Origin of the sequence: Paenibacillus sp. FSL R5-0517 (assembly GCF_037974355.1) — a bacterium.
Classification (GTDB): Bacteria; Bacillota; Bacilli; order Paenibacillales; family Paenibacillaceae; genus Paenibacillus.
Map to the genome: position 1 here is coordinate 6,401,393 of NZ_CP150235.1, position 57,671 is coordinate 6,459,063.

Genomic DNA, 57,671 nt, shown 5'->3' on the forward strand with positions numbered 1-57,671 from the left:
CTACCGCTTCCTCAATTCCGTTCACAACCACATCCTGCTTGAATGTTTCTGTGGCACCGAAAGTCTTCAGTTCTTCTGACACTGCGAATGCATCGTTTCCACCATTAGGTGCAGTCACCGTTTTGCCATTCCATGTAGTCAGACCTATACTGCCATCCTGTTGTGGCAACAGGTGGAATACTTCCTTCACGAACCAGCCATACACTTCATCAGCGGAAGCCGTTACGGTCTCTTCATCAGTCGTTAGATATTTGCCGTTACTTTCGGCCTGCAAAGTATAACTTCCGAAGCCCCAGTCGGACACCATGAACGTCTCCGCTTCTCCCGATGCAATAACAGGTGATTTCTCACCATCCGCCAGTCCAATCTTCTTCCCATTGGCTACGGAAGTTAACGTAATGCGATCATTTCCATCCTTGTACGCCACGTTATCGCTGCCTACTTTGCCACGGATTGCTTCAAGCGGGGTTACATTATACGGCATGGTGCCTGCATACCAGTCACGATAGACGGTTCCGCCCAATTGACCAATCACAGCCACTTTACCTGCCTTCGTTTTGTCCAGCGGCAGTGTGCCTTTGTCGTTTTTGAGCAATACCACTTGTTCTCTCGCAGCTCGAAGCGACAGTTCTTTTGCTTTCTCCGTCATCATGGACTCTTCACCAATAGCCGCGTATGGATTACCTTCTTCCGGATCGAACTCGCCCAGACGGAAACGCACACGGAACGTATTAAACAACGCCTTGTCGATGTCATCCATCGTGAGTGTGCCTTGTTCCAACCCTTCACGCAGTGCCTGTTTGGACAGCTCAGCATCATCGGTGATGCTATCAATTCCTGCCTTTACGGACTCTACCGTACCCGGTGTGTGGGAATCATAGTACTGATGATCGTTCTTGATGCCCATTACGTCGCCTGCATCACTGACAATGAAACCATCCATACCCCATTCGCCTTTGACAATCTCGTTTACAAAAGGATGCAACAATGCTGGCGTACCATTAATGGAGTTGTACGCAGTCATCATGGACTGTGCGCCACCTTCTTTGAACGGCTTCTCAAATGCTTTCAGATAATATTCACGCATGTTGCGCGGATCAATGCTAGATGAACCACTTCCACGATCCACTTCGTTATTATTCGCAAGAAAATGCTTCAACGTAGCTACCGCTTTGTAGTACTTTGGATGGTCGCCCTGAATTCCTTTGACCAATGCTGTCGTCAGCTCCGCTGTCAGTTCCGGATCTTCCCCATACGCCTCTTCATTCCGTCCCCAGCGCGGGTCACGTTCCATATCCACAGTAGGTGCCCACAGCGTAAGACCGTTCACTGCCGGATTGCGTTTATAAAATACACGTGCCTCATCTCCGAGAACGGAGCCAATCTCCTTCATCAGATCCGTATCCCATGTGCATGCCAGCCCCACCGGTTGTGGGAAGGATGTTGCTTCGCCAAGCCAGGCCAAGCCATGTGCCGCTTCTGTTCCGTGTTTGTAGGCAGGCACACCCAAGCGATCTACTGCTGGCTGATATTGCAGCATGGATTCAATTTTTTCATCTTCAGTCAAGCGGGATACAAGATCTTTCACGCGGGAATCCAAGTCTAGTGCTGTATCTTGAAACGGATATTTCGTTTGGTTGGTGGTCATAGTGAATCTCCTTTGGTTATCGGTAATTAGGACGTTTCTCAAAACTCGCTAAATTCAAAATGATAGCGAATACATACATTAATAAAAAACGAGGGTAAATTCGGATGAATTCGTTCTTCCATGAATAGATTAACCCTTTTATAATCAACGTTTTCGGGTAAATAATTATATCTCCTCCTAAAACCTAAAACGGTTTCGATAATCCTATCATATAGCATGTTTAACAAAAAAAACAGAGGTCCTGCGCAGGAAATTGTGAACATCTCCTCTGCAAAATCTGAACCGCACCGTTTTTTCCTGGCATAGTCTGGCAATCATGATTAAGAGTACAACGATGTGCACTGAACGATACGCGAATCAACCGAATGAAGATAAATAAGGAGGAAGACTAATGAGCGACAATCAGCATCCCAAGACGGGTCTGCCGCCCGTCCCCGAATCACTGTGGCGTGCTACGCATAAATTCAATGCCTATCCGAAACTGACCGAAGATATCACCGCCGATGTAGCGATTATCGGTGCCGGTATTGCAGGGATTACTACCGCTTATCTGTTGGCCCAGACGGGTATGCGTGTGGTCGTACTGGAGGCTGGAAAAGTGTTGGATGGCACGACCGGTCATACCACTGCCAAGGTATCTGCACAGCACGGCGTCATATTTGATGAGATTATGCATCACTTCGGACAAGAACAGGCCCGGATGTATTACGAAGGCAATGCCGAAGCCGCCAAATGGATGCGCAATCTGATGAAGGAAAAACAAATTGATTGCCAATGGGCAGAGGAAGATGCCTACGTCTATATTCAATCAGAGGAAAACATCAAAAAAATGGAGATCGAGCTGACCGCCTATGGCAAACTCAATATCCCTGGTGAGTGGGTAGACCCGCTCCCTATTCCAGTTCCCGCCAGGGCAGGTATTCGCATGCCGGGTCAGGCACGCTTTGATCCGTTGGCCTATCTGCACTACTTGCTCGATTCTGCTGTGAAACAAGGGGTACAGATTTATGAGCATACGACAGTTACGGATGTAGAGGAAGATGCTTCACTGCATGTCAGAACTTATGGAGATGGCCCATCTGTTACGGCTGAACATGTCGTCGTAGCTTCCCATTTTCCCGTCTATGATCCTGGATTTTATTTCACACGATTACACGCAGAGCGATCCTATGCTGTATTAGTCGAACCGGATAAACCCTATGCTGGTGGCATGTACATCTCGGACGATACACCGTACCGATCTCTGCGTACTGTCCTTCATGATGGAAAAGAACTCATTCTCTTCGGGGGAGAAAATCACAAAACCGGACAAGGCATCTGTACCTTTGGTCATTATGAACGCCTCGAGCAGTTTGCGGCGGAGACATTTGGCATTCGCAACATTCCATATCGCTGGTCAGCCCAGGATCTGATCTCCATTGACAAGGTGCCTTACATCGGACCGATTACGGGAAGACATGAACGTGTCTACGTGGCGACCGGTTTTGCCAAATGGGGAATGACGACGGGTACAATGGCCGGGCATCTTCTCGCAGATCGCATCACCGGACGTGACAATCCTCATGCCGCTGTATTCGATCCGGCAAGATTCAAAGCTGACCCTGGCATGAAGCACTTTATTGTGGAAAATATGAATGTCGCCAAGGAATTGATCTCTGGCAAAGTGGGTATTGTGCACAAAAGCGTTAGCGATATTGGCGAAGATGAAGGAGCTGTCGTTCGTCATAATGGTAAACGGGCTGGCGCCTACAAAGACACCAGTGGCAAGCTGTTCCTGGTGGATACCACCTGCACTCACTTGGGGTGCGAAGTCGAATGGAACAAAGGCGAGCGTTCATGGGATTGCCCATGCCATGGTTCCCGCTTCAATTATGCAGGTCATGTAATTGAGGGCCCTGCTGTGGAAGATCTTAAAGTTCTGGACGCACAGGATTAACGTGTAGAGATTAATCGATAAGTCACAGATACAAAAGTTCATCTCTCAGACCGGATCGGAATCCGCCTTCAGGCGGAAGTAACCGATCCGGTTTTTGCTTATGCTGAATTATAGCTAAACAAACAGCTTCGGCTTGAGCATCAACATCATACGAACAAATTAACGATATTTCATGATACGGAACTATTTTAAAATCACTACCTTGCATTAAACAGTACTGAATGCTATGATGAACACACTACTACTGAACAATACACACTAGCGATTAATGAAGCTACGAAGGAGGAACCTGCGTGAATGTGAACATCCAGTTCAAAAAAGGAGTATTGGAGCTGTGCGTCCTGGTATTAATTAACCGCCAGGATCGGTATGGCTACGAACTGGCTCAGGCGGTCTCCAAACATATTGAAGTTGCTGAAGGTGCGCTATATCCCTTGCTTCGACGCCTTGTCAATGATGGGTACTGTACCACCTACTTGCAAGAGTCAAGTGAAGGGCCGCCGCGCAAGTATTACCGACTGTCTGATACAGGTCGTGAATACATGACGGCATTGACGACGGAATGGAATGAATTTGTGCGCAATGTCGCAAATCTGATTGAGGAAGGAACCCCTAATGAATAGACAACAATTTATGAAAGCCATGGAAGTTCATCTCCGGCCGATGGACCCATTCGAACGGGCGGAGCTGCTCGCCGACTATGATCAACATTTTGAGCTTGGACTCAGAGAAGGACGGCGTGAAGAAGAGATCGCTTGGGAACTCGGACAGCCGGAAGAGATCGCCAAGGAAGCACTCGGTGATCGATATGACGCTCATACACCAGGTTCAGATGCATTCTATGCACCGACATATCAGGAAATGCGGTCTCCTAGAAACAGCACCAAAGCTACTCGCAACTTCTTCACCGCCGTTGGCCTGTTATTCCTGAATCTGATGCTAGGTATTCCACTTGGTCTTACTCTATGGTCAGTATGGCTTACGGTTGCCAGCCTATCCTTGCTGGTATTGGCTCCAGTGGCAGCAGTTGTGGACTTCGTATTCCTTGGCCAACTCGATAAAGCAGAGATTTTCGTTGCGATTGGCGCATTCGGTGTCGGCATTTGTTTTGCCCTTGCATCGAAGTCCGTGTATAAAGCCTTCAAAAAAATCACTCTTCAATACATTAAATGGAATAAAAATACGATGAAAGGGGATGTATCCGCATGAGTACCAAGAAATGGCTTGCTTTAGCCGTGATCTGTATCGGAATCGGTTTGCTCGGAACATCCATCTATGGCGTTCAGTTCGGAGATCAACGGGAGAGCTATTCCAAACGATGGGATTTCAAGGCGAATGAATTGCAGAATATTATCATGAATGCTAATTTCAGTGCAGATATTGAATTTGTCGTAAGTCCGGATTCGAACGGATATATCGAAGTGGATGGAAAATTTGACCCTGCCGTAGTCAAGAGCTTCGAACAAGCCACTATATCCAAAGGAACCTTCCAACTGTCCCAGACAGAACGTGAACGATTGCAATTCTTCACCCTGTACTGGAATGATCGAGACTCCACAATAACCGTGGCCCTGCCTGAAGGACACCAATTAAATGAGGTTACGCTGGACTCTTCTTCAAGTGACTGGCATCTGACGGACCTGACTGCCAAACAGCTTGAGCTGAATAACACCTCAGGTTCCATACGTCTGGAAAACATCAAGGTACCTACTATTGAACTTTCCCTAACTTCAGGTGACATTAACGCTTCCTTTATTAATGGAGACATGACGGTGAAACAGACATCAGGAAGCTTCACTGCTGATCAGGTAGCTGGTCATGTAAATAGTAAGATTCAATCAGGAGATATTGAGATCACTGAGTTAAACGGTGCAGCCGATGTTCAATTCACTTCGGGTAGCATTCATATTGAGCAGTCCCATTCCGCCCCGATTAATGCTTCCGGGACATCAGGCGATATTTTCATTCAGGCTGCACCTGATTTTGAAGGAATCTATGATGCTAAGGCTACTTCCGGAGATGTAGATGTACCTGAATCGCCAATGGTGAGCCGGGAAGTGATTAAAGCCCGTACCTCTTCTGGCAGCATTGAGATTACCAAATAGTGATGAAGCAAATTTCCGAACTGTGGGTAATATAGTATAATCAAATGCCAGTCCAATTCTAAGGAGGAATTATCCACATGGAACTTAAAAATAAAACAGCTATCATCACAGGTGCCGGTAAAGGCATCGGTCGTGCCATCGCTGAAGCACTTGCCAAAGAAGGAGTGCACCTCGGCCTTATCGCTCGCACCGCTTCGGATCTTCAGGCTCTGCAGCAGTCTCTTAGTCAAGAATACGGTGTGAAAGTAACCAGTGCTGTGGCAGATATCTCGGATCGCACACAGGCGGAAGCCGCTGTAGCAGCCATCGAGATGGAACTCGGAGCGGTGGACATCCTGATCAATAATGCAGGCATCGGAAGCTTCGGTACATTGCTGGAAATGGACCCCGAAGAGTGGGAACGCATTCTGCATGTGAACGTTATGGGTACATATTACGTCACTCGTTCCGTGCTTCCAAGCATGATCAAGGAAAGTAGCGGCAGTATCATCAATATTGCTTCCACTGCAGGTGAGCGTGGGTTCGCTACAGGTTCGGCATACTGTGCATCCAAGTTTGCTCTACTCGGCATGACCGAATCTCTGATGCAGGAAGTGCGCAAGTCCAACATTCGTGTAACCGCATTGACACCAAGCACAGTTAATACGGAGCTTGCGTCCAATGCCGGACTGAAAATTGGCGACGAAGACCGCATGATGCAAGCGGAAGATGTAGCTGAACTTGCACTCGCAACGCTCAAGCTGTCCGATCGTGTCTTCGTTAAAGCCGCAGGCATCTGGACAACGAATCCACAATAGATAGCGTGCTTCTGACCTTCCCAGTTCGTTAGAAATATAAAAAGGACGTCTCCATTGTACATGTATGCATGTCACATGTTCATGACTAGGGAGTCGTCCTTTTTGCATTCTACAAATGATCCAAACCTAATTCCTTGGACACCGCAATGAGCACCACGGCGGGCTCCTCACCGATATTGGTTACTTCATGGGGCACGATCGCATTCCAGGTGAACGAATCACCCACTTCAAGAACTTCCACATCTTCGCATTGCTCCGCCCGAATCTTGCCCTGCAACACCAGATGGCTTTCTTCCCCCGCATGTTTGCTAACCCCTGTCGATGCGCCTGGCGGCAATTCTACAATGGACATGCGCATGGCGCCTTTGGCGGTAAGGTGCTGCACTTTGATCTGTCCACTACCGGCCGTCGTTTCCTTGCGTTCGTTTTTGCGTACCACGTTCATCCGTTGCTCCGGTGTCAACAGCAAGTAGGGAAGTGGCACTTCCAGATAATCCGCAATACTTTCAAGCGTAGCAATGGAAGGTGACGTTTTGTTATTTTCCACGTTGCTGATAAAACCTTTGGACAACCCCGTGCCCTCGCACATCTGCATAATCGTAATCTGTTTCTGCTTACGGATTGTTCGAATAGCCAAGCCAATATCCATCATGCGTCCCTCCCCTTCTAATGATCTATATAAGACACCAGGCGTACGCCTGGTTTCTACTACTTATCTATCCGGTGCGTGCCTCAACATATATTCATCATACAAAAAAAGTATTGACCCTACAATCAAACCATGATAGATTCTGTTCATAAATAAGAATATTTATTTCATATTGGTGAACTTCATCATGCAGCATCAGAATAATATATGTAACTCAATCCTCATCAGGTGGTGTTTTCAATGAATTCTCCTTATATACATGAAGTCCGATTACCGTCTCATTACAATCCAGATCAACGTTATCCTGTCATCTTCGCCTTACATGGTATGGGATCAGATGAGCAAGATATGCTTCGTTTGATGGAGCCTATGCAGTCTGATTTTATTATCGTCGCCATCCGTGGGCCAATCGTTCAGGGTAGTGGTTATGCTTATTTTCAGATCAAAAGCATCGGCAATCCCATCCGCGAATTACATGATGCCTCCGTGCTGGGACTGCAACAGTTGATTGTTGATCTGTCCGGCAAATATGCGATTGATCCCAAGCGGCGTTATATCGCCGGATTCAGTCAGGGTGCCATTATGGCAATGACCCTATCACTGATCATGGGAGATGCCATTAAAGGCATTGTAGCCATGAGTGGGTACATCCCGCAATTTGTGAAAGACGAGTACAAGCTGCAACCCGATTCGGAACTGTCTGTGTTTATCTCGCATGGGGATCAGGATCATCTATTCCCGCTGCAACTGGGCGAAGACAACGCCAATTTCTTCCGTCAACATACCCATCACGTCACGTATGTACCTTACAACGGTGGGCATCAAGTGACACCCGATCTATATCAACAATTCCAACAATGGCTCCGGATAGATGCAAATGTGACTACCGAAGACCCGAAAGGACTGAATTCATAATGATGCCATCCCTGTTTATTGCTCACGGTGCCCCATCACTGGCACTGGAGGAGAATGCGTACACCGAATTTTTACAGAAACTCGGACAGGAACTGCCAAAACCCAAAGCAATCGTATTGTTCTCTGCTCACTGGGAATCCACAACTCAGCTTGTATCCTCGGTAGCCAATTACGAAACCATCTATGATTTTGGCGGTTTCCAGCCCGAGCTGTACCAGATCAAATATCCGGCTCAAGGAAAGGCAGAAACCACTGCCGATGTAGAGCTGTTATTGCAAGAAGCCGGGATTCCAGTACAGACGGATGATGTCCGTGGCCTAGATCATGGCGCTTGGGTCGTTCTGCGCCTGCTCTACCCGGATGCGGATATTCCCGTAATTGCCTTGTCTGTGAATCGCTATCTGACAGGTGAGCAGCAATATCAGGTCGGACAGGCGCTCGCTTCCTTGCGTGAGCAAGACATTCTTGTCATTGGCAGCGGCGGAACCGTTCATAACCTGCGTCGATTGAACTGGGAAAGTAACGGCGTTGACCCGTGGGCATCCGAATTCGACAACTGGCTGCATGACAAGCTGGTGAGTTGGGATACGGAGTCTCTCTTCTCCTATGATAAATTGGCACCTTCAGCTCAAGCGGCCGTACCTACGCCGGAGCATTTTGTACCACTACTGCTCGCCATGGGTGCAGGTCATCAAAATAAGCGGGCATCGCTCCTGTTCAAAGCCTATCAGTATGGCAACCTGAGCTTGTCCTGTTGGAAATTTGATTAAAGAGGACGATGTGAAAAGCTAGTTTCATTTATATAGTTGATAAATAAGTAAGCGTGGGTTACAGGGGATTGCCCCTGTAAACCATGCTTATTTGTTGTTAGGAGCGACTTTCATGAAAGCTGTACATCATTGATTAGGATGGAGCCAGGTGTGCTAATTACGCAACAACCGCCTTAGAATAATGAGACCATTGTAGTATGTAAAGCAAGGACTCCGGTTTCTTGTGTGCTTTTGCGGCTTATAACTATAATATGAGGTGAAATCAGGCAGAGTTTGCTCGCGTAACAATTGCCATATTATCTGAATAGCTCATACGGAGGGGAAATGCATGCCAGAACAGCGTATATATGAATTGATGGATGAACTGGATATGTTGCTGGAGGAGAAGGTACAAGATGAGGAAAACCGGGAGCTCTTGGAGGCATATCGCCAGTTTGAAGGTGTGACGGATGAGCAGCTCGACGCATTCGAGAGGGAACATGGCATTCGTTTACCTGCTGATTTTCGTGCGTTTTATAAACGTAAAAATGGAAGCGGTTATGGCTTTCACGTCTTGTATCCAAGCCTTGAGGAAGGACGGGAAACTGAGCCATTTTATCTATTGTCCTTGGAAAGGATTCAAAAGGGGCAATCCACGCTGGTGGAGAACCGCATGGATGATTATTTTACCGAAGAAGAGATCGGAGAACTTGATCCCCGAATCAAACCCTACCTTTTTCAGAAAAAATGGGTTACGTTTGGCATGCTCGGAGGTGGATCACTGTATCTGATGTTCGACTTTGATCCGACAGAAGAAGGTTCGTACGGGCAGATTATTATGTACATACATGATCCGGATTTTGTATATTACGTGGCTGGGACATTTACGGAATTGTTGGAACAGTCCAATCGGAATCTACGTGCCTTGGAGGCCATTGAGTACTAAGGAAGTGTAAGTTACTTCAGCTGTAATCTCTTCACTTCCTATGGATTACATTAATCCATGATGATATGACCTTTTTTGCATAATGCTGGGATATGTCAAAGCGGTTATAATAACATTTAGTGGAAATGCACAACCTATGTAGATGAGGACTACCTTTTCTACACATTACATTGATCTGGGAGGAACATACGAAGTGGCTGAACAACCAAAGTCTGAGAGCTTTATGTCTCTCGTCAAAAAGGGGAACACCTCCTCCGCCGTCGCGATGGCAGGTAATGCTGTACTTGCTGTGTGCAAAGGGGGAGCTTTCCTATTCAGTGGCAGTGGCGCCATGTTCGCTTCGGCGATGCATTCACTCGCTGATGCCATTAACCAAGGGTTTGTCTTTGTCGGAAGTGTGTTATCCGAGAAAAAACCTACACGCCGCTTCCCAACCGGATTCGGACGGGTCATTAACATTTTTTGTATGATCGCTGTTATTGTTGTGACGATTATGGCCTATGAGACCATTCATGAAGGGATTCACTTGCTCCAGCATCCTGCCGGTCATTCCGGGGGACTCTGGATTAATATCGGTGTGCTCGTCTTGAACATTCTGATTGATGGGGCCATTCTGATCAAAGCCATGAAGGAAATCTTAAAAGAAGCACGGGCACCCAAAGCCGCCGGATTGGCCCTGGTCCCTGCTGCCATCAAAAATGTTGGCCGTGCTGCGCCACCAACCCGTCTCGTATTCTACGAAGATGTTGTCGCTGTACTGGGTGCCACGCTCGCGTTAATCTCTGTCGTGGTCATTGCCTTAACCAATTTTGCATTGCTTGATGGCATTGTAACCACGATTATTGGATGCTTGATGATCGCTGTAGCATTCCGTGTCGGTTACGATAATATGATCGGATTAATTGGTGTTGCGGCTCCGCAGGATATTGAGGACAAAGTATCCCAGACCATTCTGGCAGATACGCATGTTGCCGATATTCAGATGATGCGTATCATTCAGGAAGGCCGTTATTATCATGTCGAAGGTCTGATTGAGTTAACCAAAGGACTCAGCCTAGCGGATGCGGATGACATCAAGTTCCGGATTCAGGAGAAACTGATGACGAACCCCGACATCGCCGACGCAGCCATCTCCATCATTGAGGATGACGGTGTGAACAGCTGGGGCAAGAAACATTCGGATGTGGTGAAGTAACAGGCTACGTTTTGGATAAAAAGAATGACAGAACCCACTCTTTAAAGAGTGGGTTTTTAGTATGTTCAACTACACCCTCATCTAGGGAGTATAGTTTCTCAAATCTACATACCTAGACTTTGGTCTAGGTTCACTTTAACTCCAAAGACGGAGGATAGACTTTTCCAGTTCATGGTATGCTGTGAGTAACGAAAGTAATTGCTCTACATACACCGTTCGGAAATTTGATCTTTGTATTGAGAAGGAGAGATATTATGGCTAAACGTACGATCCTTGCGCCTGTTCTCATTTTGCTGGGCGTGTACCTGATTCTGAACCAGGGAGGTTCACTCGGTCCGGGTACGATCTTTGCGACCTTCTGGCCCACGTTATTCGTGATTCCACTCGGGCTGTTCTTCCACTGGCTGTACTTCTCCATGATTGGCAGAGGGGTTGGACTGCTGGTTCCCGGTGGATTGTTGCTCACTGTCGGTATTGTCTGTCAGATCGCCATGCTGTTTAACAACTGGGGTACGATGTGGCCGGGCTTCATTCTGGCTGTAGCTGTGGGTTTGTTTGAACTCTACTGGTTCGGTGGTCGGAACAAATGGTTGCTGATCCCCATCAACATTCTGACGGTTATCTCGCTGCTGTTCTTCGCTGTGATGTCGATTGGCACGATGCTGAGCAGTTTGAGCTTTATCCAGCCTTTTGTAGCGATTGTACTGATTATGGGTGGGGCTTGGATCATGGTGGGTCGCAAAAAGCGCATGTAACCCTTTATTCGTTTCCACTTGATCACTGCGGTGACAGAACAACTTCGGATCGCTGTTATCCCCGGATTTTTTTGATTCCCCTTTACAATGGGAAAATCCGGTGATAAAGGCGAACGCTCTGCTTCCTTCGTTTGTTCTGTCCCCTCCGTTAACGTGTGCACGAAAAAACATAACCTACGCTTTTGCTCTGAAGTAGGTAATATAAAAAGGGTAGCTGCTCGTCATTCAAGTGAAATGACGAGCAGCTACCCTTTTTGTCTTTTTTTGAGGATCTAACGAACTGTGTACACGCTATTGGCGGTTATTTACTATGCATTTTAAACTCCAGGAACAGGTCATTATAATGCGAGAGCATTTTTTTACCCAGATTATCGTAGACCTCCAGCTTGCCTGTCAGTGTCTCGTCTGGATAGAAGCGCTCATCCTCGGAGATGTCCTCTGGCAGTAACTTCAGCGCCTCGGCGTTCGGTGTGGAATACCCGACATACTCCGCATTGCGAGCGGCATGATCCGGGTCCAGCATGAAGTTGATAAACTGGTGCGCCCCTTCAATATTAGTCGCCGTCTTCGGAATAACCATATTATCAAACCAGAGGTTTGAGCCTTCTTCCGGCACCATATAATCAAGCTTGTCGTTCTCATCCATAATCTCCGACGCATCCCCGGACCATACAAGTCCAACTGCCGCTTCCTCGTTCGCAAGCAGCATCTTGATCTCGTCTCCGACAATTGCTCTGACGTTCGGCGTCAATGTAGACAGCTTCTTCAGTGCTTCTTGCAGATGGTCTTCGTTGGTATCGTTCAGGGAATACCCGAGACTGTTCAATCCCATGCCAATGACTTCGCGTGCGCCATCCAGGAGCAGGATTTGATTTTTCAGACGTGGGTCCCACAAGTCATTCCAGCTATCAAACGTCAACCCGTCCACCAGCTCAGGATTGTATACAATCCCCACCGTGCCCCAGAAATACGGAATGGAGTACTTGTTGCCTTCATCAAAGGACAAGTCCATGAATCGCGGATCAATGTTGTCCAGGTTGGTTAATTTGCTATGATCGAGTGGTACGAGCAGGTCTTCTTCTTTCATTTTGCTAATCGCATATTCAGAAGGAATCGCCACATCAAACGTAGTACCGCCCTGTTCGATCTTGGTCAGCATCGCTTCATTGGAATCAAACGTCTGATAGATGACTTTAATGCCTGTCTCGTCCTCAAACTCCTTGAGCAGATCAGGATCGATATAATCGCCCCAGTTATAGATGGTCAGTGTGTTGCCGCCAGAATACCCCTGACTCTTGTTCAGATACGAAGCCAGGATCATCAGGGCAAAGGCGGCCACAAAAACAAGCGCAAATGTCCGTACCAGTTGCTTCATGGTCGCAGCCCCTTTCCTCCAGGTGGTATCCGTGTTGCACGGCGGTTAATGAAGTAATATCCAACCACCAGCAGCACCGTGAGCAGGAATAACAGGGTAGACAACGCATTGATGGACAACGAAACGCCCTGCCTTGCTCTGGAGTATATCTCTACCGAGAGCGTGGAGTATCCATTACCCGTGACAAAGAATGTTACTGCAAAATCATCGAGCGAGTACGTCAAGGCCATGAAAAATCCGGCAAAAATACCGGGTTTCACGTATGGCAGCACCACACGCGTCAGAATCTGCCATGAGCCGGCACCCAGATCACGTGCCGCATCCATCAGTGTTGGGCTCATCTCCTGCAGCTTTGGCAGTACCATGATGACGACAATCGGCACACTGAATGCGATATGAGACAGCAGGACCGAAGTGAAGCCCAGTTTGATGCCAATCATCGTGAACAGGATCAGGAAAGACGCACCAATGATGACATCCGGACTCACGATCAGCACGTTGTTGAGTGATAGCAGCGTATTCTTGGTCCGTTTGCGCCGCACATGGTAGATCGCCAGTGCTCCTGCTACACCAAGGATCGTTGAGATCGCTGATGACAGGAGCGCAATGATAAATGTATTCAGCACAATGATGAGCAGCCGTGTATCGGCGAACACCTCTCTGTACCATTCAAGCGTGAATCCTTCGAAGCTGCGCATATGACCGCCGCTGTTGAAGGAATAGAAGATCAGATACGCAATCGGTGCGTACAGGATGGCGAATACAACGGCCAGATAGACGTTAGACAGCTTTCCGTTTCTTCCCATTACGCACCTCCTTCTTGCCTGATCCGGTCAGGAACATAATAATCGCCATCGCAATAATCAAAAAGACGGCAATCGTTGATCCCATCCCCCAGTCCTGAGTGACGAGAAAATGCTGTTCAATCGCTGTTCCCAGCGTAATTACACGGTTTCCCGCAATCAGGCGGGTAATCATGAACAGGGAGAGCGCAGGAATAAATACAGCCTGACAGCCTGATTTCACTCCGCTAATCGTCAGCGGAAAGATCACCCGGCGGAATGTCAGCCACGATGAGGCTCCCAGATCTCGCGCCGCGTAGATCAACGATGGATTCATCTCTTCGAGCGCATTGAAGATCGGCAGAATCATGAATGGAATGAAGATGTACACCGAGACAAAGATGAAACTGAAGTCGGTGAACAAAATCTGCTGTGTGCCAATCCCCACCACTTCAAGCAAGGAGTTGGTCAGACCATACGTTCCAAACAGGCCGATAAAGGCGTACGCTTTTAACAAAAGATTGATCCAGCTTGGCAGAATGATCAGCAGCAACCACAGCTGCTTGTGCTTCGTCCGGGTCAGCATATACGCCGTTGGATACGAGATCAGCAGCGAGAACGCCGTAATCAGAAATGCATACCAGAACGAACTGAGCGTCATCTGCAAGTACACCGGCGTGAAGAACCGGGCGTAGTTGCCAAACGTGAAGTTACCCTCCACATCGAAGAACGAATAATAGATGACCAGCAGAACCGGCGCCACAACGAACAACACCATCCATAATACATATGGAATCAGATACGCATTGCGTGTGCTGGCCTTAGTCTGCATGAGCGGCCTCTTGATACGCTTCGAGTCGTTTGTCGAACTCTTCTTCAGTCTCGTTAAAGCGCATGACGTGCACAGCTTCCGGGTCAAAATAGAGTCCAATCCGCGCGCCAACAACGGCTTTCTTCGTTGAATGAACAAGCCACTCATTGCCCGCATCATCATATGTGGATATTTCGTAATGCACCCCGCGGAATAACTGGGAGTCCACATTGACCTTGAGTTTGCCCTGTTCTTCCGTTGTAATCTCCAGATCCTCTGGGCGAATGACAATCTCTACCGGCTCGTCCGGCTGGAGACCCTGATCGACACACTCGTGCTGTGCACCAGCGAATTCCACAACGAAGTCCTGCTTCATTCTGCCCGATACAATGTTCGATTCCCCAATAAAGTCCGCTACAAAACGGTTAATCGGCTCATCATAGATATCGTTCGGTGTACCGCTCTGTTGAATGACGCCGCCATTCAGGACAAAGATCTCATCCGACATCGCCAAGGCCTCTTCCTGATCATGCGTAACAAAGATAAACGTAATACCCAGTCGCTGTTGCAGCTCCCGCAATTCATACTGCATCTCGGTCCGCAGCTTCAGATCGAGTGCAGACAAAGGCTCGTCCAATAACAGGATTTCAGGCTCGTTCACAATTGCGCGTGCGATCGCAACACGCTGCCGCTGTCCGCCAGACATTTCGCCAATTTCACGGTTTTCATAACCGGACAGATTGACGAACTTGAGGGCTTCCAACACTTTGCTGCGAATTTCAGCCGTTTTCATCTTTTTGATTCGCAAACCAAAAGCTACGTTCTCAAATACATTCAAATGTGGAAATAACGCGTAATCCTGAAATACGGTGTTCACCTGCCGCTGGTGGGCAGGCACCCGGTTAATGAGCGCACCATTAAAATAAATACTGCCCTGAGTCGGCTCCGCAAAACCGGCAATCAGCCGCAATATCGTTGTTTTTCCGCAGCCCGATGGGCCAAGAAGCGTATAAAATTTACCCCGCTCAATCTCAAAGCTGACTGCCTTCAATACGGCTTCATCCTGATCGTATTGCTGAGTCACCGCTTCGAAGCGGATAATCGGTTGTTGTTCTGACATGCTTCACATCGCCCCCTTATACTTGAGGTACCTCTTTATTCTGTTACTTTCGTTCATGCATCCTTATAGATAACCCATCTATTATATATGATTCAGGTATAACCGCAATGGTTTTGATGTAAACGCCGCGTGTCATTTTCTTCTTATTCTCAAAAATCCTGCATACATTACGGATATATGTCGATATCTACGCATTCCTTTGGGATATGAAGCACGTTTGGGATTCCATTTTATATGTGAAAGGAGTCTTGGCTCTTGGATATTCGTCGTAATCTGCCTTTGCTGATAACGATTTGTTTCCTTAGTCAGATGGGCGGGTTCATGATCCTGCCCCTGTTTCCTTTGTTTATTGAGGAATTTGGCCTGTCTGGCTGGATGATGGGGGTTATTTTTGCGCTTTTCTATGTGGGGAAAGTGATTGGTGGCATTCCTGCTGCGGCAATTTATAAGAAACTCGGGGGTAAACGTGCTCTCATCCTCATGCTGTTACTGCTCGCTGTCTGCATGGGTGGCTTTGCGGTGTCTACTGCTGCGGTGTTGTTCGGCCTGCTCCGACTGCTGCAAGGGCTGGCTTCCACCGGGCTTACCGTGGTCGTGCGTTCCATCATCGGAGATGGGGGCAATGCAGACAACCGCGGCCTGTATAATGGATATATCAGCAGCAGTGAGGGTGGCGGAATGGTGCTCGGTCCGGTTATTAGTGGCTGGCTCGCGCTGCACTGGCCTCTGTCAGTTCCTTTTCTGCTTGTTGCGTTATGTTGTCTGATGGCTGTGGTCGCTGCGATGGGAATGAAGATGACGGCACCTCCTTTACCTTCAACAAAATCCGATGCACTGCATACGCAAGGTACGGGTATCTCCCAATCCAATCAAGCTTCCGACTCAATAACGATTAGCCCAACTACAGAGCTTACCCAGCGTCAGCAGCTTCTCGGCTATGGTACAGTACATTTTCTGGAGATGAGCGCCTATGCGGTGTTTCTCACCTACTTCGCATTGTATGCAGCTCACATCATGCATTGGGACCCCTTTGCAACCAGTCTCGCCTTCACTGTATCCGGGATTTCTACGCTTGCCGCTGCACCCCTTGTTGGTTATCTCTCTGACCGGATGGGGGATCGTCTGTTGCTATGTATGCTCGGCATGTTCCTGATTGGCATCGAAGTTGCTGTATTTCTAAGCACGTCATCCCATCTATGGGTCTACGTTGGCATGCTGATCGGCGGGGTTGGCGGGGCATGTTACATGGACTCGTTCTTTGCCCATGTCGGTGATCATATCCCCGATGAGAGTCGAAGCTCTGTCATAGGCAAAATTGTCTCTGCGGCTGAGATTGGCTCCATCGTATCCCCACTGGTTGCAGCGCTGCTGATAGAGGTTGGTTCGCTGTACTCCGTGTTTGTGTTCAATCTGTTGCTGATTGCTGTTGCTATTGTAGTTCAAGCCGTGATGCGCAGACGGTACAAGACAAGACGGGTGTAAACGCAAAAGGGAGACGTCCCACAAGTCATGAATATGACGGAGGTCATCCCTTTATTGGCAAGATTATTTTCCCAATAATGTTGCGATGTTCACTGCATTTTCTTGGATTTTGCTTTTTAAGTAAGGGTCAGTCCTGTCAGGTAATTCGGTTGGTTTGTAAAACTTTGCTTCAAGAACTTCCACCCCATCTGGCTTCAATTCTCCCTCATACTCCGTGCAAACATAACCAATGACCACATTGTAGTATTCATGCCCATTTCTTAATTTCGTATATAACTCTTTTCCTGAGAAGACGCCATACAGATGAAGTTTCTTAATCTCTATCCCAATCTCTTCTCTGACCTCTCGTATTGCAGACTCTTCCACCGATTCGCCGAGCTCCATAAATCCACCCGGTACTCCCCAAGTGTCATCCAGATGTCGAACCAATAGAAGCTCACCCGTCTTATTCAAGATCAGTATACTCGGTCTCACCAGAATAACAGGAGCATTGCCAATCATTCCTCGCAACGTTTCAATGTAACCCATGGATTGTTGTTCCCTCCCTTATGTGAAGCCATGACCTCATTATAGGCATGTTATATATTTCCATATAGAGAAAGAATCTTCTTCGTTTTTTCCTATTTTATAGCCCTTTATTTGATAAAAAAGGATCACAAAAAATAACCGGTCTGCACAATTTAATGTGCAAACGGGCATTTCATTGGTGCATCCCCGGCCAGTGGCTGGGGATGCTCTACCTGTGCATTCTGCTGCTCGCTGCTTCGCAGCTCTGCTGCAGATGCCACGCCATCTTTCAGGGTATACGCCTGATCCTGATGGAAAAAGTTCGGCTTCACAATCTCATTGCGATACGAGCCGTGAAAAATATGCGTTGTCGCCGGGGACACTGGCGGAATCAGCCACACCCAATCCCCGGTCAGCTCACGCCCAGCCTTCTCTTCCCGCTGTTCAAACATCGCAAATTGCGCTGCTGCCGTGTGGTGATCCACAATGCTCACGCCTGCTTTCTTAAATGAATGCAGCACAGCGACATTCAGTTCCACCAAAGCCCGGTCCTTCCATAATGTCGTTTCACTTGATGTATTCAACCCAAACGCTGCCGCCACCGCAGGCAACTTGTTATAGCGGAACGTGTCCGCCAGATTACGGGCGCCAATCTCCGTACCCATATACCAACCATTAAACGGCGCTGCCGGGTAAGATATACCGCCAATCTCCAGACGCATATCGGCGATCATCGGCACACCATACCAACGCATACCCAGCTCAGCAATTTCCTTCTGCTCCGGGTGCTCAATCATCACTTCCACAATCTCTTCTTCGGGTATAACATACCACTCTGGCGCTTGTCCTTGTGCCTGAATGATGAGCGGTAACACATCATAAGAGCCACCTGTTCCTTGCCAGCCAAGTGACATGGCTACCTTGGTCAGCTCCACGGAAGCAGGATCGCCAATAATGCCTTGCTCTGTCTCATATCCTGCATAACGAATGAGCTGATGATTCCAGACACGTACCGGGGCTCCATTCGGACCATCCGGAGGAAGAATTGTAATCATCGGAATGACCTTGCCTCCGTTGGATGCCACATGAATATGATTCAACACAGCATCAGCTGCCGTTCCTGCCGTATCGGCATGACGGGCATCCACAATCCGCAATTTATCCCAGAACAGCCGCCCGATGCAACGGTTGCTGTTCCGCCAGGCCATTTTGCAACCCTGTTCCAATTCTTCTGTGGTATGCACATAGGTACCCGTTACTTCGATCTCCTCCATAACAGCAACAAGCCGGGCCTGCGCATCTTCACGCGAATGGCCCAGCTCTTCATAACATGTATATATAAACCGTTCAGCTTCTTCCTGCAATTGTTCCAGGTCTGACCGCATCATTCATTCCACCATTCTGTACATCTTGGATGCCATCATTATACGGCAAGCGCACTGGATTTGTAAGCGAACGGGCACTTTGTTCACGGACTCTACATATCGTTGTCAGGATGAAGGGTAACTTTGCTTATTTGCCCAGAAATGCGTTTAACATCCAGACCTCTTTATCCAGCGCAGCGGTGAATCCAATTAACATATCTTCCGTTGCGTTATCTTCTGCTTCTCCCGCTTCGTGAATACCTTGATGAATCACTTCCACCATGGTACGCAGATCAGCAACCACCGACTCTACCATACGCTCAGCAGACAATTGGCCTTGTACCTCTTCAATTGGAGACAGACGCAGCTGTTCAGCCATCGTAGCCACCGGACGTCCACCAATGGCAAGCAAACGTTCTGCAACTTCGTCCATGTTCGCCGTAGCCAGGTTGTACAGTTCTTCAAATTTGGCATGCAGTGTGAAGAAATGAGGTCCTTGGACATACCAGTGGAAGTTATGCAGTTTCGTGTACAATACGGACCAACCTGCGATCTGACGGTTCAGGACATCTTGAAGTGCTGTGGCATTGTTAGCAAAAGTGTTGTTTCTAGTTTGGATTGTGCTCATGGAATTTATCCCCTCTCGAATATAAAAATAGAATGTAAATGATTGTTATGGCGCTGCTTTGATTCATCGTTTTAATTTAGACTTAATCTAAATCTTGTTTTAATTATAACACTGCATTTATAGTTTGGGAAGGCTTTTGCACTGTCTTGTGAATGAAGATTCCATGAAGTATAACTTCATAGAATCAACGGCACAGGCATTAACGAAATGAGAGTTGTAAACAAACTATTCCTCAACGATTGGAGCTATGATAGACTCATCTGATGGGGTTTCCATATTATTTTGGATTAGGATGATACCATCATAAGGAACGTTGCCTTTGTAGGAAGTTAACTTAGTCACGATTGCGGAGGTAAACATGAGGATATTTCAATTTAAAGAAGAGTCAGGGAAAAAGATTACCCAATTTGATTCTAATTTCGTCATGTCACGTATTACGCAGACCGACAAAACAGCTCATATCGGATGTATGCACTTGCCACAGGGTGGAGTAGTCGGTTATCACCAAGCTGTGGTTCCTCAACTGCTTTTGATCGTAAGTGGAGAAGGTTGGGTTAGAGGCGAAGCAAATGAATACATTAAAGTGCATTGTGGGGAAGCCGTACTCTGGGATAAACATGAATGGCACGAAACCAAAACAGAAGCTGGACTCATGGCCATTGTAATTGAAAGCGAAGAGTTAGACATGTCATTATTAATGCCTTTATAGAAGGTATAACGTAAGAAATGGAGTCCTTCTTTAAACACTAAAAAGCAGACCTGCACCTAAAACGGTAACAGGACTGCTCCTTTCAACAAATATCTCCTTAAACTCGGACAACCTCAAAAGTCAGAATACGACTGATCTCTTCATAGCTCGATGCTACAAAATGAGGCTGATGATCGGATTCCGGCAGCGCCTCCCGATGATTGAACCAGATAACCTTCCAGCCTGCATCCACTGCACCTACCACATCATTACGCCACGAGTCTCCGATGTAATAGCTGGAACGGGCATCTGTCCCGGACTGCTTACTCACATATTCAAACAATCTGCGATCCGGTTTCGCATAACCAGTCGTACCAGAGATGAAGATCAGATGCTCGTCCACGAGACTGAGCACATCCAATGCTTCAAGCTTGCGCCGCTGATGCTCTCCTTCTCCATTGGTGATTAGTCCAACGGTATGGCCCTCTGCCTGAAGCCTTCTAATTAGCTCATAGGCTCCTTCAAAAGGCACAATCTCAAACTGTCTGCTCAGATACCGAGCTTGCAGTTCTTCAGCCTGACCTGGTTGTAGGGCGAGTCCAAACTCCTCCATCGTCAGCTCAAACCTCCGACGGCGCATTCGCTCCACCGCATCCGGCTCCGGTACAGCAGACAGATCTTCTTGTGCAGACAGCCAGTCACTGTAATAACGAAAACGGTGATAGGCATCAGCATAAGGGAAATTATCCGGCAGGCCGAGAACGTCCTGCAACGCCCCGCGAAGCGGCTGCAAGTGATCATATAACGTATCATCTACGTCGAAAAATATGGTTTTGGCATTATTTAATTCACTCATAATGGTTGTCTATCCTCCTGCTTTTGCGTCCAAACACTCTTTTCTTACTACTATATATGTATTCCTATGCCTCGTCCAAAAGGGATTTGTTGCGTGATCATCTCTACTCCAGAACAGTGCCCATAATAACGCTTAGACCAGAATTGATCGGACGGCTTTATATGTTAAAATAAGGATGATTAAATCTGAGGTGATGACGATGTTCAACCCAAAATTCTTCTTCTATTAGTTGTACTCAAGGCACTGGCTACTCAAGCCAAAATCTAGCCCGGTACAACGGGATGAAGATGTTCACACAGGAAGAGATTCAATCATGGGAAAATGAAACAGCTTTTGCACAGAGACACAACAAGAAGTTCATTGATCCAAGAAAAGAAAAGCTGAAAGATCACCGTAAAGGAATCAAGAACACTCATTTCAACAAAGAAAGCAAACCGAATCGAAAGCACGATTATCATCAATATCGAACCAGAATGAAGCGTCTCATGTACCACGAGCAATACGATCTTCTGCACAACTATAAACGAACGAGCGGTTGGCTAACTTGGTAAACTGGAGTTAGAAGAGTAGTCCTTACATAACATTACTGCGCTACATCAAAATCAGTAGCCTTTTTAGTTAAGAAGGACTTCTTTTTTCAATCAATTACATATCGTTTCATTCGTTACTGACAGTTAGAATATATCGAGGAGGCCTTTATTCATGTGGAAAGAGCATCTTCATAGCATTTCGAAGGAGTACACGTTCAGTCCCCCTGCATCTGGTGATGACATTGCAAAGGTGGAAGACTCCTTACAGGTTACGCTCCCTCGTGAATTAAAAGAAATATTGCTCGAAACCAATGGAGTCAGAGCTATTTACGATTTGGGACTTATCTGGTCAGAAGATCGAATTAAGTATGAAAACAGACATTATCGGGATGACCACTCCCAAGATTACTATATGCCCTTTGATCACCTGCTCTTCTTCGGGGAAAGTGGGATTGGGGATTTATTTGCTTTTCCTGTGACAGGGGATGGAACGTGTAGAGATGACGTGTTTGTGTGGAATCATGAAAATGACAGCCGAAAATGGGTCGCACCTTCAGTGTCCAAATATTTGGAGTGGACTTTAGAAGGCAAAATAAAAATTTAGTTTACACGGACTAACGGACCCTAATCTACGATGAATAATTAGATAATTTTGTATTTCCATTTAATGGATATTATATTAATGAACACATTACAAATGAACAAAAGGTGGAATGAACTTATGAATATATCAGAAAAGAAATGTCATGATTGCGGAGGAACATCTTTTGTAGAAGCATCGGACTATATCAACCTTCGTCCATTGGATAAGAAAATGACTCTCGGTGTGGAAAAAATGTACACGGTTTGTCTGGATTGCGGAGAAGTGGTCTCCATTAAGGTGAAGAATCCAGAGAAATTAATATAAACAGGGTTCGTATTAACTATAATTACAAGAACATAATAATACGTATATGAATTTGCCAAAAAGAAGCCCCGGTTCACTTGAATGAACCGGGACTTCTTTTTCTTATAGAACACACCAACGATATAACAACGAATAATCTAATCAATCATCGGAAGAAGACCACCAGATGTGTCTATCCCACTTAAACAATCAACGATACAACCTTACCTGCATTCACATCAATCAGGCCATGGTCCGTGATCTTCAGCGCCGGACTTACCGCGAGAGAATGAGTGCTGATCGACATGATCGGGTTGTAATGCACGTAACCAAGAGACAACATGGCTGCACGCAGTTCCTTCACTTGATGGGATACCACTGCGAGTGGTTCTTCCGTCAGAATGCCACCTACGGGAAGTTCAAGATGGGACAGCACCTTGCCATCTTCCACCACGCAGAAGCCACCCTGGCTCGAAATTACGTTGTTAGCTGCCAATATCATATCTTCACGATTACGTCCTACAACCAGCAGGTTATGATTGTCATGTGAATATGTCGTTGCAATGGCGCCTCGTTTGATGGTGTCTCCACCGATCAAGCCATGTGCTCGATTGCCGTTCACACCATAACGTTCAAAGGTCGCGATCTGCGCATATCCGCTCTCTTCCCAGCGCAATTCGCCATCCGAAGACTGAACCGGTGCAATATGTTCTTCCACAAAAGTAGAACCATCCTTCACCATCATGACACGGCATTGGTACTCACCTTCACCAGCGAGATCAACACCTGATCCACTGACTTTCGGGTCGGACAACTGAATAGCAAAATCTGCTGCGCCCAGTTTCTCTAACTGCACACTCTTATAGAAGTGAGGTGGGAATTGCCCGATGATCCGTTCCTGCTTATACGGTTCGTAATCGTCATAAGCTTTGCGGCCATTTTTGTACACCTGATCAATGGAGAGATCATGCAAGTTGGATACCAGCACATAATCGGCCACTTTGCCAGGGGCAATGCTGCCGCGATCGGTCATTTTCATCCGGGAAGCAGGGGTAGACGTTGCTGCGTAGATCGCATCTTCCGGACGCATCCCCATCTGAATTGCCTTGCGTACGATATGATCCAGATGACCACGCTCCACCAGTGAATCCGGCATCACATCATCTGTGACGAAGCAGAAGTGCTGTGCCACATCATGTTGAATCAGATACTCCATGACTTCAGGCGTCATCGATTTCTCCTGGATTTCAATAAACATACCTGCTGCAATCCGTGCCTGTAATCCCTCAATGCTCTGATGGGTATGATCGGAATCAATACCTGCGTAGATCAGTCGATGCAGATCGAGTCCAAGCAGTTTCGGTGTATGACCTTCGATCACGAGATCGGGATAGTTTTTGCGGATATGCTGTAAAATCTGGTTCGTCTTGCACTCCGGATCACGGATGACATCGACATAGTTCATGATCTCACCCAGACAGATAATCTCGCCAGTGGCGAGCAGCACGTCCATATCTTCGATTTCAATCGAACCACCTGTCGTCTCCATCGGGGTTGCCGGAACGGAGCTTGGGATCGCATAGAACATGTCCACCATCGTCTCTCGACTTGCAGCCATCATCTCCTGAACTCCTTCAAGCCCAAACACATTCGCCATTTCATGCGGTTCTGCAACAATGGACGTTACCCCGCAGCCAATCAAGCCATGGGAAAAGGTTTCCGGTGTCACCATCGTACTTTCAATATGCAGATGGATATCGATCAAACCAGGAATCATGTATCTTCCTCGTGCATCAATGACTTCGTCTGCCTGAATCATCTCCGGTCCACCGGGTCCAACATATAGGAATCTGCCGTCCAACACAGCAGCGACGTTGTTCATTTCAAATCGTTTATAATAACTGTTATACACATGTACATTCACAATCAGTTGATCTGCACGCATGGGGCATAATCTCCTTCTTCACAAGCATTTCACTGCGATCCGAACCGGACAATGAACCTGCACTTTAATCTGCTGTGCTGCACATGACTGCGCACCACCGCCATCATCCGGAATCATCGCATGAGTTGCCTTCTTTGCTGCTCTTATTTCTTCAAGCTATTCCATATATTCATCGCTACTCTACCAGTACAAGCTTGTCCTGTGGGAAGATCAGGCTAACACGCTGCCCGCTAAGGTACGGTGTCTCCATCTCCTGATTGGCTGTAAAGTCACCCAGTTCCGTCTCAACTACATACTGATAGCTGCGTCCCAGATACGTGCTGACTTTGATAATGCCCGGCAAAGCGTTCACCACATCCGCAGAGGTATCACCACTTACGATCAGATCATCCGGGCGAATCGCGCCTTTACGTGCACCGGGACGTGCTGTTCCGGGATGTGCTGTTGCTGTAAATGTGCGTCCACCCGCATGTAATGTGATGACTTCACCTGCATCGCTGCGATCCGCGAATTCAATAAAGTTATGGAATCCGATGAATCGTGCGACAAACTCCGTTGCCGGATATTTGAAAATCGTTTCCGGGCGGTCGAGCTGCTCGACCACACCTTTGTTCATGATGGCTACCTGATCAGAGATCGAGAAGCACTCTTCCTGGTCATGAGAGACATACAACGTTGTAATGCCCAGCTCTTGCTGAATCCGGCGAATCTCCACCCGCATGTTCAGGCGCAGGTTCGCATCCAGGTTACTGAGTGGTTCGTCGAACAAGAGCAGGTCAGGCTCAATAACCAATGCGCGAGCAATGGCCACACGCTGACGCTGTCCACCAGACAGTTCTTGTGGAAAACGTTTCTCAAATCCGTTCAGGTTAACAACTTCCAGGATTCGCATTACACGGGAAGAGATATCCTTGTCTTTCACCTTGCGCATCCGCAGGCCAAAGGCCACGTTGTCATAGACAGACAAATGCGGGAATAATGCATAACTCTGAAATACAAATCCGAAGTTGCGCTTGTTCGCCGGAACTTTCGTATAATCCTTGCCGCCGAACATAAACTTGCCCTGTGATGCTTCCAGAAATCCGGCGATGAGGCGCAGCGTAGTTGTTTTGCCGCAACCGCTCGGTCCGAGCAGGGAGAGCAGTTTACCTTTTTCCAGCTCCAACTGAAAATCCTTCAGGATTGTCTGCTTATCGTATGCCACGGATACGTGGTCTAATGTCAGCAATGCCATAGCGTTCTGCGCCTCCAATTAACGTTTAGTAAAGTATGAAAATCCGCCCATGATCCGTTCGATCACGAACATTAAAAGTCCGGTCAGTACCATCAATAGCATGGAAATCGCTGCAATCGTTGGGTCAAAGTAATTCTCCACATACGTCAGCATCTGAATTGGCAATGTACTAACTCCTGGTCCGGTCATGAATACCGAGATGTCCACGTTGTTGAACGATTCCAGGAAGGCAATCAACACTGCAGCGATAATGCCTGAGCGGATGTTGGGAAGCACTATTGTGAAGAACGTTCTCACCCGTCCCGCCCCAAGACTCAGCGCAGCTTCTTCCACGGCGAAGTCAAAGCTCGACAGACTCGACGCGATAACCCGAATGATGAATGGAAGCATGATAATCGTATGACCAATCAATAGTCCAAGGTACATCGGCAGATGGTAGATTACGATCAGATATTTCATCAATGTAAAACCAAGCACGATTCCCGGGATCAGTACCGGGGACAGGAACAGTGCATTCAGCACGGACTTGCCTTTGAAATCGTAACGACTAAGTGCATACGCAGCCGGAACTCCAAGCACCAGTGCCAACAGGTTCCCCAGCAAGGAAATGATGATGGACGTCTGGAACGTGCGGAGGAAACCGCCTGTGTTGAAAATATTCTCATACCAGCGGAAGGAGAACCCTTCCGGCGGAAATTTGAGTACCGTTCCCGGTTCAAACGAAGTGATCGATATGATCAGAAGCGGGCCCAGCAGAAAGATAAAGACCAGCAGACTGAACAGGCCCAGCCCGATATGTTTCTCCCGCATATGTCTACCCCTTCGGATTTAAAGTTTTGGCCATTTTGTTCATGACACCGACCACGACAAATGTAATCACAATCATAATCGCGGCAACAACCGAGGCCAGATACCAGTCGTTGAGAGTCATGGCGTTCTGATACAGGAACGTAGCAATCACGCGCTGCTTGCCTCCAAGGAGGGCAGGTGTGGTATACGCCGTCAGGCTTCCGACAAAGACAAGCACGGCTCCGATCACAAGTCCTGGCACAGCCAGTGGGAATACAACCCGGCGGAATGCCGTAATGCGCGATGCGCCGAGACTTTGCGCTGCCTTGAGCAAATCACCGTCAATGTTCTCCAGCACGCCCACCAGAGAGATAATCATCAATGGCAGGAACAGATGCGTCAGACCGATCATCATCGCTGCTGGCGTGTACAGAATATCCAATGGTTTGTCCACGATCCCCAGACCAACAAGGGTGTTGTTGATCAGCCCTTTGCGTCCAAGGATGATCATCCAGCTAAACGAACGCACGACCGGGCTGGTCAGCAGCGGGAAGATCGCCAGTGCCAGCAAAATGCCTTTGCGGCGCGGCGCTTTCTGCGAAATATAATAAGCTGTCGGGAATCCGAGCACCACACAGACGATGGTGGTGACCACGCTGACTTGCAGCGTCGTAAGCAGTATTTTCAAAAAGTATGGGTCTCTGAAAAAATGCATGTATCCTTCAAACGTGAAGGAGTTTTCTTGGAAAAACGTCGATCCGATCGTCAGGACAATCGGAATGATCATAAATGCCGCCAAAAACACGAACCCCGGCAGCAATAGCCAGTAGATTACTGATTTTTTCATCGCCATACTCCTGACTTGTAAATTTAATTCGAGATTGATACTTGAGTACTCCGATTGCAGTACCGTCCTTCGATCCCTGTTATCCCCCGATTTAATGATTTATTTTCATAGGTAAAAATCGGGGGATAAAGGGGAACGCTTCGCTTCTCCAGATCGGTTCTGCACTCTCCGCAATCGTATAAATATCTAATTGGGGCAGAGCAACTACGCGTTTAACGCGTTGATAAACAGTTCAAGGAAGCTTTCTGCGTCTACGGTTTCGCAGACGAGGGTGTTGGGCTGCTCGCCCAAACGGTTTTGGAAGTCGCATACCATCTGGCCATCGCACAAGCGGCTGGCGGTTTCGACATCGACGTAATACGATTTGCGTCCAACGAGTTCGGGGGCAAGGGCTACGCCCACGGCCAGTGGATCATGCAACGCGCAAGCGCGAACACCGTTCATTTGTTCATACCGGTTGATGTAGATCTCCGTGCTCTGAGCCACGTACGCGCGCAGTGCAGGATCGGTGAGACGCTCAATCGTTGCTTCATTCAACAGCGTTTGACGCGTCACATCCAGTCCGACTTGTGTAAGTTTCTCGATGCCTGCGTGCAATACGATGCGTGCCGCCTCTGGATCAGCGTATGTGTTGTACTCGGCTGTCGGCGTAATGTTGCCATGTCCGCGAACCACGCCACCCATGAAGATGACTTCCTTCAATAAAGAAGGCAATTCAGGACACTTCATCAGCGCGAGTGCCAGATTGGTTAATGGAGCAGTCATGATCAATGTCAGTTCGCCTGGATACAACTTGGCTTGCTCCACGATAAAGTCCGGCGCAAAACCTTCCTCGGCTTGTTTGGACACCGCCGGATCAGGCAGCGCACCGCCCAATCCGTCCTGTCCATGTACCCGGTGTTCATAATGCGACTTGCGAGTAAGGGGTCCTGCCGCTCCAGCAATCACCGGAATTTCAGGTGCACCCGCAAGTTCAAGGATTTTGCACGTATTCTCTGTTGCCTGCTGGAGTGATACGTTCCCACAGACTGTGGTGATACCGAGAATGTCCAGCTTCCGGCTTTTGACCGCCAGCAAAATTGCCAGTGCATCGTCAATCCCCGTGTCCACATCCATAATGATGCGATTCAGCGATTCACTCATCCGTTCTCAACTCCTATACGGTGATTGGTTGCTTGCTGCAAATGATAAGTTGAACATGTTGATCCAAGAAAACTTTTAAGTCAGTCGGTTACTTGTTTTTATTGTGCAATCTCGCGGTTCCAACGATCTGTCCAGCCTTTAACCTGTTGATTGACGAATTCCATATCCAGCTTGTTCAGTTTCTCAACAACGTCAGCACCGTAGGTTACGCCTTCTGCTTCTTCAGCAGTCAGTTCAACCTTGGTATTAACCGGAGAGTCAACTTTAGCTTTAGCAGATTTTGCTTGTACATCTTGGCTAAGCTGCCAGTTAATGAATTCTTCAGCCAGTTCTTTATTTTTGCTACCCTTCACGACATTGATCGTGTTCATCACGGCATATGCACCTTCACTCGGTGTAACAAACTTCGCATTAGGTACAGCTGCTTTCAGATCTTTGAAATACATTTCCATGATCGGTCCGCCTGCAATCTCTTCCTGAGAGAACATGTTCACGAACTCGGACGTTTGGCTATAGAATTTCACCACATTGCCGCTCAGTTTTTTCAGTTCAGCAAATGCCGCATCTTCATTAAACGTATCATTACCAGCTACACGAGAAGCTGCATCCACAACCATCGGGCCTGCTGTTGCCGTAATATTCGGGATAGTCAGATTACCCTCAAACGCCGGGTCCCACAGGTCACTCCATGAAGTCACTTCTTTGGAAACGAGGTCCGGGTTATAAGCGATTCCGAGTTGTCCAACTGTGTAAGCCGGGCCATAATCTTCACCAAGCGGGGCTTTGGCAATATCATAAATGTCATTTACATTTGGAATTTTGGAGCGGTCGATTTTTTCAAACAAACCTTCATCAATACCTTGTTGTGCATAGTAGTCAGATAGGTAGATAACATCGACATTGGATGTACCCTGACGAATTTTGTTCAGACGTTCAGCGTTATTGCCGACTTCCAGTACGATGTCTACATTATGTTCTTTTTCAAAAGGACCAAATACCGATTCATTGAAGAAATCTTCGGAGAAGCCCCAAGTGGAGATAACCAATTTGGTAGCTGCTGTTCCCCCACTGCCTGATCCACCTGCTGCATCCTCTGTGCTGCTGCCACAACCTGCAAGTAATACCGATGTCATTGCCACTGCTGCCAAACCGCTAATCCACTTTTTCATCATGATCCTGATTCCCCCTGATATATGTGTTTTAACAACCCAACCAATAAGTTGAACTAGCTTGATAACACATCTTACGTAGAAAACAGAAAGAACCTGGAGAAACGAAGTGTTCGCCTTTATCACAAGATTTCTCCCTTAGATAAGGGAATAAAAGAAATCTGGGGATAACAGCGATTGAAAGGTCTTTCTGATTTTCGAAGAATATGATGTGTTATACAGGGCTAGTTCGACTTAAAAAACAAAAAGAAAAGCATTCTTGTATAAACAAGAACACTTTTCTTCGTAAACAAAGGAAAGCGACACCCGCTGCCGGTACATCATCGGTTTCTGCTTCAGAATCAATCCGAAGACAGACGCCATCATATGAAATTGTACGGAACCTGATCATGGATCCGGGCCATAACCTTCGTATGCTTCAACAAGAATCTATCCTGCCGATCCATCCTAGGCCTGTTCCAGAATCACATTCGTGATCGCCCACTGGGTGGACGCATCATAATCCCGCAATATAGCTTCAATTGGCAAACCCATGTGTTGCTCGAGCTTCTCCCGGAATTTCTTCTTATATAAGACAGACATGCGGAAGTCCACTTCCAGCTTTAAGCCGGGGGCCTCCCCTTCCAGGGCGTCAGAGCGCGGTGAACGTCGGTGCTTCGCGTAGAAGGTCACAATGTTCTGGTCAATGGTCACTCTCAGGAGAGTGGTGCCAAATCCGAACAGTTCCTTCGAGATTTCGTTATAATACTGGCACATCTTCTTCTTGCTCTCATTGCTGTCCAGTAGTTCCATGAACTCACCCACATCTCTTACTACCGTACATTCGACGTGTTAACACGATTGATTATACATAAATCTTCTGAAATGAGCAACCCAAAAGATATACTTAACATGTAAATTACACACAGAAGCGAACGATAAGATATTTGCCTCCAAAAAAAATTCGTCTTAAACCGCAGTAAATTTACATTAATATGCCTGCATGTAAGTCCTATACTATTGTTACTTCTAAACTACGTTTTAATACACCGTGTTCGAGTCTTCGTTTCAACTTTCCTTAAAAGGGTATTAATTCCTGCGAAACATAGACAAACTTCGTCAACAACCGTTAAAATGAGACACAATGTTAACATGCTTTTATTTTCTAGAAATTGGAGGCTTATACCATGCAATGTCCAGTATGTAACCACGAAAATGGAGATGCCCAGTTTTGCGAGAGGTGCGGATCTAATCTAACGCAAACTAACTCTTCACCCTCTCTTGTAAAGAACCCGGAATCTGCTGCTGCTTCAGAACCTGAATATACTCGCTGGTCCAGTACGCAGAACACATCTTCCGAGACACCCGTTCGACCGAACACAACATCCGTCTCTACTCAGAAACAACAGACAACAGAATCAACAGGCACCAATGATCATGCTTCTGCAGGAGACAACAGCTCCAATCAGTGGAATAATATCGTGCAGAATGAGAAAGTTCAGCAAGCCAAAGAAGTAAGCAAACAGTATCTATCCTATTTCCTCAGTGTATTAGCTCGTCCTTATCAGACGATGAAAACCGTTGGCGACCAGCATTCACTAAACGGATGGCTAACGATGGCGCTGATTGCAGTCCTATCTTCTACATACTTCTTAATTACCTTTAGTCGCATAGGCATGGACGGCTTGTTCATTGGTGGATTTGTAAGGCCGCTATTGTTCACCGTCATTATCCTGATTGCCTCAATTGCACTGATGTACGCTATTCTGAAAATTGAAAAAATAACCTTCCGTCCCAAAACATTGGTTGCCCAGTTCGGTACATTGCTTGTTCCTGCTGTCGTATCCCTTGTTCTGGCGAATCTGTTTATTATCATCTCGTATTCCATCGCGATCGCCTTGCTTGTGATCTCGTACATCATCATATTTGTCGCTCTGAACTCGGTGCTATTCCACTATCCACTGAATCGTACCAAAGCGGCCATCGACAGTATGTACAGCGTACTCATCGCCAATGTGGTCGTATTCTTTATTCTGTATCGATTGTTGGGTGAGGTTATTATGGGACTGATCGGATTGATGCTGTCGCCGTTTGGTCGTCTGTAAACATTATCCCCGTTATCCGTAAAATTGTATTGAGGCGCTCCCTGCTCACGTGGGGAGCGCCTTTTTTTGTTTTCCAAGGCAGCATTGCACTGTGCATGTATCATACACTATAATGTGTAGTGCAACAGGTATGTTCTTATTGACGTAATAAACCAATCCAGCAACTCCCCGTTACGTAATGAAAGGATTCATCGTTGTTATGAACACTACATTGTGTAGTGTTATATTCACTCATTTTACAAAGAAAGCAGAGGAACTCTCTATGGACATGACCAATATGAATCATATGCAAATGGAGCATGAGGCAGGTACATCCTACCTGTGGCTCATCGTTGGTGTAATTGTGTTACTGTTCTCCATCGCCGCCTATATCTGGGCATCACGCACACAGGGCAAAATCCTGGGCCACATGAAAAAGAAAGAACGGGCGGACATTCAGAAAAAAAGTCGATCCCTTCGGCTGTCTGCACATGTAATGATGGCTGTGTCGATTATTACGTTTGGCCTGTTCTTCATGCAAGGAGCAGGTAAAACATATAATGTAGCCGATCTGGAATCCAACGCGACAATCGACGTGACAGACGATAAATATTATGGGGCTGACCATACGGAGGACCCTATCCAGTATGAGATGACAATTCCAACATCCGGGCCGCATAATCCGCATGATATCAAGTTTGGATTTTACACCGACTTCCCGGGCTATAATTACCTGGTACACAATCTGGAACACGGGGATATCATCATCTATTATCGTGAGAACGCAAGCGAGGATTTGAAGGAACATCTGAAATACCTCGCTAAATTCCGCGAAGCCGGAGCAGGTATTCTGGCTGTACCCAACAAGGATATTCCCGAAGGCAGTGAAGTCGTGGTGACCGCATGGACCAAAACGATGAAACTCGACCAATTCGACGATGCCAAAGTGGGTACTTTTATCAATAAATATATTAATCAGGGACCGGAAAAAATTCCTGCCTCTGTTCGCCAGGGCGGCGGAACAATGTAATGGCGTAATCACTTAGTCATGTGAAGGCATCAAGTCGTAACCATGAAGCTTGTACCAATAATGTACATGGTCAATATAATATTAAAACGTAATTAGCTCCCGGATCAAAATTGACTTGGGGGCTAATTCTTTATCGCCCGGATGCCGATATTTCAAGTAGAAAACTGTATATTTGATATACAATACATACGAACCAAAGAAGCGACAAACACCATCTAAAGAGACAAAGAGACGATTCATCCAACAGATCAAGGGGGAACACTTTTACCAATGAACAGTTTGTTTATGAGGATCTTTTTATTTTTTTCCTGTCTGATGCTGGCCGCGGGTGCGGTTCTTGGCATTACCATGTATCGTTCATCGGCTCAACTGGTCGAACAATCCATGGGGATGCAGGCACAGGCTGTGGCTGAAAGGGCAGCTGCATTAATTGATACTTCTCTGTATGCACCACTCAGTACCGGACAGAACAAGACAGCGTATTATGGCACATTGCGTGAGCAGCTCAGTCAACTGCGCGAGGCCAATGGGCTCAAGTATCTGTATACACTGGGTACACGCGAAGAAAATGGAACTAATACATATTTCTATGTTGTAGATGGGGCCGCTGCCGATGTGGCAGAGGACGACTTCTCCCCTTACGGTTCCGCAGAAGAGACCCCTTACGCGGGTATGTTACAGGCTTTTGAGCAGAATGAACCTATTCGAGGCGAGCTCACCCAGGATGACTATGGAGCTACCATTACAGCGTATGTGCCCATCCATGGGGCTGACGGAAAAGTGTTGGGGTTAGTCGGTGCGGATCTGGATTCCACTGCGGTCTATGAACTGATGTCTCGCAACCGTATGACCATGATCTGGACAGCGCTCGTTATTGTGCTGCTCAGTGTCTTGTTGGTGTATGGATTCGCACACTACTTGACCCGCCCGTTGGTGAAGCTGAAGAAGTTGATTACCGAAGTGGGAAAAGGCGACCTGACCGTCAATGTCGAACTTGGACGAAAGGATGAAGTCGGACAACTGGCTTCCGAATTCAAACATCTGGTCACAGGTACCCGTGATGTTATGACGGGCATCCGTCAAAGTTCCGATTCTCTGCTGCAAGCCGCAGAGGGTGTATCGAAACACTCGCAGGCTACTGCCGAAGCGAGTCAGCGTATTGCCGAGCATACTCATCATACAGCCAGTGGAGCTGCCGAACAGGTGGCACGAGCAGGCGAAGTCACCGTTGCCATGGAAGAGATCACGCGCAGCATGCAGCATATTGCGAACTCTTCTTCTATGGTCGCGGATGTCTCACAGGAGACGACCAATAATGCGGTGCAAGGTCAAGCCAACATCAATACGGCAATAGACAGCATGGACAAAATTCATCAAGCGAATGTGCAGATGGTGGCCTCCACCTCTCAGCTAGAGCAGTACTCTGATAAAATTGAGTCGGTTGCACATCTAATGAAGGGTATCGCTTCACAGACCAATCTGCTCGCCCTTAATGCGAGTATTGAAGCGGCTCGTGCAGGAGAGTATGGCAGCGGGTTTGCAGTGGTTGCCTCAGAGGTTCGCAAGCTTGCGGGGGAATCAGAGCAATCGTCCCAGCATGTCACCGAACTGATCGCCGAAATGACACGTCAGACTTCCCTGTTGTCAGAACATATGTCAGCAAGCACATCTGCCGTACAGTCCGGTCTCGCTGTTGTACAGGAAGCAGGTCGTTCGTTCACATCCATTCATACCGGAATTGAGACGATGAATGAACGTCTGCACGAAGTATCCGCAGCATCCGAGCAGCTGTCTGCCAGCGCAGAGGAAGTGTCCGCTTCCGTGGAGGATATGGAGCATATCTCGCGCGAATCCTCTTCCAGTATCCAACAGGTGTCACACGCTACCGGAAGCCAGCTGCAATCCATGGATGAGATGAGTGCATCCGCTGAATCCCTCCGGGTACTTTCCAGTGAACTGAACGGGCTAATTAGTCGATTTAAAATATAGCGGTAGATTGTTAGATATAGTCCACAGCAAAAAAGCCGCACGGCAGGGACGGGATTATGGGGTCAACCCCATTTCCAGACACTGCCTGCGGCTTTGTTTTTGTTGTACCTTTAAGGATGGCGAGCCCTAAGGCTGCCTGAATTAGTAGCGCTGCGGAGCAGCTTTTTTACCCAAATCCGTCATGTACGTAAAGAACGCTTCCGGATCGGTATCATACACCAGCTGTACTGGGCGTCCGTCTGCTTGCTCCACTGTGCGGCCTTGGCTAGGACCATCCGGAATAACAATACAGTTGACCGTTTTCTTCTTCACGATGTCCTCGCGTCCAACGGAAGCCGTTGTCAGCACATCCCACAGATAATATGTGGAATTTGTCTCACTGTACACCAGTGGCGGACAACCTGCGTAACAGTTCCCCAGGAAATCTACACCTTCGAAGCGACGCTCTGCTGCCCAACGGTTACGAACGGCTGGAGTCAGAGGTACTTTGTTGGTGCTTTCGAGTGCAACCAGATCGATCTGGATGCCGCTCTGCCATACACGGTAAGCCGCTTCCGGGTCCCAGAATACGTTCCATTCCGCTGTGCCGTCATGCTCGGGCTCTTCTACGTTACCACGCTCGAATGTGCCGCCCATCCATACGAGCTTGTCGATTTTCTCTTCAATGTCTGGTGCTTCGTCCAGTGCACGCGCAAGGTCTGTCAGTGGTCCTGTGAACAGGAGCAATGTTTTGCCTTCGGTGTTACGCACTTTCTCGATCAGATGCTGGTGTGCAGGAATAGCAGAGAGTGGTGCTTCCATTTTGCCGGACTCGTTCAGTACAGGAAGTGCATCTACATAGAAGGAATGCAGTCTCCACGCCGCAGGAAATGGATTTTTTCCTCTGGAGTTGGATTTGGATACCTCTACGGAATATGTACCGAAACGATCGATAATTTTACGGCTGGCATCTGTTGCTGGCTCCAGATATCCGTCTGCCGGAATAACCGATACACCGGTTACATGTACATTGTCCATTTGCAGAAGCATGAACAGCGATACGAGGTCATCCACGCCGCCGTCATGGTTAAAATACACATTAAGTTGGTTCGTCATGCTTGCTTTCATCCTTCCCCTGGTTGTCCCATTGATGTTGATTCATCCGTCTGCCCTAAGCCGACGCTTCCTCTATTATGTCCCATAACCCTTGTCTACGTAAACCTTCCCTACGCAAAGAAAACAAGGATCACGCCTCATCCTGCGGATATTTTACAGTTCTACCATTCCATCTCAGGAGCAGACCCGTTCAACTCAATTCTGTGCCATTGTTATGCAAAAAGAAATGGACAGCAGGCTTGAGGCCCCGCCGTCCATACTACCCATCCATGCATTACACGGACTGGTTCTGTTTCTCTTCATTCTTCTCGGCAATCGGTACATACTTGCCTGGCCAGAAGGCCCATTTGCCCAGCAATGTGGTGATTGCCGGAACCATGAACGGACGTACTAGGAATGTATCCAACAACACACCAACAGCCGTTATAATACCAAACTGTACCAACACCTGAATTGGCAATGTAGCAAGTACCGCAAACGTTCCTGCCAAGATCAGACCTGCAGATGTAATAACCGAACTTGTCTCGCCAACACCTTCTCTGATAGCTTGACGAAGCGGCATCGTTTTGCGTTTCTGCCAGATGCTGGAGATCATGAAGATGTTGTAGTCTTCACCCAATGCCACCAGGAATACGAAGGAATACAGCGGAATCGCGCCTTGGATAGCATCTGCGCCAAGGCCATAGTGAATGATGATCCAACCCAGACCCAGTGCAGAGAAATACGACAGAACAACCGTTGCAATCAGATACGCCGTAGCTACAACAGAACGCAAGTATAATAGCAGCAATAGTGTAATCATGCCGATGACCACCGGAATAATGATCTTGGCATCCCGTTCTCCAGCCACTTCAATGTCATACTGCTCTGCTGTCTGACCATCAATCCAGACCTGACTGTCCGCATTGGTTACACCGGCATCTTGAAGCGCCTGTTCCGCAGTAGCCCGCAGATCTGGAATATGCTGCATCGCCTCCATGGAGTATGGATTCAGATCGAATTCCACATCAAAGGCGGTAATGTTGGCGTTCTCGGCACCCTGTTGGGCATCGCCTACTTTGCTAATGTAGTCCAGTGATTCGAGACGCTGCTTCAGATCGGTTTCTTTGCCACCTGAATCTACAATCACTTTTACCGGAGCCAGCTCGCCTTGGGAGAACTGTTCACCAATGACCGTGAAACCTTCGCGGGAAGGTACATCCTCCGGGAACGAAGACAACAGATCATATGTGAATTTAACCTGAGTTGAGAATGCTGCCAGTCCTCCCAGCAGTACCACGGTAATTGCAAGCACTGCCCAAGGTTTAGTGACCACCGTACGGCCAATCCAGCTTTCCTTCACTTTGCGTGGAGCAGGAGCCGGCTTGCCTTTTTTCTTGGCTCGTTCCACTTCCATCTCATGAGTACGCGGTACGAACGGGTAGAATGAACCCCGGCCGAAGATCGCGAGAAGTGCCGGAACCAGTGTCAGACTTGCTATAAACATAATAAAGATGGACAGACTGAATGGTACGGCAAAACGATGATATGCCCCATATTCAGCCAGCAATAGCACCAGCAGTGCTGCAACGACCGTGAATCCACTCATGGCAATAGCGCCGGAAGATCCGGTAATGGCCTGGAAAATGGCTTTCTTTTTGTCCGGCTCATGATAGAGAATCTGGCGGTATCTGGAGATCATAAACAGGCAGTAATCCGTTCCTGCTCCAAATAACAATACAGTCATGATCGAGATGGACTGTGCGTCCACCGTAATCCAGCCTTGATCCGCCATGAATCCGAGTATCGGACTGGTCACCATATACGCGAATCCAACCGCAATAATTGGGATAATCGCGAGTACCGGTGAGCGATAGATCAATAGCAGCAACACCAATACCAGTACAACCGTAGCGATCAACAAGGATACATCGGCGGAGGAAAACAGTCCGCTCGCATCAATGGATATCCCTACGGGCCCGGTCACACGGGCAATCAGTGTATTGGTATCATCTATAGCCACATCGAACGGGTTTGCCCCGAAGATGTCTTGTGTTTTTTGCTCAAGTGCTTCAATGCCTTGCTCTAATTGTTCTGCATCGGCACCTTCATTGAAGAAAAGCGGCATAACCAGGGTGCTTCCGTCTTCCGAAAGCTGACCTTTCAACGCCTGTGGCGGCAATTGATAGAGTGGCACAACGGACTGCTGCTGTTCTACCGGATCTTGATCCAGTCGTTCCGTTAATGCCTGAATGTTCTCAATCTGCTCATCCGTCAAACCACCGGCTTGACGCCATACGATCAGCGCGGGCAATCCTTCACCACCAGGGAATTCCTTCTCGGCAAGTGCAGCTGCCTGAACCGATGGTTTGGACTCACTCAGATCCTGCGCGTTATTAGTTTCACGATCACCTACAGCAGGCCATACCATGCCAAGCACAACGGCGATAATGATCCATACCAACAGTGTAATCCATTTGCTTCGTTTGCCAGCAACCCAGCGACCATAACCCGAACCTTCCTGCATTGTCTCTTCATCTCCCTATTCTGTTTCTATGAAGCCCTATTTATGTGATGATGTAGTAATGAACCACGGGTCATAGTATAATCGACTTAATTATATATACCGGAAGGTTAATTTTGCAATGCCTAATTTGTGAACTTGCTAAACTAGCAATTAAATACGTAAAGAGGTCAGTGATTATGAGCAAAAAAACAAACATTCCCCGGTCTCCGGGCAGACCCAAAACGGGTGCCGATCAAGCATCTGTACAAACCAACATATTGATGACAGCTTCACGTCTGTTTATGGAATATGGGTATGAACCCGTCTCTCTTCAACAGATTGCTTCATTATGTAATGTAACCAAAGCATCGATCTATTATCACTTCACCAGCAAAGCCGATCTGTTCACCGTTGCCATTACACGCATGATGGCAATGAGTATGCAGCAGACTTCACTCCGCTTGGATGAACCTGGCACACTACAAGAGCGGCTAATCAAGGTTGCAGAAGCGAAGATGCAACACTCCCATATTGAAACCGAGACCATGATGCGAGAAGCCGAGAAGCATCTGAATACGGAGCAACTCAGCCAGATTCGAGAAGCCGAGGTTCGTATCTTTGAAGTGCTTGCGACCCACTTCCAGCAGGAGATGGATAACGGCTATTTGCGGGTCGCCAATCCCATGTTGCTTGCTCATGCATTTACGTCACTGCTCATGCTCGCGAACCGCGAAGATGTGCGCAACATGAATGGCGGCAGCATTAAGGAACTCGCACGGGAACTTGTTGCCCTGTTTCTGGATGGAGCGGTTAAGCAGGACTAAAGATCGCCCCAGATTTGGGCCAATGCGGCAATACCCGGGGCAATGTGCTCCGGTTCTATTCCGGCAAAACCGATAATGAACTCTCTTTTGCCGTCTGTTGGTACGCTCCCGTTCGCCCACAAATATTCCGTTGAACTGATCTGTATCCCTGCATTAATCGCTGCGGTCACCAATTCTTTGGCTGACGATGTGGTTGCCATTCGCAGAACCAGATGAAATCCGGAATCTTGGCCCCTTATATCAACCCGATCTCCGAAATGTAATTGAATGGCCTGAATAATCAGGTCATGTTTTCGTTTGTAGACATTACGCATCTTACGAATATGCTTGCCCAGCTCCCCTTCACGCATGAACATCTCCAATGTTCTCTGATGAAGCCGGGAAGCCGACTGTTCGAACAGGATCGTCTTATACATTTCTTGAAAATCATCTAGCAATTCTCTGGGAAGTACCATGTAATGTACACAAAAAGCAGGTGCGAGTACTTGCGAGAAACCACCCATATAGATCACGCGACTTCCCTCACGCAGACCCTGCATGGAAGGAATTGGCCGTCCATAATACCGGAACTCCCCATCGTAATCATCCTCGATAATGTATGCCTTTGTTCGTTCTGCCCAATCCAGCAATGCTAATCTGCGTGTAATCGGCATGGTCATACCTAGCGGAAATTGGTGAGAGGGTGACACACCTACCAATTTAACTCCGGCCTTTTCCAGCTCCATCAAGTTTATGCCCTCATGGTCTAGTGAGATCGGAACAACCTGATAACCATAATTTTGGAATGTACCAGGTAATAGCCGGTATCCAGGATTCTCTACACCGATGGATTGGGTTGATTCTCCCTTGTGAAGCAAGGTCTGTGCCAATAGAGACATTAGCAGATGCTGTTCAGCACCTACAACAATCTGCTCAGGAGAACAGCTGACTCCCCTGAACTGCGCAAGATAGACAGCAATTTCACATCGTAACCCCCATTCTCCCTGTGGTTCTCCATAGAACAATAGCTCTTTTGCTTCTTCCCGCCAGATTCGATTAACATATTGGTGCCATTTCGCAATTGGAAACAGGCTGAAATCATTACGTGACATATGAAAATCATATTGAACGGCTCGGGCAGGGCGTATGCCCTGCTGATCTGACCCTACCGTTTGAGTTGCGGGAGCCTGCTCGGTTAACTGTGTATCTGTTTTCCCGATCTGCATGCCATGGTAGCTGTTCACCATGGCACGAACGCGATAGCCACGACGTGGCTGACTGTATATATATCCTTCGGCGATCAATTGTTGATAAGCCCATTCCACCGGTGTGGTGCTTAACCCAAGCATCTCGGCAAGCTTTCGCACCGACGGCAATCGGCTATGTTCAGCCCATTCCCCGTGAATGATCTCTCTTTTGATATGATCTGAAAGTTGTACATAGATTGGCGCACTATCGTTCTCATCCAGCTTTGGTAATTGAATCATCCTGCTGCACCTCATCTGTCCTGTGAAATTTAATCAAACTGTATATTTGGAAGTATACAGTATTGGGATATACTCTTGTCATTATCAATATGTAATACCAATTTTAAGAGGCAGGGCATTCTTACTCTTTTCGAAAGCCTTGAACTATAGGAGGAACAACTTATGTCACATTCAAAACCATCCCCACGCATCCCCCGTCTGCTGGAAACAAAGCGCATATACCTGCGTCCTTTCGAGATTACAGATGTGGATGCTTACTTCTCCGGTCTGTTTTACACTGAGATGCGCAGGCTGACAGGAACACAGAATAGTTTCACACGCGCTCAGGTTGAACGTTATGTTGAAAACGCAGCACAGGATGATTCCAGACTCATGCTACTTATTGCTTTACAGGAAAATGACCAGATCATCGGAGATGTCGTCCTGATGGATATGCATGCCAAGAATCGCAGTGCACATATTCGTGTAGCCATCGATCAGGCGGAGCATCAAGGAAAAGGCTACGGCAGCGAGGCGTTACTGCTTATGCTGGACTACGGCTTCGGTATCTGTAACCTGCATCGAATCGAACTTGAAGTGTACGCCTTCAACGAGAGAGCTATCCGCACGTATGAGAAACTCGGATTCCAGCGCGAGGGTGTGAAGCGGGATGTCTTGTTCTATAATCACCAATATCATGATGCCATTCAGATGAGCATGCTGGAGGAGGAGTTCAGGCAACGTCATATGAAAGGACAGGCAGGGAATAATTAAGTTTCCGTTCAGCCAAAATGAGACAAAAAAACCGGGGATTTAGTACACCTCCCCGGTTAGAAACTTCAGATGGCCCGTCAGCACCGATAGCTCGGCGGGTGTCTTCATATACAATTCGCCATCCGTGTCAGCTGACATCGGCGTATCTGTGTTCACTTTTAGTGTAGATGCCTTGAAGTATGAAATGCTCTCACTCTGGGGTTGCCAATCTCCCTCGGGCTTATGTGACAGGATCTCTCGCAGCAGCGGGATGCCTGTCTCATGAATAATGAGCACGTCCAGCTCGCCATCCTGCAACGCATCCGGTGCAAAGGGTAATGCATTTGTTCCCAGAAAACGGCCATTGGCTGCATAGATCATCACCGCGTCGCCTTCCATCTCTTTCCCATCTGCCTCCAATTGATAATGAAACGGCTCCGTATGACTAATCGTCTGCAGCGTGCTGATAAAATAACTAAGCTTACCCAGCGTGCCTTTCAGATTCTCGTTAATATTCTGCGATGCATCACTGATCAAGCCAATACCAAAAAAGTTCGTGAACACCCGATCATTGGCTCGTCCAACATCAATAGATACTACCCGACCTGCGAGCATTTCTTGTGCAGCAGTCTCTGCGTCGGGTGAAATGCCGAGCGAACGCGCAAAGTCATTACATGTGCCTCCAGGCAATATGCCAATCAACGGAGGATGCTGCAGATCAGCCAGTCCATTCACGCATTCATGCACCGTGCCATCCCCACCCAGAATAAACACCACATCGAATTGTTCACCGCGTTCACGACACAACTTCTCTCCTTCGCCGGGTTCATCGGTACGCATAATGACGAGTTCATAGACAGCGGGGGCCAGCACACCAACCACGAGACCCACTGTATTCTCACGATTGGCCTTGCCTGAATGATGATGATGAATTAACAATGCTTTGTTAAACTCCATCCTTCTCTTCCTCCATTCTAATGCTTGTTAACCTTTACCCAAGAAGGTTGAATCCATAAACAATCCCTGCGCTAAGCACTCATCATTCCAAATAGGTTCCCCGATCAGATATGCATCCTAATCCTCATTCATTCGTAATAGCTATATAAATTCAACTATTTAGATAACTCGTTGATCTTACAAACCATTTCCTTGGTTAACCAGATGTATGCATGAGAAAAAGGGTTTCTCCGCACCTTATGTCATAAGGCTGCAAATTTTGCTGGTGAGAACCCATTCAAAACGATTCAAAACGGTTATATCTATACCATATACGAATGGAGGGATTCCCTATGATTCCGGCAACGTTGGAACAATTGGAGCAAGTTCGCAAGGAATGCCGTACCATGGTTCGCAAAAGAGCTACCGCATCTGCCGGTACAACACTCGTTCCGCTGCCCGGTACAGACGTGCTGGCTGATGTGGGGATGCTGATGCAGCTGTTGCCTGCCATTAACAATAAATTCGGATTATCACAAAAACAGCTGGACGGCATGGACCCCGAGACCAAATCCATGATCTATGGATTCGTCATGTCCATCGGAAGCAAAGTCATCGGACGTATGGTGACGAAAGAACTGGTTGTCCAGGTTTTAAAAAGAGTTGGCGTACGCGTAGCTACTAAGTCCGTTGCCAAATTTGTCCCATTTGCTGGACAGGGACTGGCTGCTGCACTCAGCTTCACAGCTATGCGATATGTGGGTAACAAACATGTCGATGACTGTTATGAAGTCGTCAAACGCATGATTGAGCAGCGCGAATTGATCCCGGGTGAACCCGCTCCGTCTGCACTGGAGGAAGCTAACAATGACGACATGAAGATAGAAGCGAGGTCGATCTCTAGCAACGGCGCAGATGAACCTGCTAAGGAGTCTAAGGATCAGTAACTAAAACGATCCATATCCTAATGTCACTCCTCTGGATACACGATAAATAGCCAGGAACCCCTAATAGGGGCTCCCGGCTATTCTTGTTATTTACATTTTCATCAAATCGCCTGCGGTTGCTGCTCCGCAAACTGACTATTGTACAGATCCGCGTAGAAACCTTGACTCGCCATTAATTCCTCATGATTGCCCTGCTCAATCACGTTACCATGATCCATAACCAGGATCAGATCGGCGCCGCGAATGGTGGACAAACGGTGTGCAATGACAAAGCTCGTGCGATCCTTCATCAGATCATTCATGGCTTTCTGAATGAATACTTCAGTCCGTGTATCCACGCTGCTCGTCGCTTCATCCAGAATGAGGATGGCCGGGTTCGCCAGAATCGCTCTTGCAATGGTCAGCAACTGTTTCTGCCCTTGAGAGATGTTCGACGCCTCTTCATTCAGCACCGTGTCATATCCATCAGGCAATGTACGAATAAAGTGATCCGCATGTGCCGCAACGGCTGCCTTGATGACATCCTCTTCCGTTGAACCTTCTCGACCATAGGCGATGTTGTCCCGAATCGTTCCGTTGAACAACCAGGTATCCTGAAGCACCATACCGAACAGACTGCGCAGCTTGCCACGCTCCATGTCCTTAATGTCGGCACCGTCAATCGTAATCCGACCATCCTGAATTTCGTAGAAACGCATTAACAGGTTGATCAGGGTCGTTTTACCGGCTCCCGTTGGTCCAACAATGGCTACGGTCTGTCCCGGTTTTACATCAATGTTCATGTTATGAATGAGCAGTTCATTTTCTTTATATCCAAAATTAACACCTTGGAATGTAACCGCGCCTCTAGGCTGCTGTAATTGCACGGGTTGTTTGGACTCCGGAACTTCTTCCTCTTCATCCAGCAACTCAAATACCCGTTCTGCCGATGCAATCGTCGATTGAATGATATTAGAGATATTAGCAATCTGGTTAATCGGTTGTGTGAATTGACGGGAGTACTGTGTAAAGGCCAGAATATCCCCGATGGAGATAGATCCGCGAGTAACAAAGATCCCACCGACCACACAGATCAGTACATACCCCAGGTTACCGACAAAACTCATGAGCGGCATAATAATACCGGAGATAAACTGGGCTTTCCAGCCGGATTCATACAACTCTTCATTGACCTTCTCGAATTGCTGTACCGATTGTTCTTCGCGTCCAAATGCTTTGACAACCTTGTGTCCTGTGTACATCTCTTCGACATGACCATTCAGTTCCCCGAGGGACTTCTGTTGGCCTGCAAAGTGTTTTTGCGAACGGGAAGCGACCAGCATAACAACAACGACACTGAGTGGCAGTGTCAAAATCGTGATCAAGGTCATCCATGGACTAATCGTCAGCATCATGATAATTACGCCGACAATCGTGACGATGGACGTAATGAACTGTGCCAAACTTTGCTGAAGGGTATTACTGATATTGTCCACGTCATTCGTGGCACGGCTCAGTGTCTCCCCAGTCGTGCGGGAGTCGAAATATTTCAAAGGAAGGCGTCCAACCTTCGCACTGATCTGCTCACGCATGTCATAGACAACACGTTGGGCTACACCAGCCATCAGGTATTGCTGAATATACATGAATGCAGCACTGAACAGATAGAGCCCGCCAAGCAGGTATAATACTTTCATCAATGCAGGAAAATCAATCCCGGCTCCCTGCACACCCTGAAGGATGGCAATGGCGCCTTCACTAAGAATATCCGTACCTTGGGCCATGATCTTAGGACTGATGATACTGAATACGGTACTCAGAATGGCTGCAACCAGCACCCCAAGTAGACGAGAGCTGTGGGGCTGGAGATAACGAATCAAACGCCGCAGTGTGCCTTTGAAATCTTTTGCTTTCTCAGCGGGAGGTCGCATGCCCATACCCGGACCGGGTCCCGGTCCGCGAGAGACACGGGGTGCTTTATGTTTTTCTGTATGATCACTCATGCGATCTCCTCCTCAGTCAGCTGGGAGGATACAATTTCGCGATATACTTCATTGTGCTCCAGCAGCTCTTTATGTGTTCCTGAACCGACAATTCGTCCCTCATCCATAACCAGAATACGATCGGCATCCATTACTGTACTTACGCGTTGGGCAACAATCAGCACAGCCGCTTCTGTCGTTTCGGACTTCAGCGCAGCACGAAGTTTAGCATCCGTTTTGAAATCAAGCGCAGAGAAACTGTCATCAAAGATATAGACTTCCGGACGGCGAACAAGTGCGCGAGCGATGGACAGACGTTGCTTTTGTCCACCAGACACGTTGTTACCCCCTTGTGCAATTAGGCTGTCATATCCATCTTTCATCTCGGTAATGAAGTTCTCTGCCTGAGCCGTACGAGCCGCATGAACAACTTCATCCATTGTGGCATCGTCTTTCCCGTGACGGATATTGTCCGTAATTGTACCCGTGAAGAGGACTGCCTTTTGTGGCACAAAGCCAATTTTGGCACGCAAATCTTCCTGCCGAAGTTCCCGCACATCCGTACCATTGACCCGAACGCTGCCTTCAGTCACATCATAGAATCGTGGAATAAGACTGAGCAATGTCGATTTCCCGGAACCCGTACCCCCAATAATGGCTGTTGTCTCACCTGAACGAGCTGTGAAGGATATATCGGACAACGCTGGATTCTCTGCGCCCGGATAACGGAAAGTTACATGGTCAAACTCAATCATCCCCTGCATGGATTTCATGCCACGAGGCTGCTCGGGATTGCTAAGATCCGGCTGCATATCAAGTACTTCGTTAATCCGTTCTGCCGATGCTGAAGCTCTTGGAATCATGACAAAGATCATGGAAACCATAATCAGTGAGAACATGATTTGCATGGCATATTGAATGAAGGCAATTAATGCACCGATGTTCATATTGCCGCTGTCAATCCGCATTCCACCAAAATAAAGAATGGCAATCATCGAAAAGTTCATAACCAGCATCATAACAGGCATGATGGTCGCCATGAGCACATTAACTTTAATCGAAGAATCCCTCAGTTCCGTGTTGGCCCCGTTAAAGCGCACGCGCTCATGCTCACCACGGTTAAAGGAACGCACGACACGAATCCCTGTTAACTGCTCACGCAACACCAGGTTGAGTCGGTCCAGCTTTTTCTGAATGGTTTTGAACAAAGGCAATCCCTTGGAACCAATCAGCGCAATGGCTCCGCCCAGTACAGGCAGCACGACCAGGAAGATCGTAGATAATTTGGCGTCCTGCGAGACCGCCATGAAGATACCACCGATACACATCAATGGAGCCATAATCATCATGCGCAGCATCATCGTAAGTACGTTCTGTACCTGCGTGATATCATTCGTCGTACGCGTAATCAGGGAAGCCGTACCCATCTTATCGAACTCCTGGAGCGAGAAGTTCTCCACATGGCGGAATACTCTGCTGCGAAGTTGTTTGGCAAATCCACCCGCAGTGCGGGAGGAGAGGTAACTGGCGATCACTGAACACGCTGTTCCGCCAATCGCAATGACCAACATCCATCCACCAATCTGCCAAATATAAGGGACATCTCCCTTAATGATGCCGAAATTCACGATATCCGCCATTAACGTAGGCAGGTACAATTCGGCAAGCGACTGAAACAGTACCAATACCAGAATGAAGATAATCGGTATTCGATAAGGCTTCAGCATGCGAAACAGTTTCATCATGGCGTATCATCTCCTTGTGTGGACGTCTCCGTCTGTTGGAAAACCACTGTATCAAAAAAGGTATAAACCTTGGTCAACAACTCCGTCAATTGAATGCTTTCTTCCTCACCCAAATGCTCGACGAGCTGGTTGAACGTTTGCATGCGCTCCTCATGTGCCGCCCGAATAATGTTCCGCCCTGCCTCTGTAATGGTGATACGCACAGCACGGCGATCCGTCGGGTCCATGGTCCGTTCGACAAGCCCTTCATCCTCAAGCCCACGAATAACCGGGGTTATTGTTGGTGATTTCACCCGCAGTAACGCACTGATTTCCGATACTTTAAGTCCTGGGCGACTCTCATTCAGTTCTCTCTCAAAATCTGGCGGATTATCCCGCCAGTCCAGACGTTCTCCTGGATGCGTACCATGCAGCAAACAAGCAAGCACCATAATTTCATTATGATTGCGCCCATGAGGTTTATTTTGCCTCCACTTGCCTTTATTAAACTGCATGATGGAGTATAAAAGCTTCTGAGCGACCGGATCTATACCAGTCATATTGGATTCCTCCCTCTTTCTTTATTAATGCATAGATATCCAATATCATAGGACACCTATTAAATAGCATCGCAATTAAATAGATATGCAATTAATTAGGTGTACTAAGTATATTATCGCAGGAAGCGAAAGTCAAACAACTAAAAATAACCAAGAGTAACCCATACTAAACGCTTATAACCGCTTCGTTATGGGCTTTGTCATTTTGCCGTCATTGGAGCTGGCTATAGTTATTGTGCGCAATATCAGGAAGGAAACTCAAAAAAGCTCCCATCCAATACTCCGGTAGATGAATACCCGGTGTACTTAATGGGAGCATTGTTATACATATGGAATGAAGAAACAAGGTAGCCTCTCTTATTGCAAAATTAGATGAACTTGTTGAGCATCACGCATCACCTATCACGACTGTGACGCCGAAACCGTTTTAAGCACGGAAGCAAATGGGAAATACTCTTTTGCATTGTTGTAGGCGATGCCCTGTACGATCTGACCGAGCAGCTCCATATCCTGCGGTGCTTCGCCCTGTTCAGCCCATTCACCAATGAGATTGCAGACCAGGCGGCGGAAATACTCATGCCGTGTGTACGACAGGAAGCTGCGTGAATCAGTCAGCATACCGACAAATCGGCTGAGCAGACCCACATTCGCAAGTGCCTTCATCTGGGCGAGCATGCCGTCCTTCGTATCATTGAACCACCATGCTGCACCAAGCTGGATTTTGCCTGGAATACCACCGCCCTGGAAACTGCCGATGATCGCTGCAAGAACTTCATTATCCCTTGGATTTAAGGAATACAGAATCGTTTTGGGTAACGCCTGCTGCTGTTCTAACGCATCGAGCAATCCAATCATTGCTGATGACAGTGGTGTATCATTCACGGCGTCATAACCGGTATCCGGCCCAAGCTTGGCAAACATCCGTGTGTTGTTGTTACGGGCTGCATTAATGTGGAACTGCATCACCCAACCGCGCTCTGCATACAGTTTGCCGAGGAACGTCAATGTGACCGTCTTATACTTGTCCTCTTCCTCACGAGTTACCTTCTGACCTGCAAGTGCCTTCGCAAAAATCTCACCCGCTTCTTCTCGCGTAGCCACACCGTAAGGAACATAATCAAGTGCATGGTCAGAGACTCTGCCACCGACGGAATGGAAGAATTCCACCCGGGACTCCAGCGCAGTAAGGAAGGATTCATAATCTGAAATGGCAGTGCCAGATGCCTGCGACAGCTTGCCCACCCATTCGGTGAATGTATCCCGGTTCAATTCCAGTCCTTTATCTGGGCGGAAAGAAGGCAATACCGCCGTATCAAAGCCTTCAATCTCCTGAATCTTTAGATGATACTCCAGAGAATCGGTAGGATCATCGGTTGTGCACACAACAGTGACATTGGATTTGGTAATCAGATCACGTGCACCGAATCCGTCACTGTTCAGTTTGGCATTTACTTTATCCCAGATGGCCGGTGCGCTTGACTCATTCAATACTTCGTAGACGCCGAAATATCGCTGTAATTCCAAGTGAGACCAGGCGTACAACGGATTACCAATCATCATGGGTACTGTTTTGGCGTAAGCAAGGAAACGATCGTAATCGGTTACGCCTTCGCCGCCAGTCACATATTGCTCTTCAATTCCGTTCGCGCGCATGAGCCGCCACTTATAGTGATCACCGTATAACCAGGCCTCCGTAAGATTGCCAAAGGTTTTGTTCTCGTAGATCTCCTGAGGACTGAGGTGGCAATGATAGTCAATAATCGGCATGTCTTTGGCATAATCCTCATATAACTTGACCGCCGTTTCATTATGCAGCAAAAATTGTTCATCCAGAAAAGATTTCATTCGCCTCGCACGCTCCCTTTAGGTGAGTTTACGTTCATATGGGTTCACTTCCCATCTTTACGCTACACTGTTTGCCATCAAAGTTCAATATAAAATGATAGCGTTATCAAAAAAGGTTGATTTAGGCATATATTCGGGAACAAGGTATACTGGATTTAACGCAAGGATGCTGATCTGAAGATCACACAAGGAGATGAATTTGAATGAAAATTACTTTTCTCGGCACAGGAGATATGTTCAGCGTGGAGCAGCACCACAATAGTATGTTGGCTGAATTCGAAGACACGCATCTAGTCATTGATTTTCCGGAATCAAATGCCAAAGCACTCAAGGAATATGGATTCCCCATGACCGATATCCACAATGTTTTCATTTCACATCTACACGAAGATCATATTAATGGTGTACAGATGCTGGGTTATTACGCACAGATCGTGGGCGATCGCAAACCCCGTCTGTTCATCCACGAACAATTGGTAGATCCGCTCTGGAACATACTATCCCCCGGCATGCGCTACACAACGGATGGTGAACGTACCATGAGTGATTACTACGATGTTGTTCCCCTGCCAGATGGAGGCACATTCGAACTGGGCGGTGTGACGTTTGAGACATTTCGGACGCAGCATGTTCCCGGTATGGTCAGCAATGGGTTAATCGCCAAGCCTTACTTCTATTACAGTGCAGACAGTACACTCAACCAGGAACGGGTGGAGCAAGTTGCCGCTGATGTGCAGCTGATTTTCCATGAATGTCATATGCATGATCTGGTGATCAAATCTCATACCTCATTGAAGGAACTGGAGCAACTGCCAGCCGAAGTGAGACAGAAAACCGTGTTGATGCATTATCATGATGAGTACGCGGATGCGGACAAACGGGAACAATTCAACCTCGATCATGATCTGCGAATGGTTGGCACGCTGGAATCATTTGAGTTGGAGTAGGTAAACGGAGAGAGAGTATCGGATATTATCGTATTCGATCAATATTCTAATGGAGGTCATTGCTATGGAATATCGATTTGAACAAGGTTACTTTCTGATATATTCTCCTGCAAGAAGCACCAGTAGTGGAGACATCATGGTGGTTAAATTACTGGAAAGACCCTTTAAGGATAGAGTTGAATTCCTTATTAACAGCAAAAACTATGAGTGCACTACACACCATGAATACTTAAACTTTAAGCCAACTTCTCATCATAAACCTGAGAAGCCTGGAGCATTTTCAATGGAACGAAGTGAGTTCAATCAAATGTGGGATACGATGAACCAGTATTTCGAAAAGTAATAACCTAATCATGCCGTTTGATGAACAGGCAGTACCTACTTAAAGTTCCTAATAGAGCACTGCCGGGTGCTGCCTTGTTCTATTCTTCTTTCTCCCATGACTTCATATATTCAATCGTCCTCGGAGACGGCTCGGCCTGGATATAAAAATAATCTTCGGTTCGCTGATAATTTGGCCCATAGGAGATTTTGATATACATATCTGCATAACGCTGGATGATATTGCTGTCGATTTCTACCTTTGGCTTCAAAGTATAACTCCTGCCCAAACCCAATCCAAGTGGTTCTTTATCCGGCTCCAGGCTTACCTCGTATGTATTGCTCACATTGGAATGAAATAACTCTCCGGCATCCATTCGATTCATCATCTCGGGAGCGAGGGTGAAGGATTGAATAACATTCACCATAGGCACCCGAGTCTCATTTACCAAAATTTCATAAAAAATCCGGTCAACTCCGGATACATGACTCACATCGACTGTTGCCGTCAGATTATACTTATCTGGTGAATGCCCCTGAAACGCTTCTGGTCGCTTCATAACCATCTCATTCAGATCTCTACGCTCCGAGTTATATGTATATTTATCGGTTCGTTTCGGTTCGCCCCCTGGTCCCTGATTTGTCCCCAAACTGCAAGCTCCTAGACACAGGGCTATTACTAATAGATACATGACCAACGGGAAGAAACGGTTCAACTCTCTTTTCGGGCTCATGCCATCCCCTCCTTCTCTAATCCTCTGTATGAATATCGCTTATCCAACGTCTTATTTGTTTTTTTACATTTGTTTTTCTCATTTGATATTCTAACGCTCCATATTTGGAATATTGTACCATGTAGTAAGTTATGAAACCGAACGTTTCCTTTTGACTTCAAGTTTTCATTTCATCTTTTTACTTCACGTTCATATTTGCAGCAGTGATTCGTTTGGCTATAATGAGCGTTTACCCACGTTTAGCTAACGAATCTTAGAAGCCTTAATTATTCAAAATCTGAGGTTATCAGTATTCTAACGAATCTCAAACGCGTTAATCTGATGATGTTGCTCCAATTGGCGCTATTAAAATCACTTTTGGTAGTAATAAGGTTACTGAGATTCGTTAGGAGTTCAATAAGGCTAATTTGGTGTAAATAAGGCGGGCTGAGTTTGTTAGGCGTTCTGTTGAGTTGGAGTTTTGGCCATCCATAGAAAAATGCAAAAACCACCTGAACATAGGAGTGCCTGCTCCCCTGTTCAGGTGGATTATCGATCGATCTATACACCATTATTCATATCATCCATCGGTGCATCTTTTCTTATATATTGCCTGATATACGCCGTTACTCAGCGTCAGCGCAGTCCTCATTCTGTTCAGGCAGGGCCCATACGGAGACGCCTCCACCGCACACATGGAAGGTGGCCCAGCCGTCTTCCTCGATGGTGATCTGATCCTCACAACTGTTCGTCAGATCCACCCAGACTTCACCAGCACGATGCTCTCCGATGAACATTCTTTTCTCACCGTCATCCCCGTTGGAGATAACGACTGCACAACCGGAACCTTCGATTTCCTCTAAGCCACGACGCACCCAGCCAATCGTATTGGCGTGATCGAAGTAGTCTTCCTGCTCCCCATATGCCTTGTTGCAGCGCGCAGACAGCAGAATGTCCAGAATTTCTTTTTTGCCATCCATAGGTTCAGGACCACCAATACCATAATAATCCCCGTAAAATACAACCGGATATCCATCACGTCGTAATAGTGTCAACGCATAGGCACTCGGCTTAAACCAGTCTCCAATCCAGGATTCCAATGCTTCATGGGGTTGGGAGTCATGGTTATCTACAAAGGTTACCGCATGGGTAGGATGGGTCTGGACCAAGGTGTCATCAAAAATTTTGGAGAGATCAAAGTCTCTGCCTGCAAGCGAAGCCTCATGCAATTTGTAGTGAAGTGACACATCGAACAGGTCGATCTGGTAGTCAACCGTATCAAGGAATTCACGACATGCATCCAGATTCGAGTTCCAGAACTCACCTACGATGTAGAAATCCTGACCGCGCTTGCGGATCATCTCTGCTGCGAACTCCTTAATGAATTCGTGGTTGATATGCTTAATGGCATCCAGCCGGAACCCACCACACTGGAGGGTATCGATCAGCCATTTCCCCCAATCGATCATCTCGCTTCGCACATCCGGATGGTTATAATCTATGTTGGCGAACATCAGATAATCGTAGTTGCCAAACTCATCATCGACATTCTGATTCCAGTTCTTGTTCTCACCTGCGATGCGGAATACACCGCTCCGTTCTCCCTTGGCATCATAGTCCGTACCGTTGAAGTGTTCGGAGCTCCACTTAAAGGAGGAGTATTGATCGCCGCGACCCGGAAATGTGAATTTGGTCCAGCCTTCAATTTCGAACGGCTCAGAAATTTCCTTCGTCCGATCATTGGGATCAACCTCAATCACTTTAAAGACTTCCGTCTCATCTGCTCCGGCCTTGTGATTCATGACCAGATCCACATAGACGGCAATTCCGTTTTTCTGACACTCGGCAATGGCCTCCACCAGTTCCTGCTTGGTGCCATATTTGGTCCGCACGGTACCCTTTTGATCAAATTCGCCCAGATCGTACAGATCATATACACCATAACCTGTATCTTCTGCTGACACTGCCTTGGTTACGGGTGGTACCCATACCGAGTCAATACCTTTGGCTTTCAGTTCCGGGGCCATTTCAGCCAGTCGCTTCCAATGATCTCCGTCTGCAGCCAGGTGCCACTCAAAAAACTGCATCATGGTATGATTTCTCTTCATTATAACCGACCTCCTTGATTGCTTTCGAAGCGGACCGCGGAACGGATAGGGTAATCGCCGTTGTTCGTTCGTTGCTAACCAAGTTATAACCCTTTCACCCTACCCTTCAATCATGTAAGGGAAGAAATTTGAAAAAAAATGTTAAACTCCTTGGTTCCGCATTTGCCTGATTCCATTGGAACTGCTCTGAAGATGCAATATCAGATTCGTTTATAGTCCCGCCACTCCTCGGGCAGCAGGGAACGGTACGGTTCTTGGATAAAACGATCGTCGACCAGCACCAACACGCCCTTGTCTTCTTCCGTTCGAATCAGCCGTCCACCCGCCTGCAGCACCTTGTTCATCCCCGGGAAAATATAAGCGTAATTAAATCCGTTGCGTCCTGTACGATCATAATAATCACGTAATACGTTGTTCTCCAAACCAATCTGCGGCAGCCCCGCACCTACCACCACAACGCCATTCAAGCGGTCTCCCGGCAGATCGACACCCTCCGAGAATACACCACCCATAACGGCAAACACCAGTCGTGTTCGTTCAGGATTCGGCTGGAATCCATCCAGAAACTGCTCCCGTTCCAGTTCGTTCATGCCCTGCTTCTGTATGACCGTATCCGCTTCACTTGCAAGCTGTGCATAGGTGTCATAGATCTCGCGCATATAAGGATACGACGGGAAGAACACCATCAGATTACTGCGCGGCCATTCACTTACCAGCTGTTGCAGCATCTCCGCAATGGGGCGCCGGGATTGTTCCCGGTCTTTATAACGAACAGATAAGGGCATGAGTCTCACATCCAGCTGTTCACGCTGAAAGGGTGAGGGAATCTGCAACGTATAATCTTCTTCCTCTGCACCCAGCATATCCCGATAATAGCGAAGAGGTGACAAGGTTGCCGAGAAATGAATGAGGGAGCGAAAGCCTTTGGCCGTCTGACGAAGCAACACTGAAGGATCGAGACAGAATAACTTCACTCGCACTTCACTTCGAACGCACTCAGCATATGTGATAAAACGTTCATCGTACAGCTTGGCAATACGCAAAAAATTCTGTGCCGTGAAGTAAGCATCCAGCAGCAGCTGATCCGTCTCGGCATTGCCCGAACCACCTTCAACAAGACATTGCTCCGCAACCATGACAAAAGGCTCCAACCGTTCAATCAGTTCCTCCGGGGCCTCCTGTTGAATGATTTTCCCCTCATCTCCACCATTTTGGCGAAGGGTAATCAGATACTTATCAATGGCCCCGGTGTAGTCAACAATAGCTTTGGCAGCAGGCACACTGCTGTCCAGCGACTGGAACTCCCTTTTCACATCCAGGAACACTGCCTTCTCCAGCTCCGCGGAAAACATCGTTCGACCACGATCGACCAGATTATGAGCCTCATCCACCAGTATCACCGTCTTGCGTTTCTGCTCCTCCAACATTCTTTTCAAAGATATCCGCGGATCAAAAATATAGTTATAATCGCAGATCACCGCATCGGCCGCATACGCCGCATCCAGTGAGAATTCAAACGGACACACCCGATGTTTGCGCGCATACTGCTCAATAACCGGGCGTGTCATTAACGTCTCATGTTCCAGCATGTCCAGCACGGCTCCATTAATACGGTCATAATATCCTTCGCACATGCCACACTGCCCCGTATCACAAGCTTCCTCTTCCTTGAAACAGATCTTGTCCTTCGCGGTCAGACTGATCACATGCATCTTCAATCCTTCCGATTGCATCCGGGCAAAAGCTTCTTCTGCCGCCACCCGTGTCGTCGTCCTCGCGGTCAGATAGAACAATCGGTTCGCTTCGCCTTCGCCAATCGCTTTGACCGTGGGGAACAGCACGGACATGGTTTTGCCAATACCTGTTGGTGCTTTGGCCATCAATCCCTGACCCTCACGGATCGTCTTGTACACGGCTCCAGCCAACTTCCGCTGCCCCTCCCGGTATTTGCGAAAAGGAAACGGCAACTCTCGCACACTGATATCACGCTTTTCTTCATATGCAGCAATCATCTCTGCATATGGCGCATAACCGGCAATCACTTCTGCTGCAAACTGCTCCAGCTCCTGCCTTTCTGCCATTCGGCGAAACCGTCTTTCTTCATGGGTTACCGAATGCACATACGTCAACTGCACTTGCATACGTGGTTCATCATGCTGAACAGCGTACATATAGGCATACATCATGGCCTGTGCCCAGTGCACTGGAAGACCCTCTCCCAGATCATCCAGATTGCCCGCAGTTGATTTGATCTCATCCACCGTCAATTGACCCTCCAACCGAATCAGGCCATCACAGCGCCCTTCCACCACATAGGTCAGATCCCCGTGTTGAATCTCAGTTTCGAGCACAATCTCTTTCAGATCCTCTTCGGTATACTCCTTCTGGACACGTTGGTGGATTCGAGTCCCCTCCTGCATCGAGGCATTGGTCCGGAACCCCGGACGTATGCTGCCACTGCGGTACACATACTCCACCAAAGGTCTTACCGATATCCGAATTGTTGTTGTCATACGATCACCCGTTCTGTTTGTAGTGATTATACTTTATCATGAAAAGACGTGCTCAAACCAGTTGATCCACCGATTGGACTCGCACAATCTCATATGCTATCTTGAGATAGAATGTACTTAATGAGGAGGCAGCTTCTATGTATATCTATTTGGTTCCTTCACCGATTCCGGATGCACTTGCTGCGTACCCGCATCTCACTTTGCGAAGCGAAGAGCATGTGCGTCTGGCGATTGAATCCGCAGAACGCCTGATGAATATTGAGTCTGATGATAAAGTAGCCGCATATGAAGCTTTCGATGCCGCAGGCTCCTGGACTGGCGGAGGTTACGCTGTTCTCAACAATATCCCTGTCACAGAGGACGGCCGTAATGATTTCGAAGAACGGTTCAAGAACCGTGCCCGCAAGGTAGAAGACGAGCCTGGTTTTGTCGGTATTCGTGTGCTTCGTCCTCTCAAGGATGATACGTATGTTGTACTTACACTGTGGCAGTCCGAGGAACATTTCAAAGGCTGGCAGGAATCCCAAGCCTATAGTCACGCTCACCGAAACCGCAGTACAAGCGAAGGGCTGACTGCACAGAAGCCCACCATGTTCCCCAGACCTTCTTACGTCACAACGTACACTATTGAATAACGGATTGAGCCGCATCTGGCTTTTATCGCGTAACCCACGTTTTTTCACACCTCTTCCTGCTTGGAAGAGGTTTTTTGCCGTCCATTTTGAAGGCTTTCATTTTTGACACAGCCATGCTGAGATAGGATAATACTTGTTAAATGAAACTTCGGAAGGGAAGGCGGTACCTTGTCACGCAGTTCACTCACCCGATTTCTAAGCGGACCTTTTATATTCTTTACCATCATCATGATGATCAAAAGCTCACTGGCCTGGATCGTTATCTTCGATGACATCCCTGTCTGGAAACCTCTGCTGACCGAATTGCCGCTCATCTGGATCGGCTTCTGTCTAATTGAGTGGTTTGCTGCCAAGCGGCGGATGTGGATGTACCTTGCCATGAATTTGCTGCTCTCAGGCATTTTCTTTGCAGCCATCATGTACTACAAATATTACGGTGTAATCGTTAACTATCACGCGCTGGCACAGGTGAATCAGGTGACTTCGGTCAAGAGCAGCATGTTCTCTTTGCTGGACCCCTATTATTTGTTTATTTTTGCAGACGTTCTGATCATTGGGGGAATACTCGTTCGTCGTCGGATCAAGCTCGGGAGTACAGAACGCCCGAATCGCATACCACTTGAACGACGCGCCAGAAGACGGGTTGCTTCGGTCATTCTGACCCTGTCCTTGATCCTATGCATGCTTAACATCTATCCCAATCGGGCCAGCATGAGTGAGCTTACACAAGCAGAACAGATGGGCATCCTCGGTTACGAGGCATATACCATCCTGGATCGACCTGATGAACTTGTGCCCGTTGCTCACATTGATCAGGCTGCCATCGACCAACTGAAGCAAACGACTCCACTTCCTGCGATTGTGAAGCAGGGTGCAGCGAGCGGACGCAACGTGATCATGCTCCAGATGGAATCGTTTCAGAACTT

General features: G+C 47.5%; 52 protein-coding genes (2 of these 52 running past the window's edge). 24 read left to right on the forward strand and 28 right to left on the reverse strand.

Going from position 1 to position 57,671, the window contains the following annotated elements; genetic code table 11:
* Positions 1-1,648, reverse strand: partial view of a glycoside hydrolase family 3 C-terminal domain-containing protein gene (locus tag MKX40_RS28565; RefSeq protein ID WP_339238418.1) — the 5' portion only. 1,175 nt of this gene lie to the left of the window's left edge; 1,648 of the gene's 2,823 nt are visible here — the first part of the coding sequence; its start codon is at positions 1,646-1,648; the stop codon falls past the left edge of the window.
* A gap of 391 nt (positions 1,649-2,039) precedes the next feature.
* On the opposite strand from MKX40_RS28565, the gene MKX40_RS28570 reads away from it, so the two are divergent.
* The 5 genes from MKX40_RS28570 to MKX40_RS28590 all read left to right on the forward strand — a co-directional run bounded on the left by MKX40_RS28570 (position 2,040) and on the right by MKX40_RS28590 (position 6,486).
* The gene (locus tag MKX40_RS28570; RefSeq protein WP_339238420.1) at positions 2,040-3,584 is read left to right on the forward strand and encodes an FAD-dependent oxidoreductase; all 1,545 of its coding nucleotides are present in this window, start codon (positions 2,040-2,042) and stop codon (positions 3,582-3,584) included.
* Positions 3,585-3,877: 293 nt separating this feature from the next.
* Positions 3,878-4,207, forward strand: coding sequence for a PadR family transcriptional regulator (locus MKX40_RS28575; protein ID WP_339238422.1), 330 nt, complete (start codon positions 3,878-3,880; stop codon positions 4,205-4,207).
* The gene (locus MKX40_RS28580) at positions 4,200-4,793 is read left to right on the forward strand and encodes a DUF1700 domain-containing protein (protein WP_339238424.1); all 594 of its coding nucleotides are present in this window, start codon (positions 4,200-4,202) and stop codon (positions 4,791-4,793) included. Before MKX40_RS28575 ends, MKX40_RS28580 begins: the two co-directional genes overlap by 8 nt.
* Positions 4,790-5,689, forward strand: coding sequence for a DUF4097 family beta strand repeat-containing protein (locus MKX40_RS28585; protein ID WP_339238427.1), 900 nt, complete (start codon positions 4,790-4,792; stop codon positions 5,687-5,689). The genes MKX40_RS28580 and MKX40_RS28585 overlap by 4 nt, the downstream gene beginning before the upstream one ends.
* Positions 5,690-5,766: 77 nt before the next feature.
* Complete coding sequence (locus tag MKX40_RS28590; protein ID WP_339238429.1) at positions 5,767-6,486, forward strand: 3-ketoacyl-ACP reductase; 720 nt, start codon at positions 5,767-5,769, stop codon at positions 6,484-6,486.
* 109 nt (positions 6,487-6,595) lie between these two features.
* On the opposite strand, the gene MKX40_RS28595 is transcribed toward MKX40_RS28590, so the two are convergent.
* Positions 6,596-7,135, reverse strand: coding sequence for an XRE family transcriptional regulator (locus MKX40_RS28595; RefSeq protein ID WP_339243225.1), 540 nt, complete (start codon positions 7,133-7,135; stop codon positions 6,596-6,598).
* 240 nt (positions 7,136-7,375) lie between these two features.
* Between MKX40_RS28595 and MKX40_RS28600 the strand changes: the two genes are divergently transcribed.
* From MKX40_RS28600 to MKX40_RS28620, 5 genes are all read left to right on the forward strand, one after another.
* Positions 7,376-8,050 (forward strand): esterase, encoded by a 675-nt coding sequence (locus MKX40_RS28600; RefSeq protein WP_339238431.1) that lies wholly within the window; start codon positions 7,376-7,378, stop codon positions 8,048-8,050.
* Positions 8,050-8,820, forward strand: a complete 771-nt coding sequence (locus tag MKX40_RS28605) for a class III extradiol ring-cleavage dioxygenase (RefSeq protein ID WP_339238433.1) — start codon at positions 8,050-8,052, stop codon at positions 8,818-8,820. The genes MKX40_RS28600 and MKX40_RS28605 overlap by 1 nt, the downstream gene beginning before the upstream one ends.
* A 328-nt stretch (positions 8,821-9,148) precedes the next feature.
* Positions 9,149-9,745 carry an SMI1/KNR4 family protein gene (locus tag MKX40_RS28610; RefSeq protein ID WP_339238435.1) on the forward strand — a complete coding sequence of 199 codons (597 nt, stop codon included), beginning with the start codon at positions 9,149-9,151 and terminating at the stop codon, positions 9,743-9,745.
* A gap of 193 nt (positions 9,746-9,938) precedes the next feature.
* On the forward strand, positions 9,939-10,940 hold the full coding sequence (locus MKX40_RS28615; protein ID WP_339238437.1) for a cation diffusion facilitator family transporter: 1,002 nt from the start codon (positions 9,939-9,941) through the stop codon (positions 10,938-10,940).
* A 254-nt stretch (positions 10,941-11,194) separates the two neighbouring features.
* Positions 11,195-11,695, forward strand: a complete 501-nt coding sequence (locus MKX40_RS28620; protein WP_017691802.1) for a hypothetical protein — start codon at positions 11,195-11,197, stop codon at positions 11,693-11,695.
* Between the two features lie 301 nt (positions 11,696-11,996).
* On the opposite strand, the gene MKX40_RS28625 is transcribed toward MKX40_RS28620, so the two are convergent.
* Genes MKX40_RS28625 through MKX40_RS28640 form a run of 4 tightly spaced genes read right to left on the reverse strand, consistent with a single transcriptional unit; the run spans position 11,997 to position 15,783 of the window.
* Positions 11,997-13,070: an ABC transporter substrate-binding protein gene (locus MKX40_RS28625; RefSeq protein ID WP_339238439.1), complete on the reverse strand. Its 1,074-nt coding sequence runs from the start codon at positions 13,068-13,070 to the stop codon at positions 11,997-11,999.
* The gene (locus MKX40_RS28630) at positions 13,067-13,876 is read right to left on the reverse strand and encodes an ABC transporter permease (protein ID WP_062836831.1); all 810 of its coding nucleotides are present in this window, start codon (positions 13,874-13,876) and stop codon (positions 13,067-13,069) included. The genes MKX40_RS28625 and MKX40_RS28630 overlap by 4 nt, the downstream gene beginning before the upstream one ends.
* Positions 13,851-14,684: an ABC transporter permease gene (locus MKX40_RS28635; protein WP_017691799.1), complete on the reverse strand. Its 834-nt coding sequence runs from the start codon at positions 14,682-14,684 to the stop codon at positions 13,851-13,853. The genes MKX40_RS28630 and MKX40_RS28635 overlap by 26 nt, the downstream gene beginning before the upstream one ends.
* On the reverse strand, positions 14,674-15,783 hold the full coding sequence (locus tag MKX40_RS28640) for an ABC transporter ATP-binding protein (RefSeq protein WP_124116634.1): 1,110 nt from the start codon (positions 15,781-15,783) through the stop codon (positions 14,674-14,676). The genes MKX40_RS28635 and MKX40_RS28640 overlap by 11 nt, the downstream gene beginning before the upstream one ends.
* A 255-nt stretch (positions 15,784-16,038) precedes the next feature.
* Between MKX40_RS28640 and MKX40_RS28645 the strand changes: the two genes are divergently transcribed.
* On the forward strand, positions 16,039-17,265 hold the full coding sequence (locus MKX40_RS28645) for an MFS transporter (RefSeq protein ID WP_339238442.1): 1,227 nt from the start codon (positions 16,039-16,041) through the stop codon (positions 17,263-17,265).
* A gap of 63 nt (positions 17,266-17,328) precedes the next feature.
* On the opposite strand, the gene MKX40_RS28650 is transcribed toward MKX40_RS28645, so the two are convergent.
* The 3 genes from MKX40_RS28650 to MKX40_RS28660 form a co-directional block, all read right to left on the reverse strand.
* Positions 17,329-17,793 (reverse strand): NUDIX domain-containing protein, encoded by a 465-nt coding sequence (locus MKX40_RS28650; protein ID WP_339238444.1) that lies wholly within the window; start codon positions 17,791-17,793, stop codon positions 17,329-17,331.
* A 152-nt stretch (positions 17,794-17,945) separates the two neighbouring features.
* Positions 17,946-19,157 carry a nitric oxide synthase oxygenase gene (locus MKX40_RS28655; RefSeq protein ID WP_339243226.1) on the reverse strand — a complete coding sequence of 404 codons (1,212 nt, stop codon included), beginning with the start codon at positions 19,155-19,157 and terminating at the stop codon, positions 17,946-17,948.
* A 127-nt stretch (positions 19,158-19,284) separates the two neighbouring features.
* Positions 19,285-19,764 carry a DNA starvation/stationary phase protection protein gene (locus MKX40_RS28660; protein ID WP_339238446.1) on the reverse strand — a complete coding sequence of 160 codons (480 nt, stop codon included), beginning with the start codon at positions 19,762-19,764 and terminating at the stop codon, positions 19,285-19,287.
* Between the two features lie 358 nt (positions 19,765-20,122).
* On the opposite strand from MKX40_RS28660, the gene MKX40_RS28665 reads away from it, so the two are divergent.
* On the forward strand, positions 20,123-20,473 hold the full coding sequence (locus MKX40_RS28665) for a cupin (RefSeq protein WP_339238448.1): 351 nt from the start codon (positions 20,123-20,125) through the stop codon (positions 20,471-20,473).
* 97 nt (positions 20,474-20,570) lie between these two features.
* Here the strand turns inward: MKX40_RS28665 and MKX40_RS28670 are convergent, their stop codons facing one another.
* Positions 20,571-21,308, reverse strand: coding sequence for an HAD family hydrolase (locus MKX40_RS28670; RefSeq protein WP_339238450.1), 738 nt, complete (start codon positions 21,306-21,308; stop codon positions 20,571-20,573).
* A gap of 702 nt (positions 21,309-22,010) precedes the next feature.
* On the opposite strand from MKX40_RS28670, the gene MKX40_RS28675 reads away from it, so the two are divergent.
* Entirely contained in the window at positions 22,011-22,442 is a 432-nt protein-coding gene (locus MKX40_RS28675) for an SMI1/KNR4 family protein (RefSeq protein ID WP_339238452.1), read from the forward strand.
* Positions 22,443-22,559: 117 nt separating this feature from the next.
* A complete protein-coding gene (locus MKX40_RS28680) occupies positions 22,560-22,745 on the forward strand; it encodes a hypothetical protein (RefSeq protein ID WP_339238454.1) in 186 nt (61 codons plus the stop codon).
* A 181-nt stretch (positions 22,746-22,926) separates the two neighbouring features.
* Here the strand turns inward: MKX40_RS28680 and MKX40_RS28685 are convergent, their stop codons facing one another.
* From MKX40_RS28685 to MKX40_RS28715, 7 genes are all read right to left on the reverse strand, one after another.
* On the reverse strand, positions 22,927-24,669 hold the full coding sequence (locus MKX40_RS28685) for an adenine deaminase C-terminal domain-containing protein (protein ID WP_339238456.1): 1,743 nt from the start codon (positions 24,667-24,669) through the stop codon (positions 22,927-22,929).
* Positions 24,670-24,844: 175 nt separating this feature from the next.
* Positions 24,845-25,903 (reverse strand): ABC transporter ATP-binding protein, encoded by a 1,059-nt coding sequence (locus tag MKX40_RS28690; protein ID WP_339238458.1) that lies wholly within the window; start codon positions 25,901-25,903, stop codon positions 24,845-24,847.
* 18 nt (positions 25,904-25,921) lie between these two features.
* Positions 25,922-26,713 (reverse strand): ABC transporter permease, encoded by a 792-nt coding sequence (locus MKX40_RS28695; RefSeq protein WP_124116640.1) that lies wholly within the window; start codon positions 26,711-26,713, stop codon positions 25,922-25,924.
* Positions 26,714-26,717: 4 nt separating this feature from the next.
* On the reverse strand, positions 26,718-27,539 hold the full coding sequence (locus tag MKX40_RS28700) for an ABC transporter permease (protein ID WP_036612869.1): 822 nt from the start codon (positions 27,537-27,539) through the stop codon (positions 26,718-26,720).
* A gap of 204 nt (positions 27,540-27,743) precedes the next feature.
* Complete coding sequence (locus tag MKX40_RS28705; protein ID WP_339243227.1) at positions 27,744-28,670, reverse strand: nucleoside hydrolase; 927 nt, start codon at positions 28,668-28,670, stop codon at positions 27,744-27,746.
* Positions 28,671-28,780: 110 nt separating this feature from the next.
* Complete coding sequence (locus tag MKX40_RS28710) at positions 28,781-29,851, reverse strand: ABC transporter substrate-binding protein (protein ID WP_339243229.1); 1,071 nt, start codon at positions 29,849-29,851, stop codon at positions 28,781-28,783.
* Between the two features lie 447 nt (positions 29,852-30,298).
* Positions 30,299-30,643 (reverse strand): Na-translocating system protein MpsC family protein, encoded by a 345-nt coding sequence (locus MKX40_RS28715; protein WP_017691786.1) that lies wholly within the window; start codon positions 30,641-30,643, stop codon positions 30,299-30,301.
* A gap of 374 nt (positions 30,644-31,017) precedes the next feature.
* Here MKX40_RS28715 and MKX40_RS28720 point away from each other — a divergent pair, with 374 nt between their 5' ends.
* From MKX40_RS28720 to MKX40_RS28730, 3 genes are all read left to right on the forward strand, one after another.
* Positions 31,018-31,935 (forward strand): zinc ribbon domain-containing protein, encoded by a 918-nt coding sequence (locus MKX40_RS28720; protein ID WP_339238460.1) that lies wholly within the window; start codon positions 31,018-31,020, stop codon positions 31,933-31,935.
* Between the two features lie 262 nt (positions 31,936-32,197).
* A complete protein-coding gene (locus MKX40_RS28725; protein WP_339238462.1) occupies positions 32,198-32,944 on the forward strand; it encodes a DUF3105 domain-containing protein in 747 nt (248 codons plus the stop codon).
* Between the two features lie 270 nt (positions 32,945-33,214).
* A complete protein-coding gene (locus MKX40_RS28730; RefSeq protein ID WP_339238464.1) occupies positions 33,215-34,933 on the forward strand; it encodes a methyl-accepting chemotaxis protein in 1,719 nt (572 codons plus the stop codon).
* Between the two features lie 141 nt (positions 34,934-35,074).
* Here MKX40_RS28730 and MKX40_RS28735 read toward each other — a convergent pair whose 3' ends face one another.
* Both MKX40_RS28735 and MKX40_RS28740 read right to left on the reverse strand, forming a co-directional pair.
* Positions 35,075-36,028 carry a nucleoside hydrolase gene (locus tag MKX40_RS28735; RefSeq protein WP_127548851.1) on the reverse strand — a complete coding sequence of 318 codons (954 nt, stop codon included), beginning with the start codon at positions 36,026-36,028 and terminating at the stop codon, positions 35,075-35,077.
* A gap of 274 nt (positions 36,029-36,302) precedes the next feature.
* Positions 36,303-38,534: an MMPL family transporter gene (locus MKX40_RS28740; protein WP_339238466.1), complete on the reverse strand. Its 2,232-nt coding sequence runs from the start codon at positions 38,532-38,534 to the stop codon at positions 36,303-36,305.
* A 176-nt stretch (positions 38,535-38,710) separates the two neighbouring features.
* Between MKX40_RS28740 and MKX40_RS28745 the strand changes: the two genes are divergently transcribed.
* Positions 38,711-39,337 (forward strand): TetR/AcrR family transcriptional regulator, encoded by a 627-nt coding sequence (locus MKX40_RS28745; RefSeq protein WP_339238468.1) that lies wholly within the window; start codon positions 38,711-38,713, stop codon positions 39,335-39,337.
* On the opposite strand, the gene MKX40_RS28750 is transcribed toward MKX40_RS28745, so the two are convergent.
* On the reverse strand, positions 39,334-40,803 hold the full coding sequence (locus MKX40_RS28750; RefSeq protein WP_339238470.1) for a PLP-dependent aminotransferase family protein: 1,470 nt from the start codon (positions 40,801-40,803) through the stop codon (positions 39,334-39,336). The genes MKX40_RS28745 and MKX40_RS28750 overlap by 4 nt on opposite strands.
* A 162-nt stretch (positions 40,804-40,965) precedes the next feature.
* Between MKX40_RS28750 and MKX40_RS28755 the strand changes: the two genes are divergently transcribed.
* The gene (locus MKX40_RS28755) at positions 40,966-41,556 is read left to right on the forward strand and encodes a GNAT family protein (protein WP_339238472.1); all 591 of its coding nucleotides are present in this window, start codon (positions 40,966-40,968) and stop codon (positions 41,554-41,556) included.
* A 39-nt stretch (positions 41,557-41,595) separates the two neighbouring features.
* On the opposite strand, the gene MKX40_RS28760 is transcribed toward MKX40_RS28755, so the two are convergent.
* Positions 41,596-42,492: a YegS/Rv2252/BmrU family lipid kinase gene (locus MKX40_RS28760; RefSeq protein WP_339238474.1), complete on the reverse strand. Its 897-nt coding sequence runs from the start codon at positions 42,490-42,492 to the stop codon at positions 41,596-41,598.
* Positions 42,493-42,824: 332 nt separating this feature from the next.
* On the opposite strand from MKX40_RS28760, the gene MKX40_RS28765 reads away from it, so the two are divergent.
* Entirely contained in the window at positions 42,825-43,418 is a 594-nt protein-coding gene (locus MKX40_RS28765) for a hypothetical protein (protein ID WP_339238476.1), read from the forward strand.
* 101 nt (positions 43,419-43,519) lie between these two features.
* On the opposite strand, the gene MKX40_RS28770 is transcribed toward MKX40_RS28765, so the two are convergent.
* The 4 genes from MKX40_RS28770 to uxaC all read right to left on the reverse strand — a co-directional run bounded on the left by MKX40_RS28770 (position 43,520) and on the right by uxaC (position 49,508).
* Positions 43,520-45,400 (reverse strand): ABC transporter ATP-binding protein, encoded by a 1,881-nt coding sequence (locus MKX40_RS28770; protein WP_339238478.1) that lies wholly within the window; start codon positions 45,398-45,400, stop codon positions 43,520-43,522.
* Positions 45,397-47,124 carry an ABC transporter ATP-binding protein gene (locus MKX40_RS28775; protein ID WP_339238480.1) on the reverse strand — a complete coding sequence of 576 codons (1,728 nt, stop codon included), beginning with the start codon at positions 47,122-47,124 and terminating at the stop codon, positions 45,397-45,399. The genes MKX40_RS28770 and MKX40_RS28775 overlap by 4 nt, the downstream gene beginning before the upstream one ends.
* Complete coding sequence (locus MKX40_RS28780; protein WP_339238482.1) at positions 47,121-47,663, reverse strand: MarR family transcriptional regulator; 543 nt, start codon at positions 47,661-47,663, stop codon at positions 47,121-47,123. Before MKX40_RS28780 ends, MKX40_RS28775 begins: the two co-directional genes overlap by 4 nt.
* A gap of 402 nt (positions 47,664-48,065) precedes the next feature.
* Positions 48,066-49,508, reverse strand: coding sequence for a glucuronate isomerase (uxaC, locus tag MKX40_RS28785; protein ID WP_339238484.1), 1,443 nt, complete (start codon positions 49,506-49,508; stop codon positions 48,066-48,068).
* Between the two features lie 203 nt (positions 49,509-49,711).
* Here uxaC and MKX40_RS28790 point away from each other — a divergent pair, with 203 nt between their 5' ends.
* The gene (locus tag MKX40_RS28790; protein WP_339238486.1) at positions 49,712-50,455 is read left to right on the forward strand and encodes an MBL fold metallo-hydrolase; all 744 of its coding nucleotides are present in this window, start codon (positions 49,712-49,714) and stop codon (positions 50,453-50,455) included.
* A gap of 64 nt (positions 50,456-50,519) precedes the next feature.
* Positions 50,520-50,798, forward strand: a complete 279-nt coding sequence (locus MKX40_RS28795) for a hypothetical protein (RefSeq protein ID WP_339238488.1) — start codon at positions 50,520-50,522, stop codon at positions 50,796-50,798.
* 79 nt (positions 50,799-50,877) lie between these two features.
* On the opposite strand, the gene MKX40_RS28800 is transcribed toward MKX40_RS28795, so the two are convergent.
* The 3 genes from MKX40_RS28800 to MKX40_RS28810 all read right to left on the reverse strand — a co-directional run bounded on the left by MKX40_RS28800 (position 50,878) and on the right by MKX40_RS28810 (position 56,110).
* Positions 50,878-51,510: a hypothetical protein gene (locus MKX40_RS28800; RefSeq protein ID WP_339238490.1), complete on the reverse strand. Its 633-nt coding sequence runs from the start codon at positions 51,508-51,510 to the stop codon at positions 50,878-50,880.
* Positions 51,511-52,115: 605 nt separating this feature from the next.
* The gene (locus tag MKX40_RS28805; RefSeq protein WP_339238492.1) at positions 52,116-53,597 is read right to left on the reverse strand and encodes an alpha-amylase; all 1,482 of its coding nucleotides are present in this window, start codon (positions 53,595-53,597) and stop codon (positions 52,116-52,118) included.
* Between the two features lie 200 nt (positions 53,598-53,797).
* Positions 53,798-56,110 carry an ATP-dependent DNA helicase gene (locus MKX40_RS28810; RefSeq protein ID WP_339238494.1) on the reverse strand — a complete coding sequence of 771 codons (2,313 nt, stop codon included), beginning with the start codon at positions 56,108-56,110 and terminating at the stop codon, positions 53,798-53,800.
* A 137-nt stretch (positions 56,111-56,247) separates the two neighbouring features.
* Between MKX40_RS28810 and MKX40_RS28815 the strand changes: the two genes are divergently transcribed.
* Together MKX40_RS28815 and MKX40_RS28820 are read left to right on the forward strand one after the other, a co-directional pair.
* Entirely contained in the window at positions 56,248-56,745 is a 498-nt protein-coding gene (locus MKX40_RS28815; RefSeq protein WP_036612926.1) for an antibiotic biosynthesis monooxygenase, read from the forward strand.
* A gap of 168 nt (positions 56,746-56,913) precedes the next feature.
* Positions 56,914-57,671, forward strand: the start of a protein-coding gene (locus tag MKX40_RS28820) for an LTA synthase family protein (protein WP_339238496.1). It continues 1,225 nt past the right edge of the window; the window shows 758 of its 1,983 coding nt (coding positions 1-758); the start codon lies at positions 56,914-56,916; its stop codon lies off the right edge, out of view.

Bases quoted from the DNA above. Each gene is read 5' to 3' on its own strand.
- MKX40_RS28610 (WP_339238435.1), top strand. From the start codon at position 9,149: ATGCCAGAACAGCGTATATATGAATTGATGGATGAACTGGATATGTTG.
- MKX40_RS28755 (WP_339238472.1), top strand. From the start codon at position 40,966: ATGTCACATTCAAAACCATCCCCACGCATCCCCCGTCTGCTGGAAACA.
- MKX40_RS28765 (WP_339238476.1), top strand. From the start codon at position 42,825: ATGATTCCGGCAACGTTGGAACAATTGGAGCAAGTTCGCAAGGAATGC.
- MKX40_RS28680 (WP_339238454.1), top strand. From the start codon at position 22,560: ATGAATATATCAGAAAAGAAATGTCATGATTGCGGAGGAACATCTTTT.
- MKX40_RS28675 (WP_339238452.1), top strand. From the start codon at position 22,011: ATGTGGAAAGAGCATCTTCATAGCATTTCGAAGGAGTACACGTTCAGT.
- MKX40_RS28730 (WP_339238464.1), top strand. From the start codon at position 33,215: ATGAACAGTTTGTTTATGAGGATCTTTTTATTTTTTTCCTGTCTGATG.
- MKX40_RS28595 (WP_339243225.1), bottom strand. From the start codon at position 7,135: ATGGATATTGGCTTGGCTATTCGAACAATCCGTAAGCAGAAACAGATT.
- MKX40_RS28795 (WP_339238488.1), top strand. From the start codon at position 50,520: ATGGAATATCGATTTGAACAAGGTTACTTTCTGATATATTCTCCTGCA.
- MKX40_RS28630 (WP_062836831.1), bottom strand. From the start codon at position 13,876: ATGGGAAGAAACGGAAAGCTGTCTAACGTCTATCTGGCCGTTGTATTC.
- MKX40_RS28670 (WP_339238450.1), bottom strand. From the start codon at position 21,308: ATGAGTGAATTAAATAATGCCAAAACCATATTTTTCGACGTAGATGAT.
- MKX40_RS28780 (WP_339238482.1), bottom strand. From the start codon at position 47,663: ATGACTGGTATAGATCCGGTCGCTCAGAAGCTTTTATACTCCATCATG.
- MKX40_RS28590 (WP_339238429.1), top strand. From the start codon at position 5,767: ATGGAACTTAAAAATAAAACAGCTATCATCACAGGTGCCGGTAAAGGC.
- MKX40_RS28605 (WP_339238433.1), top strand. From the start codon at position 8,050: ATGATGCCATCCCTGTTTATTGCTCACGGTGCCCCATCACTGGCACTG.
- MKX40_RS28655 (WP_339243226.1), bottom strand. From the start codon at position 19,157: ATGCGGTCAGACCTGGAACAATTGCAGGAAGAAGCTGAACGGTTTATA.
- MKX40_RS28710 (WP_339243229.1), bottom strand. From the start codon at position 29,851: ATGAAAAAGTGGATTAGCGGTTTGGCAGCAGTGGCAATGACATCGGTA.
- MKX40_RS28725 (WP_339238462.1), top strand. From the start codon at position 32,198: ATGGACATGACCAATATGAATCATATGCAAATGGAGCATGAGGCAGGT.
- MKX40_RS28760 (WP_339238474.1), bottom strand. From the start codon at position 42,492: ATGGAGTTTAACAAAGCATTGTTAATTCATCATCATCATTCAGGCAAG.
- MKX40_RS28600 (WP_339238431.1), top strand. From the start codon at position 7,376: ATGAATTCTCCTTATATACATGAAGTCCGATTACCGTCTCATTACAAT.
- MKX40_RS28690 (WP_339238458.1), bottom strand. From the start codon at position 25,903: ATGGCATTGCTGACATTAGACCACGTATCCGTGGCATACGATAAGCAG.
- MKX40_RS28800 (WP_339238490.1), bottom strand. From the start codon at position 51,510: ATGAGCCCGAAAAGAGAGTTGAACCGTTTCTTCCCGTTGGTCATGTAT.
- MKX40_RS28790 (WP_339238486.1), top strand. From the start codon at position 49,712: ATGAAAATTACTTTTCTCGGCACAGGAGATATGTTCAGCGTGGAGCAG.
- MKX40_RS28805 (WP_339238492.1), bottom strand. From the start codon at position 53,597: ATGAAGAGAAATCATACCATGATGCAGTTTTTTGAGTGGCACCTGGCT.
- MKX40_RS28775 (WP_339238480.1), bottom strand. From the start codon at position 47,124: ATGATGAAACTGTTTCGCATGCTGAAGCCTTATCGAATACCGATTATC.
- MKX40_RS28735 (WP_127548851.1), bottom strand. From the start codon at position 36,028: ATGACGAACCAACTTAATGTGTATTTTAACCATGACGGCGGCGTGGAT.
- MKX40_RS28750 (WP_339238470.1), bottom strand. From the start codon at position 40,803: ATGATTCAATTACCAAAGCTGGATGAGAACGATAGTGCGCCAATCTAT.
- MKX40_RS28810 (WP_339238494.1), bottom strand. From the start codon at position 56,110: ATGACAACAACAATTCGGATATCGGTAAGACCTTTGGTGGAGTATGTG.
- MKX40_RS28700 (WP_036612869.1), bottom strand. From the start codon at position 27,539: ATGAAAAAATCAGTAATCTACTGGCTATTGCTGCCGGGGTTCGTGTTT.
- MKX40_RS28770 (WP_339238478.1), bottom strand. From the start codon at position 45,400: ATGAGTGATCATACAGAAAAACATAAAGCACCCCGTGTCTCTCGCGGA.
- MKX40_RS28585 (WP_339238427.1), top strand. From the start codon at position 4,790: ATGAGTACCAAGAAATGGCTTGCTTTAGCCGTGATCTGTATCGGAATC.
- MKX40_RS28650 (WP_339238444.1), bottom strand. From the start codon at position 17,793: ATGGGTTACATTGAAACGTTGCGAGGAATGATTGGCAATGCTCCTGTT.
- MKX40_RS28570 (WP_339238420.1), top strand. From the start codon at position 2,040: ATGAGCGACAATCAGCATCCCAAGACGGGTCTGCCGCCCGTCCCCGAA.
- MKX40_RS28720 (WP_339238460.1), top strand. From the start codon at position 31,018: ATGCAATGTCCAGTATGTAACCACGAAAATGGAGATGCCCAGTTTTGC.
- MKX40_RS28685 (WP_339238456.1), bottom strand. From the start codon at position 24,669: ATGCGTGCAGATCAACTGATTGTGAATGTACATGTGTATAACAGTTAT.
- MKX40_RS28695 (WP_124116640.1), bottom strand. From the start codon at position 26,713: ATGCGGGAGAAACATATCGGGCTGGGCCTGTTCAGTCTGCTGGTCTTT.
- MKX40_RS28815 (WP_036612926.1), top strand. From the start codon at position 56,248: ATGTATATCTATTTGGTTCCTTCACCGATTCCGGATGCACTTGCTGCG.
- MKX40_RS28625 (WP_339238439.1), bottom strand. From the start codon at position 13,070: ATGAAGCAACTGGTACGGACATTTGCGCTTGTTTTTGTGGCCGCCTTT.
- uxaC (WP_339238484.1), bottom strand. From the start codon at position 49,508: ATGAAATCTTTTCTGGATGAACAATTTTTGCTGCATAATGAAACGGCG.
- MKX40_RS28580 (WP_339238424.1), top strand. From the start codon at position 4,200: ATGAATAGACAACAATTTATGAAAGCCATGGAAGTTCATCTCCGGCCG.
- MKX40_RS28640 (WP_124116634.1), bottom strand. From the start codon at position 15,783: ATGTCAGAACAACAACCGATTATCCGCTTCGAAGCGGTGACTCAGCAA.
- MKX40_RS28715 (WP_017691786.1), bottom strand. From the start codon at position 30,643: ATGGAACTACTGGACAGCAATGAGAGCAAGAAGAAGATGTGCCAGTAT.
- MKX40_RS28745 (WP_339238468.1), top strand. From the start codon at position 38,711: ATGAGCAAAAAAACAAACATTCCCCGGTCTCCGGGCAGACCCAAAACG.
- MKX40_RS28665 (WP_339238448.1), top strand. From the start codon at position 20,123: ATGAGGATATTTCAATTTAAAGAAGAGTCAGGGAAAAAGATTACCCAA.
- MKX40_RS28620 (WP_017691802.1), top strand. From the start codon at position 11,195: ATGGCTAAACGTACGATCCTTGCGCCTGTTCTCATTTTGCTGGGCGTG.
- MKX40_RS28635 (WP_017691799.1), bottom strand. From the start codon at position 14,684: ATGCAGACTAAGGCCAGCACACGCAATGCGTATCTGATTCCATATGTA.
- MKX40_RS28660 (WP_339238446.1), bottom strand. From the start codon at position 19,764: ATGAGCACAATCCAAACTAGAAACAACACTTTTGCTAACAATGCCACA.
- MKX40_RS28740 (WP_339238466.1), bottom strand. From the start codon at position 38,534: ATGCAGGAAGGTTCGGGTTATGGTCGCTGGGTTGCTGGCAAACGAAGC.